51 protein-coding genes (1 of these 51 running past the window's edge) are annotated in these 57,056 nt (G+C 59.7%); 18 read left to right on the forward strand and 33 right to left on the reverse strand.

Going from position 1 to position 57,056, the window contains the following annotated elements; genetic code table 11:
* Positions 1–302: 302 nt before the first annotated feature.
* The 9 genes from PSUM_RS25960 to PSUM_RS26000 all read right to left on the reverse strand — a co-directional run bounded on the left by PSUM_RS25960 (position 303) and on the right by PSUM_RS26000 (position 9,564).
* Positions 303–1,667 (reverse strand): heavy metal sensor histidine kinase, encoded by a 1,365-nt coding sequence (locus PSUM_RS25960; RefSeq protein WP_083349733.1) that lies wholly within the window; start codon positions 1,665–1,667, stop codon positions 303–305.
* Entirely contained in the window at positions 1,657–2,334 is a 678-nt protein-coding gene (locus tag PSUM_RS25965; protein ID WP_020799882.1) for a heavy metal response regulator transcription factor, read from the reverse strand. The genes PSUM_RS25960 and PSUM_RS25965 overlap by 11 nt, the downstream gene beginning before the upstream one ends.
* Positions 2,335–2,343: 9 nt before the next feature.
* On the reverse strand, positions 2,344–5,445 hold the full coding sequence (locus tag PSUM_RS25970) for a multidrug efflux RND transporter permease subunit (RefSeq protein WP_083349732.1): 3,102 nt from the start codon (positions 5,443–5,445) through the stop codon (positions 2,344–2,346).
* Positions 5,442–6,602 carry an efflux RND transporter periplasmic adaptor subunit gene (locus tag PSUM_RS25975; RefSeq protein ID WP_020799884.1) on the reverse strand — a complete coding sequence of 387 codons (1,161 nt, stop codon included), beginning with the start codon at positions 6,600–6,602 and terminating at the stop codon, positions 5,442–5,444. Before PSUM_RS25975 ends, PSUM_RS25970 begins: the two co-directional genes overlap by 4 nt.
* Before the next feature lie 105 nt (positions 6,603–6,707).
* A complete protein-coding gene (locus PSUM_RS25980; protein ID WP_020799885.1) occupies positions 6,708–7,022 on the reverse strand; it encodes a hypothetical protein in 315 nt (104 codons plus the stop codon).
* Between the two features lie 58 nt (positions 7,023–7,080).
* Positions 7,081–7,539 (reverse strand): GNAT family N-acetyltransferase, encoded by a 459-nt coding sequence (locus PSUM_RS25985; protein ID WP_033042996.1) that lies wholly within the window; start codon positions 7,537–7,539, stop codon positions 7,081–7,083.
* A gap of 27 nt (positions 7,540–7,566) precedes the next feature.
* Positions 7,567–8,469 (reverse strand): chemotaxis protein CheV, encoded by a 903-nt coding sequence (locus PSUM_RS25990; RefSeq protein WP_020799887.1) that lies wholly within the window; start codon positions 8,467–8,469, stop codon positions 7,567–7,569.
* Positions 8,470–8,670: 201 nt separating this feature from the next.
* The gene (gene bfr / locus PSUM_RS25995; protein ID WP_020799888.1) at positions 8,671–9,147 is read right to left on the reverse strand and encodes a bacterioferritin; all 477 of its coding nucleotides are present in this window, start codon (positions 9,145–9,147) and stop codon (positions 8,671–8,673) included.
* A 198-nt stretch (positions 9,148–9,345) separates the two neighbouring features.
* Positions 9,346–9,564 (reverse strand): bacterioferritin-associated ferredoxin, encoded by a 219-nt coding sequence (locus PSUM_RS26000; protein ID WP_020799889.1) that lies wholly within the window; start codon positions 9,562–9,564, stop codon positions 9,346–9,348.
* Between the two features lie 306 nt (positions 9,565–9,870).
* Between PSUM_RS26000 and PSUM_RS26005 the strand changes: the two genes are divergently transcribed.
* Positions 9,871–10,473 carry a peroxiredoxin gene (locus PSUM_RS26005; RefSeq protein ID WP_020799890.1) on the forward strand — a complete coding sequence of 201 codons (603 nt, stop codon included), beginning with the start codon at positions 9,871–9,873 and terminating at the stop codon, positions 10,471–10,473.
* A 215-nt stretch (positions 10,474–10,688) separates the two neighbouring features.
* Here the strand turns inward: PSUM_RS26005 and rnt are convergent, their stop codons facing one another.
* Positions 10,689–11,366 carry a ribonuclease T gene (gene rnt, locus PSUM_RS26010; RefSeq protein ID WP_020799891.1) on the reverse strand — a complete coding sequence of 226 codons (678 nt, stop codon included), beginning with the start codon at positions 11,364–11,366 and terminating at the stop codon, positions 10,689–10,691.
* The gene (gene pyrC, locus PSUM_RS26015) at positions 11,363–12,409 is read right to left on the reverse strand and encodes a dihydroorotase (protein ID WP_020799892.1); all 1,047 of its coding nucleotides are present in this window, start codon (positions 12,407–12,409) and stop codon (positions 11,363–11,365) included. The genes rnt and pyrC overlap by 4 nt, the downstream gene beginning before the upstream one ends.
* A 159-nt stretch (positions 12,410–12,568) precedes the next feature.
* Between pyrC and PSUM_RS26020 the strand changes: the two genes are divergently transcribed.
* Positions 12,569–13,474 (forward strand): flagellar protein MotY, encoded by a 906-nt coding sequence (locus tag PSUM_RS26020; RefSeq protein WP_020799893.1) that lies wholly within the window; start codon positions 12,569–12,571, stop codon positions 13,472–13,474.
* A 129-nt stretch (positions 13,475–13,603) separates the two neighbouring features.
* A complete protein-coding gene (locus PSUM_RS26025) occupies positions 13,604–14,821 on the forward strand; it encodes an argininosuccinate synthase (protein WP_020799894.1) in 1,218 nt (405 codons plus the stop codon).
* 76 nt (positions 14,822–14,897) lie between these two features.
* Here PSUM_RS26025 and PSUM_RS26030 read toward each other — a convergent pair whose 3' ends face one another.
* Positions 14,898–15,659 (reverse strand): hypothetical protein, encoded by a 762-nt coding sequence (locus PSUM_RS26030; protein ID WP_020799895.1) that lies wholly within the window; start codon positions 15,657–15,659, stop codon positions 14,898–14,900.
* A 523-nt stretch (positions 15,660–16,182) separates the two neighbouring features.
* Here PSUM_RS26030 and PSUM_RS26035 point away from each other — a divergent pair.
* Entirely contained in the window at positions 16,183–16,809 is a 627-nt protein-coding gene (locus PSUM_RS26035) for a response regulator transcription factor (RefSeq protein ID WP_008057539.1), read from the forward strand.
* Positions 16,810–16,899: 90 nt separating this feature from the next.
* On the opposite strand, the gene PSUM_RS26040 is transcribed toward PSUM_RS26035, so the two are convergent.
* The 8 genes from PSUM_RS26040 to metG all read right to left on the reverse strand — a co-directional run bounded on the left by PSUM_RS26040 (position 16,900) and on the right by metG (position 23,964).
* Complete coding sequence (locus tag PSUM_RS26040) at positions 16,900–17,079, reverse strand: PA3496 family putative envelope integrity protein (protein ID WP_020799896.1); 180 nt, start codon at positions 17,077–17,079, stop codon at positions 16,900–16,902.
* A gap of 106 nt (positions 17,080–17,185) precedes the next feature.
* Positions 17,186–17,824: an endonuclease III gene (nth, locus tag PSUM_RS26045; protein ID WP_020799897.1), complete on the reverse strand. Its 639-nt coding sequence runs from the start codon at positions 17,822–17,824 to the stop codon at positions 17,186–17,188.
* Positions 17,825–17,849: 25 nt separating this feature from the next.
* Entirely contained in the window at positions 17,850–18,437 is a 588-nt protein-coding gene (locus PSUM_RS26050) for an Rnf-Nqr domain containing protein (protein WP_083349731.1), read from the reverse strand.
* On the reverse strand, positions 18,430–19,041 hold the full coding sequence (locus tag PSUM_RS26055; protein WP_020799899.1) for an RnfABCDGE type electron transport complex subunit G: 612 nt from the start codon (positions 19,039–19,041) through the stop codon (positions 18,430–18,432). The genes PSUM_RS26050 and PSUM_RS26055 overlap by 8 nt, the downstream gene beginning before the upstream one ends.
* Positions 19,038–20,024 (reverse strand): RnfABCDGE type electron transport complex subunit D, encoded by a 987-nt coding sequence (locus PSUM_RS26060; RefSeq protein ID WP_083349730.1) that lies wholly within the window; start codon positions 20,022–20,024, stop codon positions 19,038–19,040. The genes PSUM_RS26055 and PSUM_RS26060 overlap by 4 nt, the downstream gene beginning before the upstream one ends.
* The gene (gene rsxB / locus PSUM_RS26065; protein WP_083349729.1) at positions 20,011–21,021 is read right to left on the reverse strand and encodes an electron transport complex subunit RsxB; all 1,011 of its coding nucleotides are present in this window, start codon (positions 21,019–21,021) and stop codon (positions 20,011–20,013) included. Before rsxB ends, PSUM_RS26060 begins: the two co-directional genes overlap by 14 nt.
* Positions 21,018–21,587: an Rnf-Nqr domain containing protein gene (locus tag PSUM_RS26070; RefSeq protein ID WP_020799902.1), complete on the reverse strand. Its 570-nt coding sequence runs from the start codon at positions 21,585–21,587 to the stop codon at positions 21,018–21,020. Before PSUM_RS26070 ends, rsxB begins: the two co-directional genes overlap by 4 nt.
* 325 nt (positions 21,588–21,912) lie before the next feature.
* Positions 21,913–23,964 carry a methionine--tRNA ligase gene (metG, locus tag PSUM_RS26075; RefSeq protein ID WP_033044251.1) on the reverse strand — a complete coding sequence of 684 codons (2,052 nt, stop codon included), beginning with the start codon at positions 23,962–23,964 and terminating at the stop codon, positions 21,913–21,915.
* 153 nt (positions 23,965–24,117) lie between these two features.
* Here metG and apbC point away from each other — a divergent pair, with 153 nt between their 5' ends.
* A complete protein-coding gene (apbC, locus tag PSUM_RS26080) occupies positions 24,118–25,212 on the forward strand; it encodes an iron-sulfur cluster carrier protein ApbC (protein WP_020799904.1) in 1,095 nt (364 codons plus the stop codon).
* A 145-nt stretch (positions 25,213–25,357) separates the two neighbouring features.
* Here the strand turns inward: apbC and PSUM_RS26085 are convergent, their stop codons facing one another.
* Positions 25,358–26,116 carry an SDR family oxidoreductase gene (locus PSUM_RS26085; protein WP_033044250.1) on the reverse strand — a complete coding sequence of 253 codons (759 nt, stop codon included), beginning with the start codon at positions 26,114–26,116 and terminating at the stop codon, positions 25,358–25,360.
* A gap of 166 nt (positions 26,117–26,282) precedes the next feature.
* On the opposite strand from PSUM_RS26085, the gene PSUM_RS26090 reads away from it, so the two are divergent.
* The 4 genes from PSUM_RS26090 to groL all read left to right on the forward strand — a co-directional run bounded on the left by PSUM_RS26090 (position 26,283) and on the right by groL (position 29,795).
* Complete coding sequence (locus PSUM_RS26090; protein WP_033044249.1) at positions 26,283–27,014, forward strand: HugZ family pyridoxamine 5'-phosphate oxidase; 732 nt, start codon at positions 26,283–26,285, stop codon at positions 27,012–27,014.
* 66 nt (positions 27,015–27,080) lie between these two features.
* On the forward strand, positions 27,081–27,557 hold the full coding sequence (locus PSUM_RS26095; RefSeq protein WP_020799907.1) for an FxsA family protein: 477 nt from the start codon (positions 27,081–27,083) through the stop codon (positions 27,555–27,557).
* Between the two features lie 248 nt (positions 27,558–27,805).
* Positions 27,806–28,099, forward strand: a complete 294-nt coding sequence (locus tag PSUM_RS26100) for a co-chaperone GroES (RefSeq protein WP_020799908.1) — start codon at positions 27,806–27,808, stop codon at positions 28,097–28,099.
* A gap of 49 nt (positions 28,100–28,148) precedes the next feature.
* Positions 28,149–29,795, forward strand: a complete 1,647-nt coding sequence (gene groL, locus PSUM_RS26105) for a chaperonin GroEL (RefSeq protein ID WP_020799909.1) — start codon at positions 28,149–28,151, stop codon at positions 29,793–29,795.
* 191 nt (positions 29,796–29,986) lie between these two features.
* Here groL and PSUM_RS26110 read toward each other — a convergent pair whose 3' ends face one another.
* Complete coding sequence (locus PSUM_RS26110; protein ID WP_020799910.1) at positions 29,987–30,730, reverse strand: phosphatase PAP2 family protein; 744 nt, start codon at positions 30,728–30,730, stop codon at positions 29,987–29,989.
* A 219-nt stretch (positions 30,731–30,949) separates the two neighbouring features.
* Here PSUM_RS26110 and colR point away from each other — a divergent pair, with 219 nt between their 5' ends.
* From colR to PSUM_RS26135, 5 genes are all read left to right on the forward strand, one after another.
* The gene (gene colR / locus PSUM_RS26115; protein WP_020799911.1) at positions 30,950–31,633 is read left to right on the forward strand and encodes a two-component system response regulator ColR; all 684 of its coding nucleotides are present in this window, start codon (positions 30,950–30,952) and stop codon (positions 31,631–31,633) included.
* Positions 31,623–32,906: a sensor histidine kinase gene (locus tag PSUM_RS26120; protein ID WP_020799912.1), complete on the forward strand. Its 1,284-nt coding sequence runs from the start codon at positions 31,623–31,625 to the stop codon at positions 32,904–32,906. Before colR ends, PSUM_RS26120 begins: the two co-directional genes overlap by 11 nt.
* Before the next feature lie 151 nt (positions 32,907–33,057).
* Entirely contained in the window at positions 33,058–33,726 is a 669-nt protein-coding gene (locus tag PSUM_RS26125) for a class I SAM-dependent methyltransferase (protein WP_033044253.1), read from the forward strand.
* A 3-nt stretch (positions 33,727–33,729) separates the two neighbouring features.
* A complete protein-coding gene (locus PSUM_RS26130) occupies positions 33,730–34,443 on the forward strand; it encodes a lipopolysaccharide kinase InaA family protein (protein ID WP_033044247.1) in 714 nt (237 codons plus the stop codon).
* Between the two features lie 2 nt (positions 34,444–34,445).
* A complete protein-coding gene (locus PSUM_RS26135) occupies positions 34,446–34,673 on the forward strand; it encodes a hypothetical protein (protein ID WP_020799915.1) in 228 nt (75 codons plus the stop codon).
* 174 nt (positions 34,674–34,847) lie between these two features.
* Here the strand turns inward: PSUM_RS26135 and PSUM_RS26140 are convergent, their stop codons facing one another.
* The 9 genes from PSUM_RS26140 to PSUM_RS26180 form a co-directional block, all read right to left on the reverse strand.
* Complete coding sequence (locus PSUM_RS26140) at positions 34,848–37,871, reverse strand: multidrug efflux RND transporter permease subunit (RefSeq protein WP_083349728.1); 3,024 nt, start codon at positions 37,869–37,871, stop codon at positions 34,848–34,850.
* A 14-nt stretch (positions 37,872–37,885) separates the two neighbouring features.
* Positions 37,886–39,034: an efflux RND transporter periplasmic adaptor subunit gene (locus PSUM_RS26145; protein ID WP_083349727.1), complete on the reverse strand. Its 1,149-nt coding sequence runs from the start codon at positions 39,032–39,034 to the stop codon at positions 37,886–37,888.
* A gap of 179 nt (positions 39,035–39,213) precedes the next feature.
* Positions 39,214–40,314, reverse strand: a complete 1,101-nt coding sequence (locus PSUM_RS26150) for a DUF1513 domain-containing protein (protein WP_083349726.1) — start codon at positions 40,312–40,314, stop codon at positions 39,214–39,216.
* A 14-nt stretch (positions 40,315–40,328) separates the two neighbouring features.
* Entirely contained in the window at positions 40,329–41,393 is a 1,065-nt protein-coding gene (locus PSUM_RS26155) for an imelysin family protein (protein WP_083349725.1), read from the reverse strand.
* 26 nt (positions 41,394–41,419) lie between these two features.
* Complete coding sequence (locus tag PSUM_RS26160; protein WP_083349724.1) at positions 41,420–42,847, reverse strand: di-heme oxidoreductase family protein; 1,428 nt, start codon at positions 42,845–42,847, stop codon at positions 41,420–41,422.
* A 243-nt stretch (positions 42,848–43,090) separates the two neighbouring features.
* A complete protein-coding gene (locus PSUM_RS26165; protein WP_083349723.1) occupies positions 43,091–44,446 on the reverse strand; it encodes an imelysin family protein in 1,356 nt (451 codons plus the stop codon).
* 156 nt (positions 44,447–44,602) lie between these two features.
* Positions 44,603–46,654: a putative bifunctional diguanylate cyclase/phosphodiesterase gene (locus PSUM_RS26170; protein WP_020797458.1), complete on the reverse strand. Its 2,052-nt coding sequence runs from the start codon at positions 46,652–46,654 to the stop codon at positions 44,603–44,605.
* 327 nt (positions 46,655–46,981) lie between these two features.
* Entirely contained in the window at positions 46,982–49,390 is a 2,409-nt protein-coding gene (locus PSUM_RS26175; protein WP_020797456.1) for a glucose/quinate/shikimate family membrane-bound PQQ-dependent dehydrogenase, read from the reverse strand.
* Positions 49,391–49,603: 213 nt separating this feature from the next.
* On the reverse strand, positions 49,604–50,971 hold the full coding sequence (locus PSUM_RS26180; RefSeq protein ID WP_083349722.1) for a carbohydrate porin: 1,368 nt from the start codon (positions 50,969–50,971) through the stop codon (positions 49,604–49,606).
* Positions 50,972–51,231: 260 nt separating this feature from the next.
* Here PSUM_RS26180 and PSUM_RS26185 point away from each other — a divergent pair, with 260 nt between their 5' ends.
* Positions 51,232–51,462, forward strand: a complete 231-nt coding sequence (locus tag PSUM_RS26185; protein ID WP_083349721.1) for a VF530 family protein — start codon at positions 51,232–51,234, stop codon at positions 51,460–51,462.
* Position 51,463: 1 nt separating this feature from the next.
* Positions 51,464–52,099: a Pr6Pr family membrane protein gene (locus PSUM_RS26190; RefSeq protein ID WP_020797452.1), complete on the forward strand. Its 636-nt coding sequence runs from the start codon at positions 51,464–51,466 to the stop codon at positions 52,097–52,099.
* Positions 52,100–52,255: 156 nt separating this feature from the next.
* Here PSUM_RS26190 and PSUM_RS26200 read toward each other — a convergent pair whose 3' ends face one another.
* Positions 52,256–53,047 (reverse strand): siderophore-interacting protein, encoded by a 792-nt coding sequence (locus tag PSUM_RS26200; protein ID WP_083349719.1) that lies wholly within the window; start codon positions 53,045–53,047, stop codon positions 52,256–52,258.
* On the reverse strand, positions 53,044–53,619 hold the full coding sequence (locus PSUM_RS26205; protein ID WP_020797450.1) for a PadR family transcriptional regulator: 576 nt from the start codon (positions 53,617–53,619) through the stop codon (positions 53,044–53,046). Before PSUM_RS26205 ends, PSUM_RS26200 begins: the two co-directional genes overlap by 4 nt.
* Before the next feature lie 803 nt (positions 53,620–54,422).
* Between PSUM_RS26205 and PSUM_RS26210 the strand changes: the two genes are divergently transcribed.
* Positions 54,423–54,911, forward strand: a complete 489-nt coding sequence (locus PSUM_RS26210) for a CS1 type fimbrial major subunit (RefSeq protein ID WP_083349718.1) — start codon at positions 54,423–54,425, stop codon at positions 54,909–54,911.
* A 109-nt stretch (positions 54,912–55,020) separates the two neighbouring features.
* Positions 55,021–57,056 carry the 5' portion of a TcfC E-set like domain-containing protein gene (locus PSUM_RS26215; protein ID WP_083349717.1) on the forward strand. Its footprint extends 487 nt past the window's final position, so only the first 2,036 of its 2,523 coding nucleotides appear in the window; its start codon is at positions 55,021–55,023; its stop codon lies beyond the right edge, outside the window.

The raw sequence follows: 57,056 nt of genomic DNA on the forward strand, positions 1-57,056 counted from the left end.
AATCGACCAGTGCCAGTTAAAAACTGTTACCTATGTGCTTGAACTGTTTTGTTACCTATGTGGGTGAGTCATACCGGGCAAAGCCTTTTGCTTCCTTTTTGGCGTTTGAAAAAGGGAGTCGCTGTAAGAGCGAAACCATAAGTGGCCGTTACCGCAGCAACGGATATGTACTCCGCAGCAATGGATATGTACTCAGACAACAATCTCCCACAGGCTTCGACGCGGCACGGATCAACGAGCAACACCCAAAACGAGGCGGCCTGCCGGTCGGCCTGTTTTCGGGGGGGAGGGAGCGTGGGGCCTCAGACGGGCAAATGCATGCCAAAGGTATTCATGCCATGGTCGCTGCGCACGAACACATCGCCGCCATGCATCAGGGCAATCGCCTTGACGATGGCCAGGCCCAACCCGTGGTTGTTGCCACTGTTGCTGCGTGAGGCATCGACCCGGTAGAAGCGTTCGAACAGGCGCGGCAGATGCTCGCTGGAAATCGGTGCGCCCGGGTTGGCGACGCCGATGCTGACCTGGTGCTCGCCTGCTTCGATTCGCACCTTGATGACTTGTCCGGGGTCGGTGTGCTGCACGGCGTTGTTGAGCAGGTTGATCAAGGCCCGGCGCAGGTGGGCGATCTCGATTCGCACCTGGGCATCGCCGCTGACCTGAACCTGTACCTGGGCGTCCTCGAGAATGAAGTCCAGATATTCCAGGGTCGTCGCCACTTCCTCCGCCAGTGAGGTGGAGGTCAGTTTGGTGGCCTTGCTGCCCTGGTCGGCGCTGGCCAGGAACAGCATGTCATTGATGATCGAGCGCAGCCGTTCAAGTTCTTCAAGGTTCGATTGCAGCACCTCGAAATAGTGTTCCGCCGAACGCCCGCGTGTAAGCGCGACCTGGGTCTGGCCGATCAGGTTGGTCAGCGGCGAGCGCAGTTCATGGGCGACATCGGCGTTGAACGATTCCAGGCGCGAGTACGCCTGTTCGACCCGTTCCAGTGTCGAGTTGAACGAGTCGACGAATTGATTCAACTCAGGGGGCAGCGACGACAGGCGCAAGCGACCTGAACGCAATGGCGGGGCCAGGCGCAGGGCTTCCTGGGATAGCTTGATCAATGGTTTGAGCCCGATCCGCGCCACCCAGTAACCCAGCGCCGAGGCCATCAGCACGCCGATAACCGCCAGGCTGATCAGGGCGATCAGCAACTGGTGCTGGGTATGGTAAAAAGTTTCGGTGTCGATACCGATCATGAATCGCAGGGGCGGGCGCTGATCCTTGGCCGGGAATTGGCTGACCAGCACTTTCAGCGGGTAGGGGTGATCCGCCAGTTGCAAGTCGCGCATGCCCAACGGTCCTTCGGCGAAGGCACGGATGCTCGGGGTCGGATTGCCGTATTCGTACTGGGGATCGCCGCTGACGATCCAGAAACTGATGCGCTTGTCTTCTTCGCCGAGCAGCTTGAGCTTGTTATTGATCTTCACCCAGTGCTCGGGCGTGCCGTAACGGCCGACGGTCGATTCGAGCACGCTGTAGCGCGCGTCCAGTTCGGCTTCGGGCAACAACCCCAAACCTTTGTCGACCTGTTGGTACAGCGCCCAGCCGATCAACAGGAACACCAGCAGCGCCACCAGGGTAAACATCCCGCTCAGGCGCAGCGCAATGCTATTACTGGACACCACGGCTCTCCAGTACATAACCCATGCCACGAATCGTGTGCAGCAATTTCTCTTCGAATGGCCCATCGAGCTTGGCTCGCAAGCGTTTGATCGCGACTTCGACGACGTTGGCGTCGCTGTCGAAATTGATGTCCCAGACCATTTCGGCGATGGCCGTCTTCGACAGGATTTCACCCTGGCGACGGGCCAGAACACTGAGCAGCGAGAACTCCTTGGCTGTCAGGTCCAGGCGTGTGCCGGCGCGGGTGGCCTTGCGGCTGATCAAATCTATCCACAGGTCGGCGATGCTCACTTGCACCGGCTCGTGGCCACCGCTGCGCCGGGTCAGCGCCTGCAGGCGTGCCACCAGTTCGAGGAAGGAAAATGGCTTGCCCAGGTAGTCGTCGGCACCGTCGCGCAGGCCCTTGATGCGGTCTTCGACCCGTTCGCGGGCGGTGAGCATGATCACCGGCGTTTGTTTGCGCGCACGCAAGGCGCGCAATACACCGAAACCGTCGAGGGCCGGCAGCATCACGTCGAGGACGATCACCGCGTAGTCGCTTTCCAGCGCCAGGTGCAGGCCTTCCACGCCATCGCGGGCCAGGTCCACGGTGTAACCCTGTTCCGTCAGGCCGCGGTGAAGATAGTCCGCGGTTTTTTCTTCGTCTTCGATAATCAGGACGCGCATGACCCCGCCTCAGTCTGTGCTCGCCAGCGCCGGCACGGGCGCGGGCTTGGGCCTATGGAAGAGTCGTTCAAGCCATAAGTATATGACCGGCGTGGTGAACAGCGTCAGTGCCTGGCTCACCAGCAGGCCGCCGACCACCGCGATCCCCAGGGGTTGGCGCAGTTCGGCGCCGGTGCCATAGCCGAGCATCAGCGGCAGGGCGCCGAGCAGTGCGGCGAGGGTGGTCATGATGATCGGGCGGAACCGCGTGAGGCACGCCTGGAAGATCGCTTCCTCCGGCGCCAGGCCACCCTTGCGCTGCGCGTCGAGCGCGAAGTCGATCATCAGGATGCCGTTTTTCTTGACGATGCCGATCAGTAGCACCAGCCCGATCAGCGCCATGATCGAAAAGTCCTGGCCGCAGATCCACAGCATGATCACTGCGCCCAACCCGGCCGAGGGCAGTGTCGAGATGATCGTCAGCGGGTGGACGAAGCTCTCGTAGAGCACGCCAAGAATGATGTAAACCGCCACCAGCGCCGCCAGGATCAACCATGGCTGACTGGCCAGCGAACTCTGGAACGCCTGGGCCGCGCCCTGGAAGTTACCGCTGATGGCCGTTGGCATGCCGATGTCGACCTTGGCCTGGTTGAGCATGATCACCGCATCGCCCAGGGCCACACCGGGCGCCAGGTTGAACGACAGGTTGGCGGCCGGAAACATGCCGTCATGGGCGATGGACAGCGGCCCCACCGTGGGCGCATCGAATTTCGCCAGGGCCGACAGCGGCACCATTTCCCCGCTCAGGGGCGAGCGCAGATAGAAGTAGTTAAGGCTTTCGGCCTTGCCGCGCTGGCGCGTGTCCAGTTCCAGGATCACGTTGTACTGATTGATCTGGGTCTGGAATTCGTTGATCTGGCGCTGGCCGAAGGCGTCGTACAGCGCTTCGTCGACATCGCTGGCCGTCAGGCCAAAGCGTGCCGCGGCACTGCGGTCGATGCTGATGTGGGTGATGCTGCCGCCCAGTTGCAGGTCGTTGGAAATGTCGCGGAAGGCCGGGTTGCCGCGCAGTTTTTCCGTCAGGCGCTGGGTCCAGGTGCTCAGGATTGTACCGTCGTTGCTCTTGAGCACGTACTGGTACTGGGCCCGGCTCGGGCCGGAGCTGAGGTTGATGTCTTGCCCGGCGCGCAGGTACAGGATGATGCCCGGAACTTTCATCAATTGCGGGCGAATACGGTCGATGAATTCGCTGGCTGAAACATCGCGGTCGCCGCGTTTTTTCAAGGCGATCCAGAAGCGGCCGTTGGCGATGGTCTGGTTGCTGCCCGACACCCCGACCGAGTGCGAGAAGGTCTCGACGGCGGGGTCGGCAGCGACGATTTCAGCCATCGCCAAGTGTTTTTTCACCATGTCGCCGTAGGAAATATCAGCGGCGGCTTCGGTTGTGCCGAGGACAAACCCGGTGTCCTGGATCGGGAAGAAGCCCTTGGGAATAAAAATGTAACCGGCAACGGCCAGGGCCAGCGACAGACCGAATACGCCGATCATCAACTTCTGGTGAGCGAGCGCGCGGCGCAGGCCTTTTTCGTACAGCGCGAGCAGGCGTTCGCCGAAGCCGGGCTTGTCGTGGGCGTGATGCACCGGCGCGCGCATGAACAGCGCTGCCAGGGTGGGCGCCAACGTCAGCGACACGACCACCGAAATCATGATGGTGGCGGTGGCGGTCAGGGCGAACTCCTTGAACAGGCGTCCGACCACGCCGCCCATGAACAGCAGCGGAATGAACGCCGCGACCAGCGAGAAACTGATCGATACCACCGTGAAGCCGATTTCTCCGGCGCCCTTGATCGCGGCCTCGCGCATACCGTCGCCTGCCTCCAGGTGGCGGTGGATGTTTTCCACCACCACGATCGCATCGTCGACCACAAACCCCACGGCCACCACGATTGCCACCAGTGTCAGGTTGTTCAGGCTGAAGCCCATCACGTACATCAATGCAAAACTGGCGATCAGTGAAACCCCCAGTACTGCCGACACGATCAGGGTTGCCGAGAGCTGGCGCAGGAACAGCGCCATCACCGCCACCACCAGCATGATCGCGATCAACAGGGTGATTTCCACTTCATGCAGCGAAGCGCGGATAGTCTGCGTGCGGTCAATCAGTGTCTTGACCTGCACCGAAGCCGGGAGCATCGCTTCCAGGCTCGGGAGCGCCGCTTGAATGCGGTCCACGGTCTCGACGATGTTGGCCCCCGGTTGGCGGAAGATCACCAGGTTGACGCCCGGTTGGGTGCCCGCCCAAGCCTGGACGTAGGCATCTTCCGAGCCGTTGACGACTTTGGCGACATCCCTGAGATGGACCGGTGCGCCGTCCTTGTAGGAAACGATCAGTTGGTTGTATTCCTCAGGATGGAACAACTGGTCGTTGGTGGACAGGGTCGAGATGCTCGATTCCCCATACAGCGCACCTTTGGCAAGGTTGAGGCTGGTCTGCTGGATCGCCAGGCGAATATCGGCGAGGGTCAGGCCAATGGCGGCGAGTTTGTCTGCCGAGACCTGGACACGAATCGCCGGACGTTGCTGGCCGGTAATCACGACCTGGCCGACACCGTCGATCTGACTGATCTGACGGGACAACAGGGTTTCCACCAGGTCGCTGAGCTCCGGGCCGGGCATCAGGGACGAGTTGACGCTGAGGATCAGTACCGGGCTGTCGGCCGGATTGACCTTGCGCCAGGTCGGCAGGTTCGGCATGTCCTTGGGCAGTTTGCCTGCCGCGGTGTTGATCGCGGCCTGGACCTCCTGGGCGGCGGTATCGATGCTCTTGTCGAGGGTGAATTGCAGGGTCAGGTTGGTTGAGCCCAGGGCGCTGCTCGAGGTCATTTGCGTCACGCCGGGAATGGCGCTGAACTGCACTTCAAGGGGTGTGGCCACCGATGAGGCCATGGTTTCCGGGCTGGCCCCCGGCAGTTGCGCGGCCACCTGTATCGTCGGAAATTCTGCTTGCGGAAGCGGCGCGATGGACAGGCGCGGGAAGGCAATCGCCCCCAGCAGCACCAGGGAAAACGTCAGCAGAATCGTCGCCACAGGGTGGTCAATGCACCAGGCGGATACCGAACCCTGGCCTTTCATGGCGCCGACTCCGATTTTACGACCTGCGGCGGGTCGGTGAGTACTTGCACGGTAGCACCGGGCTTGAGCCGCGACTGGCCATCACTGACCAGCACGTCACCGGGTTTCACCCCTTTGATGATGCTCTGACCGCTACTTTGATGAACCATCTGCACCGGTACGGTTTCGACCTTGTTGCCATTCACCCGATAGACGAAGTGCTGATCGAGGCCACGCTGCACGACGGTGGGCGGTACGACCAGCGCATCTTTATCCAGCGCTGTCTGGATCTTTACTGTCACCAACAGGCCTGGCCAGAGTTTTTGCCCGGGATTATTGAATTCGGCCTTGGCGCGGATGGTGCCGGTGTTGGCGTTGATCTGGTTGTCGATCAGGGTCAAGTGGCCTTCGCCCAGCAGGTTGCCGGTTTCACCATCGGTGTCGGCACCGATGTAGGCCTTGACCTTGGCATGTTGTGGATCGTTGATCAGGCCTTGCAGGGTCGGCAGCATCTGCTGCGGCAGGGAGAATTCCACGGCGATAGGGTCGATCTGGGTCACCGTGAACAGTCCCTGGGTGTCCGTCATGCGCAGGAAGTTGCCTTCATCCACCGTACGAATACCGACGCGACCACTGACTGGGGAGCGAATCTGTGTGTACGACAATTGCACCTGGGCTGCGTCAATCGAAGCCTGGTTGCCTTGGGCCGTGGCCTTTAGCTGGTTGACCAGCGCTTGTTGCTGGTCGTAGGTCTGTTTGGACACCCCGTCGTCGACGCTCAACAGTTTGTAGCGCTTGAGATTGACCTGGGCCACTTGCAATTGCGCCTGGCTTTCGCCCAGTTGCGCCCTGGCCTGGTCCAGACTGGCGCGGATCGATCGGTCGTCGATCGTGGCCAGCAAATCACCTTTGCTCACCAGTTGGCCTTCCTTGACCAGGATCCTGGTGAGGATGCCGTCGATTTGCGGACGGACTACCACGCTGTGCAGCGATAGCACTGAACCGATACCGCTGACATAGCGGGGCACGTCTTTTTCGACCACGTTGACCACGCGTACCGGAATGGCGGCCTGTGTAGTTACCCGGGCTGCAGAGGGTTTGCCCAGGTACCACGCACCCAGCGCTACCAGCACGATCAGAAAGGCTGCAATAACAACGGTTTTTTTCTGAGTTCGCATGCGAGAGGGGCGCCGGGTCGGAAAGTGGAAGTGTGCGCAGCTTTGTCTATCTACGTTATATCCCTGTGACCCGGTCAGGAAAGTGACTGCTGACTGACAGCGGTGTCAGTTTGGGCGTATGGAGTCCCATTCGGTCACGTAGGCTGTTTTGCTTTTCTTGTTGTAGAGGCACAGTTCGGTTCCTTGTCGGCCTTTCATGTGCTTTTGCGGGTACTGGCCTTGCAGCAGCAGCGCGGTGTAACCGACCCGATCATCGAACTGCGCGGCGTTGCCGACGGGTTTGGCATTGGCCAGACCGCTGGCCTTGGTGCAGCTGGCGAGTACGGCTTTGTCGAAGGCGGCCCAGGCGTCGGGGCTGGAGGCCTGGGCCTGGGTAGCGAGGGCCGTGAGGCAAACGAAGGTGAGGGTGACGGCTTTCATGGTTTGGTGATCCTTGGGCGGGTGTGGGCCAAGGCCTGAGTATGCCTGAAGGTCTGGGTCAGACCGGCACTGGTTCCCGGCGGACTACATGCATCCCAGCCCTTTCATACAACTGCTGTGCGCGAACGTTGTCTTCCAGCACTTTCAAATCGACATACCCTTCGCGCCGCAGTTGAAACACCTTGAAGGCATTGAGCAGCAACGCTCGCCCCAAGCCCCGGCCTTGCGCCCGCGGATGCACCACCAGATCCTTGATGTAGGCGCTGGTCCAGCACTGACACACACCCGCGATACCCTGGGCATCCAGGGCGATGAAGCACAAGGCCGGATCATATTCAGGATCGGATTCAAAACGCTGTTGCCATTCGTCCAGGGCCGGGACGCGGCCGCCTCCTTGGGAGTAACCCAATTCCAGCAAGTCGTGAACCTCTTCTGCCTGATCGGGACGATAGCCGGTCAGGACGATCCCCTGAGGCCAGGCGGGGGCGGGCACGCCTCGCGCGAGACTGCGCCGCATGAGATAGCAGAATTGCTCGTTCAAGACTCAACGACCTTGTTCGGCGACAGCCTTGGCCGCGTCGATCAGGCACTTGGTCAGTTCCGGCGAAGAGAACTTGGTCAATACCGCATTGGCCCCCGCGAGCCGCGCCTTTTCGCTGTTCATCGCACTGTCCAGGGAGGTATGCAGCAGCACGTAGAGGTGCGCGAAGTCCGGGGTTTCACGCAGGGTACGGGTGAAGGCGTAGCCGTCCATTTCGGACATTTCGATGTCCGAGACGATCAGGTTGATCTGCTGGGCGGTGCCTTGCAGGTCCAGCAGGCAGTCGATGGCTTCCTTGGCGCTGCGGGCCGTATGGCATTGGAGGCCCAGGTTGCGCAAGGTGTGCACCGATTGCTGCAGCGCCACCTGGCTGTCATCGACCACCAGGATACGAGCGCTGCCCAGTATTTCTGCGTCTTCCATGCTGAGCTCGGTCGGCGCCATGTCGATGGGGACCGGGGCGATGCCATGGATGACCTTCTCGATGTCCAGCACCTGCACCAGAGTACCGTCGACCGAGGTCACGCCGGTGATGTACGAGCGCGAACCGCCAGAGCCGAAGGGTGGCGGACGGATGTCGGTGGTCAGGCAGTGCACGATCTTGCTCACCGCCTGGACATGCAAGCCTTGCTTGGAGCGGCTGACGTCAGTGACGATCAGGCACCCACCGTCAGGGTCTTCCAGCGGACGCTCACCGATGGCGCGGCTGAGGTCGATTACCGACAACGACGTGCCGCGCAGGGTGGCGATGCCTTTGACATGGGGGTGCGATTCGGGGAGTTTGGTCAGTGGTGGGCAAGGGATGATTTCACTGACTTTGAGCAGGTTGATCGCCATCAGCTTGCCACTGCGCAAGGTAAACAGCAGAAGCGAAAGTGAATCTGCGCGGGCTTTGGTGGAGGACATAAAAACCTTCTGTGGAAAAAGGTGGTGAGGCGATCAGTGGATCACCCACGGCTATCGATGCCAGGTTATCGACTTGTGGGGAGCAGGCTTTAGGAAAAATCCCCTGGGCCGGTTGAGACATTGGCAAATTGAAACAAAAAAGCCCCGTCTCTTTAAAAGAGCGCGGGGCCTTCTGTTACATCGAGGCGGGCAGTGTAGAACTTACTCGTCGTCGCCCATCTGCGATTGCAGGTAGTTCTCGATTCCGATCTTGTCGATCAGTCCCAGTTGGGTTTCCAGCCAGTCGATATGTTCTTCTTCGGATTCAAGGATATCTTCAAGCAATTCACGGCTGCCGAAGTCGCCCGCTGTTTCACAATGCGCGATGGCCGCTTTCAGGTCGGCATGGCCAGTCTTCTCGATACGCAGGTCACACTCAAGCATTTCCTGGGTGTGCTCGCCGATTTGCAGCTTGCCCAGGTCCTGGACGTTCGGCAGGCCTTCAAGGAACAGGATGCGCTTGATCAGCTTGTCCGCGTGCTTCATCTCGTCGATGGATTCGTGGTACTCGTGCTTGCCGAGCTTGTTCAGGCCCCAATCTTCGTACATGCGTGCATGCAGGAAGTATTGATTGATCGCGACCAGTTCATTGGCAAGGATCTTGTTGAGATGCTGGATGACTGTAACGTCGCCTTTCATGATGGGGTCCTGCCCTGTATTAGCTGTCTATAAGGCAGAGTTTGAGCCGCACTACTAAGAGTGTCAAACCTAAGTTATTGAATCATATATAAAAATTAATCGGAATAAGAATGTTTGTGTTCCGCGTCTAGCGCCTAAGCAGTTGATTTGCAGACATAAAAAAACCGGACATGAGTCCGGTTCTTTGAAATGCGGGATTTAGGCGGCAGTAAATTCAACTGGAAACGGGATCGAAGCCTGGGCCGTCTGCAACTTGGTCAGGGTCTCGCGGACCACTTCCTTGGCAAGGCAGGCACATTTGCCGCATTGACTGGCAACGCCGGTGGCCTGGCGCACTTCCTTGTAGCTGCAGCATCCTTCATAGATCGCATCGCGGATTTGGCCGTCGGTGACGCCAGTGCAGAGGCAAACATACATAAGTGAAGACCGTCGCTTGTTGATGTCTCGAATGCGATGGATCTTAATGTTAACGAGAATGATTGTCAAAGTGCTTTGAGAGCACTTTTTGCCAGGTCTGACGAACGGTTGGTCCGCAGTGTGCTGCCATCCTGATGACCCTTCGTCCTTTTTTACGCTCAGGGGAGAAACCGTTACGGACACGCCAAAAACGCGGTGTATGATGGCCGGTCTTTTCGAAACGGGTTTGTGTCACAGGGCTGTCGCCTGAGGGTGGCAGGCTGATGCAAACCTTGTTCTTAACGCTTCTACACCAGGAGATATCCAATGAGCGTACTCGTAGGCAAACAAGCCCCTGACTTCACCGTACCGGCCGTACTCGGCAATGGCGAAATCGTAGACAGCTTCACCCTGTCGTCGGCCATCAAAGGCAAATACGGCCTGGTGTTCTTCTACCCGCTGGACTTCACCTTCGTTTGCCCGTCGGAGCTGATCGCTCTGGACAACCGCATGTCTGAGTTCAAGGCGCGCAACGTTGAAGTGGTCGCTGTGTCGATCGACTCGCACTTCACCCACAACGCATGGCGCAACACCCCGGTTAACGACGGCGGTATCGGCGCAGTTCGTTACACCATGGCTGCCGACATCAAGCAGGAAGTCATGAAGGCCTACGACGTTCAGTCCGCTGACGGCGTGGCATTCCGTGGCGCCTTCCTGATCGACGACAAAGGCGTTGTCCGCTCGCAGATCATCAACGACCTGCCGCTGGGCCGTAACATGGAAGAGCTGCTGCGTCTGGTTGACGCCCTGCAATTCCACGAAGAGCACGGTGAAGTTTGCCCTGCCAACTGGAAAAAAGGCGACAAAGGTATGAACGCTTCGCCAGAAGGCGTTGCGGCTTACCTGACCGAGCACGCTGCTGCGCTGTAAGGCACACGCTCCAGGTACAAAAAAACCGGCCCTTGAGGCCGGTTTTTTTATGCGCGGAGTAAACGCAAGACCCCTGTAGGAGCGAGCATGCTCCGGGCGGCGCTCCGACGATGGACTCAAGAACACCGCGGGAATCCAGACTGCCCGCGTTATCGTTCACGACCATCGCGAGCAAGCTCGGCTCCTACAAAGAGCAAAGGGCAGAAAATCTTCAATCAATCGTCGAAATCTTCCCAACCACCCATTTGTTTCCAGCGGTTGACGATGCCGCAGAACAGCTCGGCAGTCTTCTCGGTGTCGTAGCGAGCCGAATGCGCCTCGCGACCGTCGAAGTCGATATCGGCGGCCTGACAGGCCTTGGCCAGCACGGTTTGACCGTAAGCCAGGCCCGCGAGCGTCGCGGTATCGAAACTGGAAAATGGATGGAACGGGTTACGCTTCATGTCCAGGCGCGCAACCGCGGCGTTGAGGAAGCCCAGGTCGAAGCTGCTGTTGTGCCCAACCAGAATCGCCCGTTTGCAGCCGTTGGCCTTGAGTGCCTTGCGCACGCCGCGGAAGATATCGTTCAGCGCCGCTTCTTCAGTCACGGCCATGCGCAGCGGGTGATCAAGCTTGATCCCGGTGAACTCCAGGGCTGCCGCTTCAATGTTCGCACCTTCAAAAGGCTCGACCCTGAAGAAGTAGGTGTGATCGGGGTACACAAAACCCTTTTCATCCATGGCGATCGTGGTTGCAGCAATTTCCAGCAGGGCGTCGGTGGCCGAGTTGAAACCACCGGTTTCTACGTCGACGACAACCGGCAGGTAGCCACGAAACCTGGCGGCCATTGGATGACGGGAACCGCCACCACCGCCTTGACCTTCCTGTTCGTCGTCGAAATGGTCTTCACTCACGCGTGTTCCTCCAGCAGGCGCCAGCGCAGTTTTTCACCGGCGCGCAGCGGGATAACGGTCAACTCGCCAAACGGCAGGCTGGTCGGGGCGGTCCATTCTTCGCGGACCAGGGTAATGCGATCGGTGTTGGCCGGCAGGCCATAGAAACGCGGGCCGTTGAGGCTGGCGAAGGCTTCGAGCTTGTCCAGCGCGTTACGTTGTTCGAACGCCTCGGCGTACATCTCGATCGCCGCATAGGCGGTGTAGCAGCCGGCGCAGCCGCAAGCGGCTTCTTTGGCGTGCTGGGCGTGGGGCGCCGAATCGGTGCCGAGGAAGAACTTTTCGCTGCCGCTGGTGGCGGCGTCGAGCAGGGCTTCCTGGTGCGTATTGCGCTTGAGGATCGGCAAGCAATAGAAGTGCGGCCGAATTCCACCCACCAGCATGTGATTGCGGTTGTACAGCAGGTGATGCGCGGTGATGGTCGCGCCAACGTTGGCCGAAGCCGAGTTGACGAACTGCACGGCGTCGGCGGTGGTGATGTGTTCGAACACCACCTTGAGCGTCGGGAAACGCTCGACCACCCGACGCATGTGCTCATCGATGAAGATTTTTTCGCGGTCGAACACGTCGACATCGCCGCGGGTGACTTCACCGTGGATCAGCAAAGGCATCCCGACTTCGGCCATGGCCTCGAGTGCAGGGAAAATCTTGTCGATGCTGGTGACGCCCGAGTCCGAGTTGGTGGTCGCGCCGGCCGGGTACAGCTTGGCGGCGTGAACGAAACCGCTGGCCTTGGCCTCGCGAATTTCTTCAGGCTGGGTGCGGTCGGTGAGGTACAGGACCATCAGCGGTTCAAACGGGCTGCCGGCCGGGCGGGCAGCGAGAATCCGCTGGCGATAGCCGTCGGCTTCAGCCGCATTGCGCACCGGCGGTACCAGGTTGGGCATGATGATGGCGCGGCCAAAGGTGCGCGCGACATCCGCGACGGTATTGGTCAACACGGCACCATCGCGAAGATGAATATGCCAGTCGTCGGGACGCAGCAGGGTCAGGCGGTCGGACATGAGGGGATTCCAGGCGGGTCAAACTCAAGGGAATGCTACCGGAAAAGACTCTTGCAGGCACCCGCTATCAAGTTTTACGGGAAGCTTCCGATATCCAACAGGTATGCCGTAAACATCTGTGTGTCGGTCTTTTTGTCGTAGAAGCCAGTGGAGCCTCCCGTGCGCCAGCGTTATTTAGCCTTGCTCAGTGTGTTTGCCAGCCTTCCCGCAATGGCACTCACTTTCCAGACTCGCCTGGAGAGCATTGAGTGGACGGTCGAAGGCGACAAGTTCGAGTGCCGGCTGACGCAGCCGGTCACTGATTTCGGCTCGGGCCAGTTCGTGCGCCGCGCTGGCGAGCAGGCGATATTTCGTTTGAATGCGTACAACGCAATGATGGGCGGTGGTTCTGCCACTTTGTTGGCCGCCGCCGCGCCTTGGCAGCCAGGACGTGGTGATATCAATCTGGGCACGGTACGGATCGGCAGCGGCAATGTCCTGTTCAACAGCTCACAGGCCCAGGCCGGACGCTTGATCAGCGGCCTGATCGACGGACGCAGCCCCGTGGTCCGGCACTCCTCGGGCGATGGCCGGGTATCGGAGGTGCGTTTGTTGCCGGTCAGGTTCAACAAGGCGTTTGCCGATTATCAGGGCTGCGTGGCCAAGTTGCTGCCGCAGAACTTCGATCAGGTGAAGCAATCCCAGGTCGGCTTTCCCGGTGGCGGTATCGATCTGGACGGGCCCGCCAAAGCCAGGCTGCAAGTCATGCTGGAATACATGAAGGCCGATCCGACCGTCAATCGCATCGAACTGGACGGCCACTCCGACAACAGCGGCAATCGCCTGACCAACCGTGACCTGTCACGGCGCCGGGCGCTGGCGGTGATGGAGTTTTTCAAGGCCAACGGCATCCAGGAGTCACAGATCACCCTGCGTTTCCATGGCGAGCGCTATCCACTGGCACCCAATACCAGCAACATCAACCGGGCGAAAAACCGCCGGGTGGCGATACGCCTGGAGCGGGGAGCCCCCGCGGAGCAGGTGGCCCCTCAAGCGACGAAGCCCACCGCTTCGGCAACTTCCTGACCCTTCGGTCATCGTCGCGCTCTCGACATAATCTGTCGCTTCGTCGTCATAAGCTGTCGCGCCACTGTAAATTATTCTGTATGGGCGGTAGACTTGACGGCTTTCCGTAGAACCCCGTGGAGTGATGGCATGGCGGACGTAAACAAGGTCGTTCTGGCGTATTCCGGCGGCCTGGACACTTCGGTGATCCTCAAGTGGCTGCAGGATACTTATAACTGTGAAGTGGTGACCTTCACCGCTGACCTGGGTCAGGGCGAAGAGGTCGAACCTGCACGTGCCAAGGCTCAAGCCATGGGCGTGAAAGAGATCTACATCGACGACTTGCGCGAAGAGTTCGTGCGCGATTTCGTTTTCCCGATGTTCCGCGCCAACACCGTTTACGAAGGCGAGTACCTGCTGGGTACTTCCATCGCTCGTCCGTTGATCGCCAAACGCCTGATCGAAATCGCCAACGAAACCGGTGCTGACGCCATTTCCCACGGCGCCACCGGCAAGGGTAACGACCAGGTTCGTTTCGAACTGGGCGCCTATGCCCTGAAACCAGGTGTGAAAGTGATCGCTCCATGGCGCGAGTGGGACCTGCTGTCCCGCGAGAAGCTCATGGATTACGCCGAAAAGCACGCCATCCCGATCGAGCGTCACGGCAAGAAAAAATCCCCGTACTCGATGGATGCCAACCTGCTGCACATCTCCTATGAAGGCGGCGTGCTGGAAGACACCTGGACCGAACACGAAGAAGACATGTGGCGTTGGACCGTCTCCCCGGAGAAAGCGCCCGACAAACCGCAGTACCTGGAGCTGACCTACCGCAACGGCGATATCGTGGCACTGGACGGCGTCGAAATGACTCCTGCCACCGTGTTGGCGACCCTGAACCGCATCGGTGGCGAGCACGGTATCGGCCGCCTGGACATCGTCGAAAACCGTTACGTGGGCATGAAGTCCCGTGGCTGCTACGAAACCCCTGGCGGCACCATCATGCTGCGTGCCCACCGTGCGATCGAATCGATCACCCTGGACCGCGAAGTAGCTCACCTCAAGGACGAGCTGATGCCCAAGTACGCCAGCCTGATCTACACCGGTTACTGGTGGAGCCCTGAGCGTCTGATGTTGCAACAGATGATCGATGCCTCCCAGGCACACGTGAATGGTGTGGTTCGCCTGAAACTGTACAAGGGCAACGTGATCGTCACCGGACGCAAGTCCGACGAATCGTTGTTCGACGCCAACATTGCCACTTTCGAAGAAGATGGCGGCGCGTACAACCAGGCCGACGCAGCGGGCTTCATCAAGCTCAACGCCTTGCGCATGCGTATCGCAGCGAACAAAGGTCGCAAGCTGTTCTGAGACCTTTGATGTAATGGAATGTGTGGCCCGGTCATCGACGGGGCCACACATTTTGAAAAGTGGGTGTCTGCCTGCATCAACATACTTCCGGCTTTTTGCTTTTTCCTCGCACATCCTTCCCTTCAGATTGATCGTCAAACGCCACGGGCTGTCGTGCGTCGCTTGGCAACTGTTGATCAATGACCGTCAAGCCCTGTGAATTCAAATTGTAGGCAGCACAAAATGTAGTGCGGCAGGATCTCTTCGCGTGTTTTACAGGGTTTTCCGCGCCTTCCTTCAGTATTGAATCTGACGCGTTGCAGGTGAGGAATACGACTGCACGCGCAGCTTTCCCCGGTTCGTTGTGAATGCTCTCCATCAAGTGGCAGAGCTCGGCGTTGCCTGTCATCGCGCGTGCATCAACGACATACAGGTCCCTCAACCGTTCAGGCAGGCGTAGGCGGTGTAGCGCCGAAAGGGCGACGCCAGGGACCGATTTCGAAGGTGGATCCTGTGCCTTGGAGGGGCGGCGAGTGGATCGGCCGCCACTGCCTGATGTCCTGCCAGCGGACTTTCTATTCTTCCCGTTTTCGGGTTGCTCAGCTCCGTCCATGAATTTTATGAAATGTTTTCCCTTCTCAAAGTCAGAGGGGGCGTACAGCGATCGATAGTTGAAGTTGAGCGTTGCGAAGAATAGCAACAGCAGATAAAAGGGAAAGCTGATCAGGAACCAGATGTAGACGTCTCTGTCATCGTCATCAAGGAACGGCAATGTAACGGCCGCTGATGTTTCTGACAGAGTTGCAAATATTGCAATCACTGTCATGGGGTTGCTTATACTTTTTTTGAGCTTATCCATTTTTTATCCTCGTACTGTTATTTGGTGTGGTGTTTGTTTTTAATTTAATGCATCTAACTGATCTTGGGCATCCCGGGTTTTTTATTTTTCAAGTAATTTAATGTCAGGCCGGCACGCTTGCTGTTTACCGTTTCCATAAGGGCGATGATGTGTTGGTTTTTGCTGTAAGGGCGAGTTGATAAGTCATGTGTGATATTTTTGGGGAGGAGAGGATATTGGATAACCTTAGTTACCTTTGAGTTTGTGGGGCGGGTCGATACATGTCTGTTCGCTGTCTGAAAATTAAATTCCCCAGGTTATTTTGTTGCAGGCCGATACAAAAAAATAATCTCAATTGGAAAGTCAAGTCCTCAATTAAGGTTTTCTGTCCTGGGGTTTCTTGGGTTTTTTGTAAGAAAAGTCTCTAATTTCTGTAGGGAATGTCTCTGGGTGCGAGTGGCCGGGGGGAGCGACATGCCAGGGGGGAAACGACTAGGCTATTGTGCGGGTTCTAAAAAATCGAATAGCGAAATTGGACTTGCCCATGAATAAAGTGCTGATTGTGGATGATCACCCCGTCATTCGTCTTGCGGTACGAATGCTGATGGAGCGTCATGGCTACGAAGTCATTGCAGAAACAGATAATGGTGTGGATGCATTGCAACTGGCCCGAGAATACATGCCGGACATTGTCATACTGGATATTGGAATACCGAAACTGGATGGACTGGAAGTTATTGCGCGGCTGACATCGGCTGCGATGCCGATGAAAGTACTGATATTAACCTCTCAGTCACCTGGGCATTTTTCCATGCGCTGCATGCAGTCCGGCGCCGCCGGGTATGTGTGCAAACAGCAGGATCTCACGGAGTTGCTCAGTGCAATAAAGGCGGTCTTGTCAGGCTACAGTTACTTCCCCAATCAGGCGTTGCATACAGTGCGTGCCAGTCTTGGCAATGCCAGTGAAGCCGATATGGTGGATCGTCTTTCAGGGCGGGAAATGATGGTGTTGCAGCAGTTGGCCCGGGGCAAGACCAATAAAGAAATTGCTGATGGGATGTTTCTCAGTAACAAGACCGTCAGTACCTACAAGACCCGACTGCTGTTGAAACTCAATGCGCGCTCCCTGGTCGATCTGATCGAGCTCGCCCAGCGTAACGGCCTGGCATGATGAGCCCGAGTTTTACGAAGTGCCACAGGCGAGCATTGATCGCGACTCGACACTTGGTAAAAAGCCTCCGTTTCGGGAGGCTTTTAGGTTTTACAAGTCAAAATCGTAATCGGCCAATTGCTTTTGCAGTCGGCGCTCCTCCAGCAGGTTGTCGATGGTCCGACGCTTGCTCAGGTTGGTTTTCGCTACTTCAGCCACCGGCTCGGCATCATCAGCCTCTCCGGCGGTAAAGTCCTCATCCACGTCCAATTGTTCTTTGCCAGTGCTCATTTAGTTACTCCAGGCGAAGAAGGCCTTTGGGGCTCCTTATATCGACAATCTTGCGACGGGTAAAAAAGATTTTTTCAATCGATAAATCGAAAACCCCAATAGCAGCTCAATCGTCCGACGTCTTGTGCTTGTATTCGCACAAGTCTTCGATCCGGCAACTGCCGCAGCGAGGCTTGCGGGCAAGGCAGACGTAACGCCCGTGAAGGATCAGCCAGTGATGGGAGTCGAGCAGGTATTCCTTGGGCACAAACTTCATCAATTTTTTCTCGACCTCGACCACATTCTTGCCAGGCGCGATGCCGGTGCGGTTGCTGACCCGAAAAATGTGGGTGTCCACGGCCATCGTCAATTGGCGAAATGCAGTATTGAGCACCACGTTGGCGGTCTTGCGGCCGACGCCAGGCAAGGCTTCGAGTTCCTCACGGGTCTGCGGTACTTCCCCTCCATGACGCTCAACCAGCAGCCGGCAGGTCTCGATCACGTTTTTAGCCTTGCTGTTGTAAAGGCCGATGGTCTTGATGTATTCCGACAATCCTTCCACGCCCAGGGCATAAATCGCCGCCGGGGTATTGGCAACCGGAAACAGTTTTGCCGTGGCCTTGTTGACGCCGACATCGGTTGATTGCGCCGAAAGAATCACCGCAATCAGCAACTCAAAGGGTGAGGAATAGGCCAGTTCGGTCTTCGGTTCCGGATTGTCTTCATGCAGCCGGCGGAATATTTCCAGACGTTTTGCGGCGTTCATGTGCGGTGCGTTTCCTCGAAGGCGATCAGTGTGAGGGTGGGGGGCGATGCCAGGCTTGCCAGGCGGCGATGAGCAACCCGAGCAGTATGAAACCGCCAGGGGCCAGCGTGGCCAGTCGCAAGCCACCGTCAGCGGTCAGCAACCAGCCCTGCCAATCCGCGTGCGTTGCACCCGCCAGCCAGGGCAGATGATTGCCGAGGGTCCCGTAGCCAATGAGTTCGCGCAGCAAGCCCAGGGACACCATCAATGCGCCGATCAGGCCGCGGAGGCTCCAGCGTTCGCGCCAAGGGCCCTGGAAGAAATCACTGCGCTCCAGTACGACGCATTGCAAGGCGATCAACCCGGCATAGATCCCGGCATGTTGATGCCATTGCAACGACCAGGCCTGCGCGCCGAGTTCTGCGCAACTGGTCAACGTTGCGGCAAGCAATACGCTGGCCGGCAAATGGGTCGCTGGGAGTAGGCGCGAGCGCAAGGCGTTCATGCAGAGGCCAAAGGCACTGGTTACCACCATGAACATCAACCACAGGCCCAGGGCATTCACCAGCGAGCCGGTGGCGCCAATCAGTGGCACGAGCATCAGGGTGTTCCGCAGCCGCAACGATTCATTCATTTGAAGGGCTCCCAAGCAGTGAGGCTCGGTGCTCATCGAAGTAGCGCAATGCGTCATGGGTGGCGTGGATCACCGCTCTTGAGGTGATGGTCGCTCCCGCAACCTGGTCAAACTGTCCCTGGTCCTTTTTCAAGGCCCACCCGTTGTCAGCTGGATCGGTTCGCGACCTGCCGGAAAAGCCCTCGAGCCAGGCGTTCGGCCAGTCGGCGATGCGTGCGCCGAGCCCCGGGGTTTCCATCTGCCTGAGAGTTTTGACCCCCAGCAACCTACCGTTGCGATCGATGGCGATCAGCAAGTCAATGGCGCCCGCGTAGCCCAGGGTCTGGCTGCGCAGCAGCACGGCATAGGCTCGGCCGGCCTTGGTCGCACGGTAGCCCGCCAGCAGCGTGCTGTTGGCCAACGTAGCGTTTTCGAGGCTGAGCGGTTGCTCCAGCGGTTGATTGTCATAGCCGTCGGGCGGCAGCAGGTCCAGCAGGTTGCGACTGTCGATCAGGCGCTGTTCAGTCGCAATCCGCGGTGCGCTGGCGTGCTGCACGAGATAAGTCAGGCCAGCCCCGAGGGTGGCGAGCAATGCCAGGATGGCGGCGCTCGACGCTCGGCTCATGGTGCGCGCAGCTCCTGCCTGGCCGCGACAAGCCGCTCCAGCGCCGGTACACAGAGGTTCATCAACAGCACGGCAAAGGCCACGCCGTCCGGGTAGCCGCCCCAGGTGCGAATAAGGTAGGTCAGCAACCCCACGCCTGCACCGAACAGCAGTCGCGCACCGGGGCTTTTTGCGCCGGACACCGGCTCAGTGACGATGAAGAAAGCGCCGAGCATGCTGGCACCGGTGAGCAGATGAAACAGCGGTGATCCGTGGGAGTCTGAGCCCGAACCGTTCCAGCACAACAGGCTGATGATGAACAGACTGGCGAGCATGCCAACCGGCGCATGCCAGCTGAATACCCGGCGTTGCAGCAAGAACGCGCCCCCGGCGAGAAAGGCCAGGTTGACCCATTCCACGCCATGGCCACCGAACTGACCAAAGGCCGGATTCGCCGCGAACAGTTCATCCATGGTCAGGCTTTTGTTGATCCGCAGGCTGTCCAATGCCGTGGCCCGGACCCAGGCGTCCGGGTCTTGGCCTGCGCCGAACACTTGCTGCACGCCACCCCACAAGTCCATGCCGTGGGAGGCTGGCCAATGGGTCATCTGCTGTGGAAAGGTCACCATCACCAGGGCGAAACCCAGCATTGCCGGGTTGAACGGGTTGCTGCCGACCCCGCCATACAGGTGCTTGCCCAGCAACATCGCAAACGCCGCAGCACTGATCGTCAGCCACCAGGGACAATAGGGTGGCAAGGCCAGGGCCAGTAGCGTGGCACTGACCAGGGCGCTGCCATCGCTCAAGGTCGGCTTGAGCGCGCGCTTGCGCAATCGCAGCACCGCCGCTTCAAAGGCTAAGGCACTGACACCAGCGAGCGTCAAGTTGATCAACACCCCCCAGCCATAGAACCAGAACAACGCCAACACGCCTGGCAGCGTCGCCAGCAGAACCAGTTTCATCGCCTGCTGCAGACGTTCGTCCGCCGATTCAAGGGGCGGCATGTGCATCCACCTGGCGTTCGGCTTCGCTCAGGGCTCGCTCCAGGGCTTCGATCTGCTCGATGGGAGCCGCACTCGCCTGGGCTTTCTTCAGCTCGGCACGACGCATGGCTAGCTGGATCTTTGCGCGTTTCAGGTCGGCGTCGTTCGCCACAGCGGCGACAGGCGCCACGGCTGGCGGCGCAACGCGTTCCAGTTGGGCCAAGGCTTGCTCGGCGGCTTCGAACTGCTGTTGCAGCACAATCAACTGCGATTGCTGTTCGAAGGTCGGCGGATGACCGAAGGCCTTGAGCGACTTGTTCAGTTGCGCCCGGCTCATCGCCAGGTCGACCTTGGCTTTTTTCAAGGCGGCATCGGCGTTCGCGGCCTTCTGCGCGCGCACGCGTTCGAGGGCTGCCTGCACCGGGTCGAGCGCCACTTCACTGGGTTGGACGGCCCGTTGCGCACGGGCTTCTCGCTCGGCAATTTTTTGTTGCTCTTCACGCTGCAAACGGGCGTTGCGCTGCTCGAAACGGCGCCGTGCATGATTGCGTTTGGCGGCTCGCGCCCGTTGTTCTTCCAGGCTGGAGGCCAGGCCACCGACAATCGGCAGTACGCCGCTCAAGGGCAGCGGATGCATTTCGATGCAGTCTACCGGGCATGGCGCCACGCACAGGTCGCAACCGGTACATTCATCGATGATGACTGTGTGCATCAACTTGGCCGCGCCGACGATGGCGTCAACCGGGCAGGCCTGAATGCATTTCGTACAACCGATGCACTCCGCTTCACGAATATAGGCGATCTGCGCCGGAGCCGAACCGCGACTGGCGTCCAGTTCCAGCACCGGCACGTTCAACAGTTCGGCCAGGGCAATAATGGTTTCACTGCCGCCAGGCGGGCATTTGTTGATCGGCTCACCGCTGGCGATGCCTGCGGCGTACGGCTTGCATCCGGGGTGGCCACACTTGCCGCATTGGGTCTGCGGCAAAAGGGCGTCGATGCGTTGAATCAGACTCATGTTTTGATTAGCCCGCTGAATCCGAGAAAGGCCACTGCAATCAGGCCGGCGCCGATCAGGTCGATCGGCAGGCCGCGAAAGGGCAGGGGCACATCGTTGTCGAGTGTGCGCTGGCGCAGGTCCTGGAACAGACTCAGTACCAGCCAAAAGCCCAGCCCGGCACCGATGCTCAAGGCTGAGGCGTGAAAAAATCCGTTGTTCTCCCGGGCGTTGAGCAATGCCACGCCGAGCACCCCGGCATTGCACAGCAGCAACGGCCAAAGACCTTCGAAGGACAGTGTCGAAAACACCCGTGCAAGCAACTTCAACAACGGGCCGATCAGCAGCGCACTCAATGGCAGGAACACGAACAGGTGCAGCGCGGTCAACGCCAACGGTACCAGCAGCCATTGATAGATCACATAGCCAAGCACCCCGGTAACCAGCATCAGGCAAGTCGTCGCGATGCCCAGGGCATGCACCTGGCGACGTTCGCTGCCCAACAGGGGATCTACACCCAGCGGCCAGTGCAACACGAGGTTGTTGAGCAGGGCGGTACTGATGAGCGTAAGCAGGGTTTCGGTCATGATAGTGCTTTGTGGCGAGGGGATTTATCCCCGTTCGGCTGCGAAGCAGTCGTAAATCCGAACAACTCGGTCTGTTTGAACGGTTGCTGAGGGCTGCTTCGCGGCCCAACGGGGCGGTGCGACGTCTCGATGAATCCCCTCACCACATATTTCTTGCTCGCCTTAAAATTGTCTTAAGTGAACAGCATTACGGCAAGAACGGGGCTTTTTCAACGCAGCCGTCTAAAAAGTTTATGCATTATCCGGCAAGGACGGAGGGTGGGCCAGACATGAAAATCCCACAGTCGCGCCAGGCACGACTGTGGGATCGGTTTACCGCAGTGCCTTACTTGATCCGCTGACCAGGCTTGGCGCCGCTGTCAGGGCTCAGCAGGTAGATTTCTTCACCGCCGGGACCTGCCGCCATCACCATGCCTTCGGAAATGCCGAACTTCATTTTGCGCGGCTTGAGGTTGGCGATCATCATCGTCAGTCGGCCATTGAGTTTGGACGGGTCCGGATAAGCGCTCTTGATCCCGGAGAATACATTGCGCTGCTCGTCACCGATATCCAGGGTCAGGCGCAACAGCTTGTCTGCGCCTTCCACGTGCTCGGCCTTGACGATCAGGGCGACGCGCAGGTCAACCGCGGCAAAGGTGTCGAACTCGATCTCCGGCGACAACGGATCCTTCGCCAATTCGCCATTGCCCGCAGGTAAAGCCTCGCCGGTGTCGGTCTGGCTGGCGGTCAGGTCTTCTTTCGAAGCGTCGGTCATGGCCTGCACTTTTACCGGGTCGATACGGGTCATCAGCGGCTTGAACTCGTTCAGCTGATGGTTGGCGAGCAAGGTCGCGTGGTCGTTCCAGGTCAGCGGCGCGACGTTGAGGAACGCCTCGGCATCGGCGGCCAGCAGCGGCAGCACCGGCTTGAGGAAGATCACCAGTTGACGGAACAGGTTGACGCCGGTGGCGCAGATGGCCTGGACTTCTTCCTGCTTGCCTTCCTGTTTGTTCAGCGACCAAGGTGCCTTGTCGGCGATCCAGGCGTTGGCGCGGTCGGCCAGGCCCATGATCTCGCGCATGGCGCGTGCAAAGTCGCGGGCTTCATAGGCGTCGGCAATGCTTGGTGCGGCAGCCAGGAACGCTTCGGTCAGCTCCGGCGCGGCGTTGGTCTCGACCATCACCCCGGCATTGCCCTTGTTGATGAACCCGGCGCAACGGCTGGCGATGTTGACAACTTTGCCGACCAGGTCGGAGTTGACCTTCTGCACGAAGTCTTCGAGGTTCAGGTCGAGGTCGTCGACGCCACGGCTCAGCTTGGCTGCGTAGTAGTAACGCAGGTATTCCGGCGACAGGTGATCCAGATAGGTCCGGGCCTTGATGAAGGTGCCACGGGACTTGGACATTTTCTGGCCGTTGACGGTCAGGTAGCCGTGCACGTTGATGCCGGTCGGCTTGCGGTAGCCCGCGCCTTCGAGCATCGCTGGCCAGAACAGGGCATGGAAGTTGACGATGTCCTTGCCGATGAAGTGGTACAGCTCGGCGGTGGAGTCCTTGCCCCAGAACGCGTCGAAGTCCAGCTCCGGCGTGCGGTCGCAAAGGTTCTTGAAGCTCGCCATGTAGCCGATTGGTGCGTCCAGCCACACGTAGAAGTACTTGCCCGGCTCATCGGGGATTTCAAAACCGAAGTACGGCGCATCGCGGGAGATGTCCCACTGTTGCAGGCCCGCATCCAGCCATTCGGCGATCTTGTTGGCCACGGCGTCTTGCAGGGTGCCGCTGCGGGTCCAGGCCTGCAGCATTTCCTGGAAGTCCGGCAGCTTGAAGAAGAAGTGCTGGGAATCCTTGAGCACCGGAGTGGCCCCGGAAATCGCCGACTTCGGATCCTTCAGGTCGGTCGGTGCGTAGGTCGCGCCGCACTTTTCGCAGTTGTCGCCGTACTGGTCCTCGGTGCCGCATTTCGGGCAGGTGCCCTTGATGAAGCGGTCGGCCAGGAACATTTTCTTTTCCGGGTCGAAATACTGCGTGATCGAACGCGTGGCGATGTGCCCGGCGTCGCGCAGCTTCAAATAGATCTGGCTCGACAGCTCACGGTTTTCTTCGGCGTGAGTGGAGTGGAAGTTGTCGAAGTCCACCAGGAACTCGGCAAAGTCGGCGCTGTGTTCAGCCTGGACGTTGGCGATCAGTTGTTCCGGGGTGATGCCTTCCTTTTCCGCGCGCAGCATGATCGCCGAACCGTGGGCGTCGTCGGCGCAGACATAGATGCATTGGTTGCCGCGGTGCTTCTGGAAACGCACCCACATATCGGTCTGGATGTATTCCAGCATGTGGCCAAGATGGATCGAACCATTGGCATAGGGCAGGGCACTGGTGACGAGGATCTTGCGTGGCTCGGACATGGGGCTCGGCTACTTGATGAAACGGAGGTCGGCCACTATAAAGCGCCGGCAAAGATATTTCACCCCTGCAAATCGTTGCCAGGCATGCCGTCCGGAAGACAGAAGGGGTAGGATACCCGCCATCTATTCCCAGTCTTGTTTTCGGAGTTGCCCATGAGCGCCGTCAATCGCGCAGCGGTGGAAGCCGTCCTTCGCCAATACACCGACCCCTATCTGAACCAGGATCCGGTCAGCGCCGGCTGCGTGCGCCACATCGAGATCCAAGGTGAGCGCGTCAGCGTGCAGCTGGAACTGGGTTATGCCGCCGGCTTGTTCAAGAGCGGTTGGGCGCAGATGCTGCAAATGGCCATTGAAGGCCTTGACGGGGTCAGCGCCGCCCGCGTCGATATCACCAGCGTGATCGCCGCGCACAAGGCCCAGGCACAGATCCCGGGCCTGGCCAACGTCAAGAACGTCGTGGCCGTAGCGTCCGGCAAGGGTGGCGTGGGCAAATCCACCACCGCGGCCAACCTCGCGCTGGCCCTGGCCCGCGAAGGCGCCAAGGTCGGGATCCTCGACGCGGACATCTACGGGCCGAGCCAGGGCATCATGTTCGGTATCGCCGAAGGCACCCGGCCGCAGATCAAAGATCAGAAATGGTTCGTGCCGATTCAGTCCCATGGTGTCGAAGTGATGTCCATGGCGTTCCTCACCGACGACAACACGCCGATGGTCTGGCGCGGGCCGATGGTCTCCGGCGCCTTGCTGCAACTGGTGACACAAACCGCGTGGGGCGACCTGGATTACCTGGTCATCGACATGCCGCCAGGCACCGGTGACATCCAGCTGACCCTGGCACAGAAAGTCCCGGTGGCCGGCGCGGTGATCGTGACCACGCCACAGGACCTGGCATTGCTGGACGCACGCAAGGGCGTGGAGATGTTCCGCAAGGTCAACATCCCCGTACTGGGCGTGGTGGAAAACATGGCCGTACACATCTGCTCGAACTGCGGGCATGCCGAACATCTGTTCGGTGAGGGTGGCGGTGTGAAACTGGCCAATCAGTATGGCGTCGAGCTGCTGGCGTCGCTGCCGCTGGCGATGGCTATCCGCGAACAGGCCGATGGCGGCAAGCCAACGGTCATCGCCGAACCGGACAGCCCGATTGCACTGGTTTACCAGGAACTGGCCCGCCATGTCGGTGCGCGGATCGTGTTGCAGGAAGCCGCCACGCCGGCGATGCCGAATATCACCATCAGCGACGATTGATATCTGCCGGATAACGCCGGTACCTGTGGGAGCGGGCTTGCTCGCGAATGCGGATTAACATTCAACAGTATTGTTGACTGAACCACCGCTTTCGCGAGCAAGTCGAATCGTCGCACCGCCGCTCCCACATTGGTTTAGGGGGGCTCTAGATGCGCAACCCGCCATCCAACTCCAGAATCCGACCGGTGTAATAGTCGTTCTCAAAGATGTAGGCCGCCGAATGGGCGATTTCCTCAGGCTTGCCCATGCGCTTGAGCGGAATCCCCGACGTCATTTTCTCCAGTGCTTCAGGTTTCATGCCCAGCGTCATTTCGGTTTCGATGAAGCCCGGTGCAATGCCGGCCACCCGGATGCCATAGCGCGCCAGTTCCTTGGCCCAGGTCACGGTAGCTGCCGCGACACCGGCCTTGGCGGCGGAGTAGTTGGTCTGGCCAACATTGCCGGCGCGGGAAATCGACGAGATATTGATGATCGCGCCGCTGTTGTCGAGCTCGACCATTTTCGCCGCGACTTCACGGGTGCACAGGAATACGCCGGTCAGGTTGACGTCGATGACCGCCTGCCATTGAGCCAGGGTCATCTTGGTCATTTCGCCATCCTTGACCTTGAGCAGCAGGCCATCACGCAAGATCCCGGCATTGTTGATCAGGCCATGAATAGCACCAAAGTCGCTGGCGACCTGGGCGACCATATGGCTCACTTGCTCTTCATTGGCGACGTTGCACAGATAGGCGCGGGCTTCGACGCCCAAGGCCGTGCAGGCAGCGACGGTGTCGTCGAGCTTTTCCTGGTTCAGGTCGACGAGCGCCAGTTTTGCGCCCCTGGCGGCCAAATACTCGGCCATGGAGCGGCCTAAACCCTGGCAACCGCCCGTGATAATGATTACTTTGTCAGTGAGTTTCATTCGCATGCCCCCGGTGGCAGGTCTGGTTGGTTTTGCTTCTTGAGTGCCTCTCGATCTGCGCCCGATCTGGCCACGGCTGCACATGAGAACTACCCCGACGGCATGCTGGAACTTTCATCAGCAGCCTGTCCGTTTTTGCGACGGATTCTTAATAAGGAGTCATAAATTGAGCGTTGAAGCGGCTAAGCATGCACGAGAATTGCTCCTCAAGGAATACCGTGGGGTGCTCTCCACACACTCCAAGTCAATGCCTGGTTTCCCGTTCGGTTCCGTGGTTCCGTACTGCCTGGACGAGCTCGGCCGGCCGCTGATCCTGATCAGCCGCATCGCCCAGCACACCCACAATCTGCAAAAAGATCCGAAATGCTCACTGTTCGTGGGCGAGCGTGGGGCCGAAGACGTCCAGGCCGTTGGTCGCCTGACCTACCTGGCCGAAGCGCAACAGGTCGAAGACGTTGCCGCCATCGAAGCGGCCGCCGAACGGTACTACCGCTATTTCCCGGATTCGCAGAACTATCATCAGGCCCACGATTTCGACTTCTGGGTGCTCAAGCCGGTGCGCCATCGCTACATTGGCGGGTTTGGCGCGATCCACTGGGTCAACGAGCTGACCCTGGCCAACCCGTTTGCCGGCAAGGCCGAGGCGAGCATGATCGAACACATGAACGCCGATCACGCCAAAGCCATTGCGCATTACGTCGAACTGGCCGGCTTGCCGAAAACTTCGCCGGCGACCCTGGTGGGCATCGACAGCGAAGGCATGCACCTGCTCATCGGCCAGGGGCTGCACTGGCTGCCGTTTCCAGCGCCTTGTAATACGCCGACACAAGTGCGCGAGGCCTTGGTTTTCCTGGCTCATGCCGAACATTGGCCGAAAAAGGCAGTGGCTGACGCTTGAATTCACGAAATGGCGACGTCATCTAAGGATTACTGGCAAGGCATTCTTGCGTTGAGGAACCATTTGATGCGCCCTTTTTTGTTGCTCTTTCTGCTGTTCCCGGTGTTGGAGCTGTTCGTATTCGTCAAGGTGGCAGGGTCGATCGGGTTTTTCCCGGCCCTGCTGCTGATCATTCTCGGCTCGATGTTCGGTGTGTTCGTGTTGCGCGTTGCCGGGTTGGCCACCGCACTGCGTGCCCGTGAAAGCCTGAATCGTGGCGAATTGCCAGCCCAGACCATGCTGGAAGGCCTGATGTTGGCGTTGGCCGGTGGCTTGTTGATTCTTCCGGGTTTCATCAGCGACGTGATCGGCCTGGTCATGCTGATGCCGATCAGCCGTCGCCTCCTGGCCAATAAAATGCGCCAGCGTGCCGAGGAACAAGCGATCCGCCAGCGTGCGTTCGCCGACGACCTCCAGCCCCGTGGGGGCCCTGCGCCGCGCGAGCCTCTGGGCCGCGAGCCGAACGTGATCGAAGGCGAGTTCGAACACCGCGATACCAAGTAACAGCAATATCGACACGGCACCTTCGGGTGCCGTGTTCGTTTTCGGGCGATCACCGTAAAAATTTTTCGATCTGCGCCCTTGTAATAAGCTTGTGCGCCCTTATGTAACGGTCACCGCAAGGTTTCTGGTGATCACGCCAGACAGACTTCCGCGGTTCGCTCGACGAACCGCACCCGGCACCGCCGGACTTTGTTAAACCCGCCGGGACTACACCGGCCGATGAAAACCACAATTAGGAGAGATCGACAATGAAGCTTCGTCCTCTGCATGACCGCGTCGTCATCCGTCGCAGCGAAGAAGAAAAGAAAACCGCTGGCGGTATCGTCCTGCCAGGTTCGGCTGCTGAAAAAGCCAACAGCGGCGAAATCCTCGCTGTCGGCACCGGCCGCGTACTGGAAAACGGTGAAGTGCGTGCACTGTCCGTGAAAGTGGGCGACAAGGTTGTGTTCGGTCCTTACTCCGGCAGCAACACTGTGAAAGTCGACGGCGAAGACCTGCTGGTAATGAGCGAGAACGAAATCCTCGCTGTTGTCGAAGGCTGATTCCCCGCTCATTTTCCCGTTACTACAAAGTATTTAAGGAATATCGATCATGGCTGCTAAAGAAGTTAAATTCGGCGATTCCGCCCGCAAGAAAATGCTCACCGGTGTCAACGTCCTGGCTGACGCAGTAAAAGCGACCCTGGGCCCGAAAGGCCGTAACGTGATCATCGAGAAGAGCTTCGGCGCTCCGACCATCACCAAGGACGGCGTTTCCGTAGCCAAAGAAATCGAACTGGAAGACCGTTTCGAAAACATGGGCGCGCAGCTGGTCAAAGACGTTGCCTCCCGTGCCAACGATGACGCAGGCGACGGCACCACCACCGCTACCGTTCTGGCTCAATCGATCGTCAACGAAGGCCTGAAAGCCGTCGCTGCCGGCATGAACCCGATGGATCTGAAGCGCGGTATCGACAAAGCGACCATCGCTATCGTCAAAGAGCTGAAGGCCCTGTCCAAGCCATGCGCTGACACCAAGGCTATCGCTCAGGTAGGTACCATCTCCGCCAACTCCGACAACTCCATCGGCGACATCATTGCCGAAGCCATGGAAAAAGTCGGTAAAGAAGGCGTGATCACCGTTGAAGAAGGCTCGGGCCTGGAAAACGAACTGTCGGTTGTTGAAGGCATGCAGTTCGACCGTGGCTACCTGTCCCCGTACTTCGTCAACAAGCCAGAGACCATGGTCGCTGAGCTGGACGGCCCGCTGATCCTGCTGGTCGACAAGAAGATCTCGAACATCCGCGAAATGCTGCCAGTACTGGAAGCCGTTGCCAAAGCCGGCCGTCCACTGCTGATCGTGGCCGAAGACGTTGAAGGCGAAGCCCTGGCGACTCTGGTTGTGAACAACATGCGCGGTATCGTCAAAGTCGCAGCCGTCAAGGCGCCTGGCTTCGGCGACCGTCGCAAGGCCATGCTGCAGGACATCGCCGTTCTGACCGGCGGTACCGTTATCTCCGAAGAGATCGGCCTGAGCCTGGAAAGCACCACCCTGGAGCACCTGGGTAACGCCAAGCGCGTAACCCTGTCCAAGGAAAACACCATCATCGTTGACGGTGCTGGCGTTCAAGGCGACATCGAAGCACGCATCAACCAGATCCGTGCCCAGGTTGCCGAGACTTCCTCGGACTACGACCGTGAAAAACTGCAAGAGCGTCTGGCCAAGCTGTCCGGCGGCGTTGCAGTGATCAAGGTTGGCGCTGGTTCCGAAGTTGAAATGAAAGAGAAGAAAGCCCGCGTTGAAGACGCCCTGCACGCTACCCGTGCAGCCGTTGAAGAAGGCGTGGTGCCTGGCGGTGGCGTGGCCCTGATCCGTGCTCTGGAAGCACTGACTCAACTGAAAGGCGACAACGCCGATCAGGACGTGGGTATCGCTGTACTGCGTCGCGCTGTTGAAGCGCCGCTGCGCCAGATCGTTGCCAACTCCGGCGACGAGCCAAGCGTAGTGGTCGACAAGGTCAAGAACGGCGAAGGCAGCTTCGGCTACAACGCTGCGACTGGCGAATACGGCGACATGATCGAAATGGGTATCCTGGACCCAACCAAGGTCACCCGTTCGGCTCTGCAAGCTGCAGCGTCCATCGGCGGCCTGATCCTGACCACCGAAGCTGCGGTAGCTGACGCACCGAAGAAAGACAGCGGTGCTGGCGGCGGCATGCCAGACATGGGCGGTATGGGCGGCATGGGCGGCATGATGTAAGCCAGCCTTACCCCTGTATAAAAAAACCCCGCCTGCGTAAGTAGGCGGGGTTTTTTATTGCCCGGATTTTGAAGTGCAAGCGATTCAGTGTGGGAGCGGGCTTGCTCGCTAAGACGGTGTGTCAATCACCGGGGAGGTTGACTGATCTACCGCCTTCGCGAGCAAGCCCGCTCCCACATTTGATCTGTATTTCAGGCACTGACCGGCTGTGCTTCGAGCTCTCTCTCGGCCTTGGAAGTGGGTCGATAAAGGATGTAGTAATACGACCCCAGGCAAATCAGCCAGCAGAATACCGCCGTCCACACGTTGTGCGAGAAGAAGTGTGCTCCCTGCAGCATCCGGCCGATGGAAAAAACCGAGCCCAGGGCGAAGGCGAAAACAAAGGCCGCACGCGCCATGCGCGGACGGCGATCACGCAACACGAAGAACAGTGCAAACAGGGTGAAACCGGTCGCGGCGTGACCGCCAGGCCAGCAACGCCCCGGTTTTTCTGTAGCCGGACGCGGGCTCAACAATTCGCTGTAGGTCTCGTGACCGCCGAATTGCTCCAGGCTCCACGGGCATTGCACCGCCGTCACCGCTTTCATCGGCGTGACAAAGGACGTCGCCAGCCCCAGGGACAGCACCAGGCAGCCCAGTTCCCGCTTGAACGGCTTGAGCCGGGGCAGAAAGAACGAACCGGCAAAACCGAGGATAGCCAGCACCGAGAAGGCGATAACCACTTGCTTGGCCCGATCATGCAGGACGGTTTCCAGGAAATAACTGTGCCGGCCGATGAAGTCCCCGGCGACCGGATCGTAGAACAGCCTGGCCAGGTCCATGTCCAGGGTCGTTAGTTCAAGCAACACCAGAATGATTGCCGCAACGGCGGGAACACCCAGGCACACCCAGAAGTTGAGCGGGCGAGAAGCGGGGCGTGCAGAGATCGAAACCATGGTCAATCCTTGGTCAGTGAAATGTTCTTGAATACGCAGCCGCGCGGAGTCTGGGCTCGACCCTGTCGTCAACCCGTGAACCGATAGTGAAAAAAACGTTGGGGCTTGATCCGACGATTTCGCCCAACCGACGACTGCACGCAACCCTGGCCCTGAATCACGCTTGGCCTTAAGCTGCGCGGGCCGAGACGGCCGTTATTGTGTACGGAGAAGATGCCCATGCGAATTTTATTGGTTGAAGACAACCGCGATATCCTGGCTAATCTGGCCGATTACCTGGGACTCAAGGGCTATACCGTGGATTGCGCACAGGACGGTTTGTCGGGCCTGCATCTGGCAGCTACGGAGCATTACGACTTGATCGTACTCGATATCATGTTGCCTGGCATCGACGGCTACACGCTGTGCAAACGCCTGCGCGAAGATGCCCGGCGCGACACGCCGGTGATCATGCTCACTGCCCGTGATCAACTGGACGACCGGCTGCAAGGCTTCAAGTCCGGTGCCGATGACTACCTGATCAAACCCTTCGCCTTGTCTGAACTGGCGGCGCGGATCGAAGCAGTGATGCGTCGCACCCAAGGTGGAGGTCGCCGGACCTTGCAGGTGGGTGACCTGAGCTATGACCTCGATACGCTGGAGGTCACCCGCGAAGGCCGATTGCTCAAGCTCAACCCGGTGGGCCTGAAGTTGCTGGCGGTCCTGATGCAGAAAAGCCCGCATGTACTGCGCCGCGAAATTCTCGAAGAGGCCCTGTGGGGCGATGACTGCCCAGACAGCGACAGCCTGCGCAGCCATGTCCATCAATTGCGCCAGGTGATCGACAAGCCGTTCGCCAAACCGCTGCTGCAAACCGTGCACGGTGTGGGTTACCGCCTGGCCGAGGGGCGTGATGGAGTTTAAACAGAGCCTCGCTCAACGGATCATCATTGCCTTTGCGCTGATGAGCGCACTGGTGGCGGGCGCCTTTGCCATGGGCATCGTTGCCACCGTGCACCTGGTGGAAGAAAAATTGATCTCGGCGGGCCTGGGTGGCGATTTGCAGCGCCTGTTGCTGATGGACAGCGTTTCGGACTGGAGCCATCGCCCGGAACCGGACCAGTTGTTTTATTTCAGCGGCGGGCGGGGCGATTTCGAGTTGCCCAAGGATTTGCGGCACCTGGATCCAGGGTTTCACGAGGTTTTTCGCGAGCAGCTGTCGTACCACGCGATGGTCGAGGTGGTCGATGGTCGGCGCTATGTGCTGTTGCAGGACCAGAGTGACTTCGAAGAGCGCGAGCGAGTGCTGTTTGCCGTGGTGCTGGTGGGCTTCGTGCTGAGCCTGGCGCTGGCGGTGTTTCTCGGCTGGGTGCTGGCGCGCAAGGTAATGGCACCGGTAGTAAGGCTGGCGCGTCAGGTACGTCATCGCGATCAGCTACTGGGTCTGGCACCGCCACTGGCGCCGGATTATGCGGCCGATGAAGTGGGTGAGCTGGCCGTGGCCTTCGACGCTACCCTCGGCCGGTTGCGCCAGGCGCTGACCCGTGAGCGCATGTTCACCAGTGACGTCAGCCATGAACTGCGCACGCCCTTGATGGTGTTGGCCAGTTCCTGCGAGTTGCTGTTGGAAAACCCCGGGATCGACCAGCGCGGCCTTGCCCAGGTCGAGCGAATTGCCCGCGCCAGTGAAGAAATGCGCGAGTTGGTACAAACTTTCCTGATGCTGGCCCGCGCTCAGCGCGAAGACGCCGGCATGTCTGCGCAGCAAACGCTGGATGAAGTGGCCGACGGCTTGATCAACCTGTGGCGCGAGCCGATCGAGGCCAAGGGGCTCAAGCTGATTGTCGACTGGGGTGGTCCCCACACTACTCGGTATAACGCAACGCTATTGCACGCGGTCATGGGCAACCTGCTGCGTAACGCATTGCATTACACCGACCGTGGATTTATCCGGCTGAGCCTGATGCCCACCGGGTTCACGGTCGAGGACAGTGGCGTGGGTATTCCCGAGGAAAAACGCGAAGCGATGTTCGAACCTTTTGTGCGAGGCAACGAGAAACGCGGAGAGGGCCTCGGGCTTGGACTATCGTTAGTACAACGGATCTGTGAAAACCAGGGCTGGAGCGTCAGCCTGACGACCATGGAACCCAATGGCTGTCGTTTTCAGGTCCAGTTCAATGCGTCGACTGTGAGTTGATGGTCGCTGGACGGTTGGTTGAGATTGCCGCCTTGTAATACCTCGAAACGTTTCGAGGTTTTCATCACGAAATTTTCACAATCGCATGACCTGACCCTCACACATCACTGCCTAAGGTGGTTGGAATCAGAAGCTCAGGAGATTGATGATGGTGGATGGCCCGATCAAACTGGATTTTTCCAACAAGTACGACGATCAACACGCCAAACGTTACCTGCAAAAACACAAGGATGGCGTCGGCCGCCGCCTGTCCCACTGGCGTGACGTACAAATGGCGCGCAAGGCGCTGGCGTTGGTCGGCGAGCCGGGCCTGGTTCTCGATCTGCCCTGCGGTGCGGGGCGTTTCTGGCCAATGCTGGCGGAGAAACCCAACCGCGTGATCATCGGTGCCGACAACTCCGAGTCCATGATCAAGATCGCTACACAGTCGCAACCGGCTGAAGTGGTGAAACGGGTACAACCCTTGCAGACGTCCGCGTTCGACATTGCGTTGCCGGATAACGCTGTCGACAGCATTTTCTGCATGCGTTTGCTCCACCACATCGGTGAAGCCCAGCATCGACTGGCGATCTTGCGCGAATTCGAGCGCGTCAGCCGAGACAGCGTCATCCTTTCACTGTGGGTCGACGGTAACTTCAAAGCCTGGAAACGCAAGCGCGCGGAGAGAACCCGTGGGCAGGAAGGTTACCAAAATAGATTTGTGTTACCGGCGGCTACCGTAGAAAAGGAGTTTGAGCAGGCTGGTTTCCGTATTCAGGAACGTATCGACTTTTTGCCGCTCTATGCCATGTGGCGAGTTTATGTATTACGCAAGAGGTAACAGATGGTAGAGCAGTGTGCAGCAGGAACAGGCGTCGCCTCCCAGGACCGATTCGATTACTTCTGGAATCAGCGCGGAGAATGGGTGGAAGAGCCCAACGTCCGGCGCGGTGGCGAGAGTGGCGTGCAGCGTCTCATGGACAGTGATGGACAACTGCTCTACGTAAAACGCCAGACCGGCCATATCCATCGGGGTCTTTTGCACCCTTTCGGACGGCCGACGGTGCTGCGCGAGCGTGATGCACTCACCGGCTTGCGCCTGCTCGATGTGCGCGTCCCGGAAATCGTGTTCTGCGAAGCGCAACGCGATCCCGTGCACAAGTGGCGCGCCTTGTTGGTGACCAAGTCTTTGGACGGCTTCGAGGAAATCGAACGTTGGTACGAAAGCGGCGGACGCGAGCGTCATGGTGAGGCTGTGCACGATCGCGTGCTCAAGGACCTGGCCGAGAACCTGGCGCGGATGCACAAGGGGCGTTGGCAACACAGCTGCATCTATATCAAGCACGTATTTGTTCGCGTCACCGGTGAGGGTGAGGCAGCCAAAGTCGAAGTTGCCTTGATCGATCTGGAGAAGTGCCGGCGGCGCTTGACCGCTCGCCAGGCGGCGGCCCATGACATGAAGCAGCTGCGCCGCCACTCGTCATTCAGCCCGACGGACTGGAAGAAACTCGTCTATTTTTATGAGACGGCGTTTGGCAGCGCTATCAAAGGTTTATAGCAATGAAACTTGAAGTTGCGCGAGGTTTGTTTCTGGTAGGAGCCTTGGCAGTTGCTTCACTCGCGGTGGCGGCATGGGAGCAGCCCCGCACGCAAGTCTTAAGTTCAGTACACAGTGGCGAGCACTGTCCGTTGCCACGGGTTGCCAAGGCATCCGTGGCCACTCAACCCGATCATGATTTGTTGCTGTTCATGTTCGGACTCTCTCAAGGATTGAGGCCGCAAAGTTGAACACAATGAAGCCCAAATAAAAGGCCTCGCTGATGCGAGGCCTTTTTTGTTGCGCAGTGCAGATCGTTCCCACGCTCTGCGTGGGAATGCAGCCCGGGACGCTCCGCGTCCCAAATCAAGAGCCGAACGCGGAGCGTCCGTAGAGGCATTCCCACGCAGAGCGTGGGAACGATCTTAGCGAGAGGATTTGGCCAGCAGCGTATACACGCACGGCAACACAAACAGCGTAAACAGCGTCCCAATCGACATCCCGGTGGCAATGACCGTACCGATATCGAACCGGCTCACCGCGCCGGCCCCCGTGGCGATGATCAACGGCACCATGCCGAATACCATTGCCGCCGTGGTCATCAATACCGGGCGCAGGCGAATGGCCGCGGCTTCCTCCACCGCTTCGCGGGGCGTCAGGCCCCTGTCCTTGCGCAGCTGGTTGGCGAATTCGACGATCAGGATGCCGTGCTTGCTGATCAGGCCGATCAACGTCACCAACCCGACCTGGGTATAGATGTTCATGCTCGACCAGCCGAGGAACAGCGGCAGCAAGGCGCCGCAGATCGACAGCGGGACGGTCACCAGGATCACCAGCGGATCGCGAAAGCTTTCGAACTGGGCCGCCAGTACCAGGAAGATGATCGCCAGTGCCAGGCCAAAGGTCACCCATAGTGCACTGCCTTCCTGGACGTATTGCCGCGATGCACCGGCATAGTCGAAGGCAAAGCCCGCCGGCGCTTCTTCCCGGGCGATCTGACGCACGGCGTCGATGGCCTCGCCCATGCTGACCAGCGGCACCCCGGAAAGAATCGCCGAGTTGAGTTGCTGGAACTGGTTCAGTTGCCGAGGGCGCGCCCGGTCGGTCACGGTGATCAGGGTCGAGAGGGCGAGCAGTTCGCCCTGGGTGTTCTTGACGTAGTAGTTGTTCAGCCAGTCAGGGTTATCCCGGAAGGGGCGTTCGACCTGGGCAATGACTTTGTAACTGCGGCCATCCACGGTGAAACGGTTGATTTCCGCCTCACCCAGCAACGTCGCCAGTGTCCCGCCCAAATCCTGCATCGACACGCCCATCTGGGCCGCCTTGGCACGGTCGATATCCACCACCACTTCAGGTTTGTCAAAGGCCAGGTCGACGTCGACGAAGGCGAATTTACCGGACTCCATCGCGCGTTTTTTCACCCGGTCGACCACTTGCAGCAGTAACTCGTAATCGTTGGCCGTGTTGACGACGAACTGGAACGGCAGACCCTCGCCGGTACCCGGCAGGGAAGGCAGGTTGAAGCCGAATACCTGCAAGCCTGAAATGCTCTCCAGCTTGGCCTGAACCTCGGGCAGGATCTCCATTTGCGTGCGACTGCGCTCGTTCCAGGGCTTGAGAAGGAAACCGCCAATACCCGATTGCACACCGTTGAAGCCGTTGATCTGGAACGACGAGTAGTACTCGGGAAACGCCTTGAAGATCGTGATGAACTCGTCGGTGTAGGTGTTCAAATAGTCGAGGTTGGTCGGTTGCGGTGCGCTGGCCAGCATGAAGATGATGCCCTGGTCCTCATCCGGCGCGAGCTCTGACTTGGTGAACTTGAGCAGCACGGGAATCAGGCACAGCACGATGACAGCGAACACCAGCACCACCGGCCGGGTGTTGAGGGTGCCGTGGAGCATTGTCTGGTATCGGCGCTTGAGGCTTTCGAAAATCAGGTCAAGGCGATGGGCCAGGCCCGTGGGGTTTTCGTCGTGACGCAGCAGCAGGGCGCACATCATCGGCGACAGGGTCAGGGCGACGATGCCGGAAATCACCACCGCACCGGCCAGGGTCAGGGCGAACTCCTTGAACAGCGCCCCGGTAAGGCCCGTGAGGAAGCCGATCGGCGCATACACCGCCGCCAGGGTGATGGTCATCGAGACCACCGGCATGGCGATCTCCCGGGCGCCCTCGATGGCGGCATCCAGCGGCGTCTTGCCTTCCTCGATGTGGCGGTGGATGTTTTCCACCACCACGATGGCATCGTCCACCACCAGGCCGATGGCCAACACCATCGCCAGCAGGGTCAGCAGGTTCAGCGAGTAACCCATCATCTGCATGAAGAACATCACGCCGATCATGGACAACGGAATGGTGACCACCGGGATCACCACCGAGCGCAACGCACCGAGGAACAGGAACACCACCACGATCACGATCAGCACCGCTTCAAACAGGGTCTTGATCACTTCGTTGATCGAGGCCTGGATGAACAGCGTCGCGTCGTAGGCGATTTCCGCCTTCAGGTTCGGTGGCAGTTGGGCCGTAAGCTCCGGCATGATCTTGCGCACTTCCTTGATCACGTCGAGGGGGTTGGCCGCAGGCGTGGCCTTGATGCCGATGTACACCGAGGGCGTACCGCCGAACGAGCTGATGGTGTCGTAGTTTTCCGCTCCCATCTCGACCCGCGCGACATCGCGCAGCAGCACGCGACTGTCACCTTCGACCTTGAGCGGGATCGCGGCGAAGGCTTCGGCTGATTTGAGCTCGGTATTGGCGCTAATGCTGGTGACCACGTACTCACCTTTCACTTCGCCCGCGGCGGAAAGGAAGTTGTACTGGCGCACCGCGTTGGTCACGTCGCTGGCGCTGAGGCCGAAACCGGCCAGCTTCACCGGGTCCAGCCACAGGCGCATGGCGAAGACCTGGTTGCCGAGAATCTCGGCTTCGGCCATGCCTGGCAGGGTTGCCAGCTTCGGCTGGATGACGCGCGACAGGTAATCGGTAATCTGCGGGTTGCTCAGCTCCTTGCTGGAGAAGCTGATGTACATCAGCGCCGAGGCGTCGGCAGCTTCCTTGCTCAGCACCGGGTCTTCGGCATCCTGGGGCAGGCGGTTCTTGACCTCGTTGGCCTTGGCCAGCAGTTCGGTGAACAAGCGGTCGCTGTTGGAGCCGATGCGTGCGTAGATCGAGATCACCGAGAAATTCTGCCGACTGACCGAAGTCATGTAGTCGATACCTTCGGCACTGGCCAGGCTCTGTTGCAACGGTTGCGTGATGTAGCCCTGGATGGTTTCGGCGTTGGCCCCGGGGTAGGCGGTGGTGACCGTGATCAGGGCGTTTTCCATTTGTGGGTACTGGCGCAGCGGCAGCTTGCTCCAGGCCTGGAAGCCCAGCAGCACAATCAACAGGCTGACCACGGTGGCGAGCACCGGGCGACGGATGAACGGGTCGGTAAAAGCCATTGGGGGTTCCTTGATCAGTCAGCGCGTGGCTGACTGTTCTTTTCGGCCAGGGTCTTGTCGTCGCTGATGGCGATGTGCGCACCGTTGTCCAGTTTGATCTGGCCGGCCGTGACCACCTTTTCGCCGTTCTGCAGACCTTTGGTAATCACCACCTGCCCGTCGCGGCGTTCACCGGTTTCAATGAACCGCCGTTCAGCGATCAGGATCGGCTGGCCCTTGTCGTCTTTTTCGAGGCTGCCGTCTTCAGCCTTCTTCTCTGCAACGACATACAGGGAGTTGCCGTAGAGCGTGTAGGTGATCGCGCTTTCCGGCACGACGATGCTCGGCCGCGGGTTGGGCAACATCACCTGCAGGCTGGCGAACATGCCTGGCAGCAGCTTGCCATCGGGGTTGGCCAGGGTCGCGCGGACCTGCATGTTGCGCGTGCTGTTTTCCAGTTTTGGGTTGATCGCACTGATGGTGCCGGGGAAGGTCTGGGACGGGTAGGCGGCGACGATGATTTCAACCGGCTGGCCAATGGCGATCTTTGGCACCGACTGCTCTGGCACGAAAAAATCGACGTAGAGGCTGCTGAGGTCTTGCAGGGTGGCAATCATGGTGCCACTGGCCAGGTAGTCGCCAACGTCCACCTGACGAATGCCGATGGTCCCGCTGAAGGGGGCGACGATGCTTTTTTTGCCCAGCGCAGCCTTGAGTTGGTTGACCGTGGCCTTGCTCTTTTTCAGTACCGCCGACAGTCGATCGAACTCGCCTTTGGAAATGGCCTGGCTGCCCACCAGCTGGCTTCCGCGACCGTAATCGAGTTGGGCCAGCCCGAGGTCGGCCAGGGCGGTTTCGAGGAGAGCGCTTTCCACGGCGCTGTCCAGGCGCAGGAGCGGTTGACCGGCTTTGACTTTCTGCCCCGACTCGAACTGCAGATCGACCACCGTGCCATCGGTCTCCAGGCTCAGGTCTACGCCTTGCAGCGCCTTGAGGGTGCCTACGGTAGGCAGCCTGGCTTGCCAGGGCCGTTCGATGGCCGTGGCCACGGCGACGCTGATCGGCGGTTTTGGCGCGGAGAAGCCCTGAATCATCGTATAGATGGAGAAGGCTTTGTAACCGGCCAGGACCAGCACGATCAGCAGAACAACACCCAACATGATCAGCATGCGGCGACGCAGCATATTTCCAGTTCCTTGGAGAAATCAGGTGAGACAGTTGGGCACATTACCGCGAGTGGGAAGGGGAATCCAATGGCTGATTTTTGTCGGTTCCGGAAAAGATCGCAGCCTGCGGCAGCTCCTACAGGTGTACACATGACCCTGTAGGAGCTGCCGCAGGCTGCGATCTTTTTGGGCCTGACTCAAGCCATCAAATGCAGATGGTTGTCCCAGAGCCCCGCCGGCAGTTCCAGCGGTTTGGCGAGCAGATTTGCCTGGCGGCAATCGTAGTACCGGCAGCGTCCCTGGCCCGAGGTCACGACGAATCCGTCGGCCACCGCGCCCACTCCGGCGCAATCGGGCAGTGGCGCGTCCAGGCGCACTTCGCCGCTGTCCAGGTCCCAGATGAAAAAGCGGTTGCCCCGAGGCGCGGTCAGCGCGACCAGGCGCAAGTCGCTGTGCACCGCAACGCTGGCGGTGTAGTGCCCCATGGCTTGCAACTGATGCTCCGGCACCGGGAACGCCACGAACGGCTGGCCCGGACGCTTGATCGCCAGCAGCTCCGAATGCTCGTGGGATGCCCCCATGAATTGCTGGCCGGCGACGATGGTGCCGTCGCTGGCAATGCCCAGGTGACGCACGCTGTTCATCTGCTGGCCGAGGGTTTCCTTGCTCAGCAGGGTGCCGTCGCGCTGCATTAGGACCAGGCTCGGCTCCATGGCATTGAGGTTCATCTCGACCCGGCTTTCGGCTTCGGTGCGGATGCCGCCGTTGGCCACCACCAGGGTCTCGCCATCGGGCATCCACGACACTTGATGCGGGCCGATGCCGTGGGTGGAAATCTCGCCGCTGTGCACCAGGCGTTCGCCTTCGAACGTGTACACGCCGAGCAGGCCGCGACCCGGATCGGTGGTGTCGTTTTCGGTGGCGTACAACCAGCCACCGCTGTGGTGAATCACCGCATGACCGTAGAAGTGCCGGTTCGGCTGAGACGTCACGGTTTGCAGGAGCGTGCCGTCACGCAGGTCGATCAGGTAGCTCTCGGTGCCCGGACGCCGGGCAACGAACAGCGCGATCGGCAGCGTCGGGTGATTGATGATGTCATGGCAGCGCTGGCCGACCTGGGTGGCAAACACCCGGGTGCCGTCCAGCCGGTAACCGACGGCGTAGTGCTTGCCGTCGGTATCGTCCCGCGCCGAGAGCAGCAGCGGGCTTTTATCCTTGTGCCTGGACAGCGTCCAGCCGCCCAGTGACACCGCACCCAGCAGCAAACTCCCTAATTTCAGAGCCTGGCGTCGTAGCATGGAACTCGCCCTCATCAGTCACCGTCGTTGGCGTTGAAGCCCAGTTGGATGCCCAGCGCCTTCGCCAGCTCGCCTTCGTGCAGGCGGTGGACCACGTTGATGCTGTCGTAGAGATCATTGAGTTGCTGGCGACCGGCGTCGTCGTTGAGCATTTGGGTCAACGAGCGCTGGCTGCTGGCGAACAGTTTCAACGAAGCGGCGTAGGCCGCGTCGATCTTGTCGGCCAATGGCTTCTGGTCGCTTGGCAACAGGCCGCGCAGGCCTTTGTTGTCGACACCTTCCCATACCGTTCTGGCCGCAGCGAGGCTGGCCTCCAGGGCGGTCAGGGACGACTGGCTGCGCCAGGCATCGGCCTGGAACGGCTGCGGCACGCCTTTGCTCTGGCGGCCCATCGGTGTGCCGAGCTTCTTCTTCAAGGTATCGAGGGCGGTCACCTGCACGCGCAACAGATCGGCGATTGCTTCGTGGGAGTCGGCGTAGCGCTGGTTCGGGAACTTGCTCATTTGCGCGAGCATGCCGTCGGTGTTGTTCCAGCTTTTGAGGATTTCTTCGGCCAGCTGTTTCTGACGCTCGCCAATGGCGATCAGCAGCGGGCAGTACTTGGCCTTCTGCTCGGCGTTGGCCACATCAGGCTTGCTGTCGAACAGGATGTATTCGTAGGCCGACAGGCCTTGGACCACCACGCTGGATTTGGCCAGTGCAGCAGCATCGATCTGCGGTTGTGCAGTGACCAGTTGCTCGACCTGGCGGCCGACCAGGTTCTTCTTGTCGGGCCAGAACTGCACCTGCCAGGCACGGTTGCCCTCGGCCAGCGGACCAATCAGCAGCGGTTGCAGTTCGGCCCAGGCTTTTTGCGCGTGCAGGAAGTCGGCGCGGGCGGTTTCGAGATTTGCCTTGCCTTCGCAGTAGGCGAGGGCGCTGACGGCCAGCTGGCGGTCGGCTTCAACCCAGCGGGTATAGGTCGGCAGAATCACCGACTTGGCGATCGCAGCCGAAGTGACGGCCTGCGGGTCCTGTGGCGAGCAGGCGCCCAAGGCTAGCGCGGCAAGGCTGGTGAACAACAATTTGGGACGGAACATGTCGGGCTCCCGCGGGAAGATGGGTATTAAAGGGAATTCAAGAACGCCAACAACGCAGCGCGCTGCTCGGCATTGAAAGACAAAACCTGTTGTTGCGCCGCTTTTGCCTCGCCGCCATGCCAGAGCACAGCTTCGAGCAGGTTGCGGGCGCGGCCGTCGTGCAGGAACTGGGTGTGGCCACTGACGGCTTGAGTCAAACCAATGCCCCACAACGGCGGGGTACGCCAGTCGCGCCCTCCGGCCTGGAATTCGGTGCGGTTGTCGGCCAGGCCATCGCCCATGTCATGCAGCAGCAGATCGCTGTAGGGGCGAATCACTTGATTGGCCAATTCAGCTTCGGCGGCGTCGGCGGCGGTGGTGTACTTGGGTGTGTGACAGGACTGGCAACCGGCCTGGTAGAACAGGGTCTTGCCGGCCAGCACTTGCGGCGTGCCGACATCGCGGCGCGCCGGTACGGCGAGGTTACGGGTGTAGAACAGCACCAGGCGCAGGATGTTGTCGCTGACTTCCGGCTCGCCATCGGGGCCGTTGCCACTGGGTGCCTGCTTACAGGCCGTTTGCGCGTCGGTGCAGTCGTCAAAGGGCCTCAGGTGGGTCGTGAGGCCCATGTCACCGGAAAACGCATGGACATTTTGTTGATTGAGGTTCGGCTGCCCGGCTTTCCAGCCAAATCGCCCGAGCACGGTTTTCTGCTGCACATCATCCCAGACCCGGTTCGGGCGCCCGGCGATGCCGTTTTTCGCTTTGGCCTGCGCGTCCGCATTCGCCAGGATGGCCTCTTCAGGAATGGCTTCCAGCAAGCCCAGGCCGATCATCGGAGGTGCGACACGGGCCGAGAAGCGCGTGTCGGGGTGCATCGGGCCGTAGTTCAGCTGGGTGATGTTCAGGCTCGGCTTGCGCAGTTCCACTTCGGTGCCGTCCTTGAAGCGAACCATCACCGGCGAGTAGTCGACCCGCACCTTGCCTTCCGGCGTCACGCCGGGCACGGCCATGTCCTGGAACTGCCCGCCATACACGGGCTCCGGTACGACACCCTGTTGCTCGATGACTTTGGCGTAGGCTGGGGTGTCGGGAATCGACAGGCGTATCAGCATCGACACGGCATTGCGCGCATCTGGCGCAGGCGGGTGACCGCGGCCGTCCTTGATATGGCAGCCCTGGCAGGCATTGGTGTTGAACAGCGGACCGAGGCCGTCGCGAGCGGTGGTGGTCGACGGAGCGATCACCCAGGGATTACGAAAAAAGCTATTGCCGACACTGAAGTCCACACGCCGCGATGGCGGCAGGTTAGCGGAGGGCAGCGAAAAGGCGTTCTGATCGGTCTTGCGCACGGTCGTACCGCCGCCGGAGCGGGCTTCACCGGGTTCAGCCTGGGTGAATTTCGGGGCGTCATCGCAGGCACTCAGGCCCAGGGCCAACAACAGTGCGGACAAGCGAAGAGGCAGCGAGGGCATCAGACATCCTGCAAGACGAGCAAAACAAGGGCGCAAAGTCTAACAGGGGATGGGAATTTGAATAAGAGGAATTATCGTTCGCTTAGGCAGATGATCGTTCCCACGCTCCGCGTGGGAATGCCTCAACGGACGCTCCGCGTTCGGCTTTTGATTTGGGACGCGGAGCGTCCCGGGCTGCATTCCCACGCAGAGCGTGGGAACGATCAGCGTGGGAACGATCGGCAACCGAAGAGCCAGCGGTGATCAGAACTCGTGATCAGCGTTGTCCGGGTTCAGGTCGCTGATGCCCAGTTTGCCAGCGGCGGCTTCGATCGAACCGGTCTGCTTGACCAGGGATGCGATGGCGTCACGGACGATCTGGTTGCCGGCGGTGTTGCCGGCAGCGATCAGCTGGTCGTAGTGCTCACCCTTGTTGGCGTGGTCGACGATGACCTGCATCTTGGCTTCGGTGGCAGCCAGGTCGGCTTTCAATGCTGTGTCTGCCGCTGGATCGACCTTGGCCACCAGGGACGACAGGCTGGCGCCGGTCATCTTGCTGCCGTCGACACGGGTGTATTCGCCCAGGTACACGTTACGAATGCCTTTGGCATCGTAGAACTGCGAGTTGTGGGTGTTGTCGCTGAAGCAGTCGTGTTCGTCTTCCGGGGAGTTGGCTTCCAGGGAAACCTTCATGCGCTCGCCCGCCAGTTCGCCCAGGGACAGGCTGCCCATCCCGAACAGCATTTTGCGCAGGCCGCTTTCAGCCGGTTCCGCTTCCAGGGTGGCGCGGTAGTTGTCGGCCACGTTCGGCTTCCAGTTACCGACCATTTCTTCCAAGTCGCTGACCAGCAATTGAGTCACGGATTTCAGGTAGGCGCGGCGACGATCGTTGTGGCCGCCAGTGGCGCCTTTGCCTTCCAGGTAGTCGGAAGCTGGACGGTTGCCGGCGCCAGGGCCGGTGCCGTTCAGGTCCTGGCCCCAGAGCAGGAATTCGATGGCGTGGTAGCCGGTGGCGACGTTGGCCTCGGAACCGCCCAGCTCGTTCAGGCTGGCGAGTTTTTCCGGGGTGATGTCCTTCACGTCGACCTTGTCTTCGCCGACCTGGATTTCAGTATTGGCGATGATGTTGGCCGTGGCGCCAGGGTTACCCAGTGCGTGCTCGTAGGATTTGTCGACGTAGTCGATCAGGCCTTCGTCCAGTGGCCAGGCGTTCACTTGGCCTTCCCAGTCGTCGATGATGGTGTTGCCAAAGCGGAACACTTCGCTCTGCAGGTAAGGAACGCGAGCAGCGATCCAGGCGGCCTTGGCGGCTTTCAAGGTGTCGGCGTTCGGCTTCGCGAGGAAGGCGTCGACGGCGCTTTGCAGGGTTTTCGCAGTAGATTCGGCATCGCTGTAGACCGCGAAAACCATGTCGGCATAGTGCGCGACAACGGCTTTGGCAGCCGCTTCGTCGACTTTGCTGGCAGCGGCAGGTGCAGCAGCTGGTGCGACTGGGGCGGCGGCAGTGCTGGCCGTTGGCGCAGGAGCGGCCGCTTTTTCTTTGTCTTTGCCTTCACCGCAACCGGCGAGGGAAATTGCGATGGCCAACAGACTGGCGGTAGCCAGAGGCATACGAATCATGGCGAACATCCTGCTTCGAGAGGGGGTGGAATAACGCGTCCGGCGCGCAAAAGTGACACATAATGCAAATCTTTCGCATTATGTGTAAAGGGTTGTGGTTGGAAATATTTCTTATTCACTCTGTAGGAGCGAGCATGCTCGCTCCTACAGGGGGGGTTACAAGATTGCCGCGTTACTGCGCTGGGCTTGCTTCAGATAAGCCACCAGCTCGCGGGCCGGCAGGGGCTTGCTGTAGAAGTAGCCCTGACCCTCGTGGCAGCCTTCGGAGATGATGTAGGCCTCCTGCTCCAAGGTTTCCACGCCTTCGGCGATCACCTGCATGCCCAGGCTCTTGCCCAACTGAATGATGGCGCGAACGATGGTTGCGTCGTCATCGTCATCGAGCAGGTCCTGGACGAAACTCTTGTCGATCTTGATCTTGTCCAGCGGCAGGCTTTTCAGATAACTCAGTGACGAATAACCGGTGCCGAAATCGTCGATCGCGATCAGCGCACCGGAGCGGCGCAGGCTGAGCAGATGCTGGGCGGCGGTGCTGATGTCTTCCATCAGGCCGGTTTCGGTGACCTCCAACTCCAGGCTGCGTGGCGGCAGGCGATACATCTGCATCAGGTTGTTGATCACCCGAGGCAACTCGGCGTGGTGCAATTGCACGGTGGAAAGGTTCACGGCCATGCGCATGTCGCTGAAGCCCTGGTCGTGCCAGTCGCGCAATTGTTTGCAGGCTTGGTCCAGCACCCATTCACCAATGGCGATGATGGTGCCGTTCTGCTCGGCCAGCGGAATGAACAGGTCCGGTGGTACCAGCCCGTGCTCGGGATGCTGCCAGCGAATCAACGCTTCGACGCCAACGACCCGGTGATCGCGGTAGCTGATCTGCGGTTGGTAGACCAGGTAGAACTGGTCGCGGACCAGTGCGTCGCGCAGGTCTTTTTCCAGCTCGCGACGGCGGCGCATCTCGGTGTCGACGCTGGCGATGTAGAACTGATAGCGGTTGCGCGAGCGCGTCTTGGCCAGGGTCATCGTCTGTTCGGCTTTTTGCAGCAGCTTCTCGGTACTGTTGCCATCTTCGGGGAACAGGGTGATGCCAATGGTGGCGCGCAGGCGGATCTGCTGATGATCGAGGGCAAACGCCGCTTCCAGGTCATCGAGGATGCTTTGGGCCAGTTCGGCGGCTTCGTAGGGTTGTTCGATATCGGCCTGCACCAGGGCGAACTGGTCGCCACCCAGGCGGGCGAGGGCGCCCAGGCGTCCACTGTGCGCGCGCAGGCGATCGGCCAGGGCCAGTAGCAGCTGGTCGCCGGTCTGGTAGCTGAACTGTTCGTTGATGCCCTTGAAGTCATCGAGCCCGACGCACAGCACCGCAACCCGGCGTTGCAACTTGCCGGCATCGACGAGGATCTTGTCCAGCTGCGTTTGCAATTGCTGGCGGTTCGGCAGGCCGGTAAGGAAATCGTACTGGGCCATGCGCAACAGGCTGTTTTCCGCTTCGTGGCGCAGGTGCGTGTTGCGCTCGATGGATTCGAGCAACTGGTTGGCGGTGTTGATCCACAGCCCCAGTTCGTTCTTCTCGTGCCCCTTGAGCAATGGAATCTTGTGCTCGCTGGGGCGGTCGGGATTGATTTCGGTCAGGTGCTCGATGATTCGCGACAGGGGTTTGGTCAACAGCCAGTGATAGACCAGGTACAGCACCAGGCCCATCGCCAGGGCACGCAATACCCCGGAAATGAAGATGATTACCGAACTGACGATAAAACCCTTGCCGTAGGTGGCGGTGTCGAGGGTAATGCTCAGGTCGCCGTAATACTCGCTGTAAGGGCCGCGTCCCACCAACTGGGTGGTGAAGGTGCGTTCCTTGCCGAGGATCAGGTCGGTCAGCCAGCGACTGCTGGACTGCTGCAACTCACGGGATTTTTGCGCCAGCATGGCTTCGTTGGGATGGCCTATGGAGGCCTGACGCACCGCATCATCCTGGAACAGGCCTTCGATTACCTGCATACCCATTTCCCGATCCAGGCTGTAGACGGCCTGGGTCGAAGGGTCGCGGAACATGTCGAGAATGCGTTCGGCATCGCTGGCGACGGCCTGGCGTGTTTTATAGGCATCGAAAACAATCTGCGCGCAGCTCAAGACCACGCCGACGATCAATGCCGACAGGAGCACGACCCGGAGCAACTTCACCGACAAGCTGTTCTTGAGTTCCAGCTTCAAAGGGTAATTCCTTGTTCCGTGCGGGTAGCATCAAGTTGCCATGAGTATTGGCAATCCCGTGGTGGCAGTCAAAGGGACAATCCATCCTGCGGGATAATGCCAGCAGCTTGGCCGATTTGCTGTGTCTGGGGCAATTGCCCGATCAGTACTGTGTCGGTAGTCGAGTCCTTCAACTTGAGGGGATTGGGACAAAATTTCCTTTCGTTTGATGTTAGACCGCTGTGGCGTTGAGGCAAGGCCCCGGGTGCTGCTTTTGGACTGGTAGCTCGCCCACAAAAAAGGCGACCCCCTTGCGAGGGTCGCCTTGGCGCTAGCTACGGTTGTTACTTATTCCGACAGCTTGTAGGCAATCACATAGTCGCCCTGTTTGGTGCCCAGTGAACCGTGGCCGCCAGCCACGACCAGCACGTATTGCTTGCCGTCCTTGCCGGTGTAGGTCATCGGCGTGGTTTGCGCGCCTGCGGGCAGGCGACCTTCCCACAGTTGCTTGCCGTTTTTCACGTCGTAGGCCCGCAGGTACTGGTCCAGGGTGCCGCTGAGGAAACCGACGCCACCGGCGGTGATGAAGGTGCCGCCCAGGCTTGGTACGCCCATGCTCAGCGGGATCGGAACCGGCGAGCTGTCGCGCACGGTGCCGTTCTTGTGCATCCAGATTTTTTCATGGGTGGTCAGGTCGATCGCGGCCACGTAGCCCCACGCTGGCGCCTGGCACGGCAGGCCCATTGGCGACAGCAAGGCTTCGAGCACCACGCCGTACGGCGCGCCCTTGTTGGGTTGCACGCCTTCGGTTTCGCTTTTGCGCGGGCCTTGGGCGGCGATTTCGGCGGCCGGGATCATTTTCGACTTGAACGCCATGTAGCTCGGGTTCACGAACGCGATCTGACGCACCGGGTCAACCGAGATGCCGCCCCAGTCGAACACACCGAAATTGCCCGGATAGACGATCGAACCCTGCAGCGATGGCGGGGTGAACGGGCCGTCGTAGCGCAAGGATTTGAAGTCGATCCGGCAGATCAGTTGGTCGAACGGCGTGACGCCCCACATGTCGCGCTCTTGCAGCGGCGGTGGCATCAGGTTCAGGTCGGATTTGGGTTGCGTCGGCGAAGTGTGGTCGCCTTCCACCGCGCCTTGCGGCACCGGTACTTCGTTGATCGGCACGATGGCCTGGCCGGTGCTGCGGTCCAGCACATAGATGCTGCCTTGCTTGGTCGACGCCAGGACGGCCTGCTTCACGCCGTCGGCGGTCTTAAGGTCCATCAGGGTCGGCTGGCCGCCGACGTCCATGTCCCACAGGTCATGGTGAGTGAACTGGAAGTGCCAGCGCACTTTGCCGGTGGCGATGTCCAGGGCGGTCAGGCCGGCCGCGTGCAGTTCCGATTCAGGGGTACGCGCGCCGCCGAACTGGTCCGGGGTCTGGTTGCCCATCGGCAGGTACAGCATGCCGAGTTTTTCATCGACTGCGAACACGGACCACATGTTTGGCGAGTTGCGGGTGTAGGTCTTGCCCTCGGCAATCGGCGTCGTGTCGTCCGGGTTGCCGCTGTCCCAGTTCCACACCAGTTTGCCGGTGTGCACGTCGAACGCGCGGATCACGCCGCTTGGCTCGTCGATGGAAACGTTGTCGGTGACGTGGCCGCCAATCACCACCAGGTCCTTGGTGACCGCGGGGGGCGAGGTGGAGTAGTAACCGCCGGCCGTGAAACCGCCGATGTTGGCGCGCAGGTCGACCTGGCCCTTGTCGCCGAAGTCTTCGCACATTTTGCCGGTGTCGGCGTTCAGCGCGATCAGGCGGGTGTCGGCGGTCGGCAGGAAGATCTTGCGCGGGCAAGCGCTGGCCGGGGCCGGGCTGGCCGAACCGGTCGGGCTCTGTTCGGAGGCATACACCGCGTCATCGTGATAGGTCACGCCACGGCAGGTCATGTGCGCCCAACCCTTGAAGTTCGCCGCATTCTGCGTCGACAGCTTCGGATCGAAACGCCAGATTTCCTTGCCGGTGTCCGGGTCCAGGGCGATCACCTGGCTGTGCGGCGTGCACACGTAGAGCATGCCGTTGACTTTCAGCGGGGTGTTTTCGGCGGTGGTTTCGCCCGGGTCGTTCGGCCCTGGCAGGTCACCGGTGCGGTAAGTCCAGGCCGGTACCAGTTTGTTGACGTTCTGCGGGGTGATCTGCGCCAGCGGCGAGTAACGGTCGCCATGGGCGCTGCGGCCGTAGGAGTTCCAGTCACCGTCGGGCATGGCCGGCGCGGTGTTGGTCATGCCCGGCACGCTGTCGCGGTCCAGTTGGCCTTTGATTTCGCCCGGGTTGGTGAACTGGCTGGCCAAGGCGGTCGCGCCTGCGATCACCACAGCCACGCTCAGTGCGCCGGTGCCCATGGGGGCGGCGCCATCACGCAGCAGCGGACGGCGAAACCACGGCAGCAACATCGCCAGGCCCAGCGCGAACAGCATCGCCAGGCGCGGCACCAGCTGCCACCAGTCGAGGCCGACTTCCCACAGTGCCCAAACGGTGCTGGCGAACAGTACCAGCGCGTACAGGCCCAACGCGGCACGGCGCGCGGCGATCAGCAGGATGCCGGTCAGCGCAAGACCGATACCGGCCAGCAGGTAGTACAGCGAGCCGCCGAGCATGCTCAGCTTGATCCCGCCGGCCAGCATGGCCAGGCCCATTAGCAGAAGCAGTATGCCGAGCAGGGTCGGCAACAGACGGCTTCGACTCAAAGCACCCTCAGTGCTCATAGTGTGGTTCTCCGTTACGTTTCAAGTGGTCCCGCGCAGGTTCACTGTAGATGACGATCCCGCGGGGGCGTGGTTCATATAACAGGTGTTCAGTCGATGTAATCCCTTGTGGGAGCGAGCCTGCTCGCGAAAGCACTGTGTCATCCGACGCTAATGTTGGATGTGATGGCCTCTTCGCGAGCAGGCTCGCTCCCACAGGGTTTGGGTTGTTGGTTAGAAGGACGACTGGATCTTGATCCCGCCAATCAGCGCGTCATCGACCTCGTTCACGCCACCGGGGTGGCGGATGTATTGCAGGTTCGGGCGCACCGTCAGCCAGTTCGTGACGTGCACGCCGTAGTAGAGTTCGGCGCTGTATTCGGTGTCTTGGGGCGGCAGGTAGGCCGGGTTGTCGTAGTCAAAGACAGCATTGGCCTGATTACGCGCCTCGGCATTCTTGCGGTACGCCGGGTTGACGTGCACGCGGGCCATGGCGAAACCGATGTCATCCCTGGCGCGGGCATCGAACAGGCCTTTGTAGACGAGGCCGGCCTGGACATAGTTGTCGATGGCGTTGGTCTTCTTGTCGTGCATCGTGCCATTGGCGAACAGGCTCAGGCCTCGGGAATGGTCACTGGCAATGCTGGTGACTTGCTGCTGCAGGCCGAGCCAAACACCGTGCTTGCTTGAGGCGCTGCGATAAGCCTCGCCACTCAGCGCGGCGGGCTGGCCGTTGCTGTCTTTGTAGACATCGGTGGCGTCGGCGTTGCTGTAGTAGTAGCCGGCACGGTATTCACCCGGCAGGCCGTTGAACTTTGGTGTCCACACCAGCTCCACCGGCAGGATGGCCCCTTGGGTGCCGCTGCCGCTGAGCTTGAAGCCGTTGTCGCGATCGAGGTTCGACGGGTTTTGCTCATAGGCGCCAACCTGTGCGTACAGTTCGGGCGTCAGGTGATACTTGACCCGCATCGCCCACTGGCTGACGGGCCAGTTGTACCAGATGTCGCCCACCCAGTTGCCGACCTGGGAGCCGCAGAACGCCAGGTTCTGGAAGTCGCAGGGAAAACTGTTGAAGTCTTCGCCTTCGCCGAAACGGCCGACCTTGATGTCGAGTGTCTGGTCGAGGAATTTCTGCTGGTACCACATCTGCGTCAGGCGCGTGGTCTGGCCACGGCCCCAGACTTCCTGTGCCGAAGTGAATCCGCCAACTCGCGGATCATTGATCCGGTCGTTGCTGATGTTGTTGCCGCTGCGCTTGGTGATGGTCAGCTGGAACTCTGCGTCATCCCAGCCAAGGATTTTCTGCAGGTCCAGGTGAGTGCCGAAACCAAACTGATCGCTGTAGCGAGCGGTGCGATCCTGGTCGTAGCCGCCCTGCAGATTGCTGCCCATTTCGCCGGTGTAGTCGATCTTGAAATCGTAGCCCTTCGCCGACAGTTCACTGCGGGTGCCGTTCCAGTCGCCAAGCATCCACGGGGAGTCGCTGTCGAAGGCGGGCGCCGCCTGGGTGCACGTAACGAGGCTGAAAGCGCCTAGGCCTGTGAGCAGGCAAACAGTAGTCTTGAAGACAGCGCTGTCTTTGGGGAGTCGTAAATCAGGCATAGAGAAGAAATTCTTGATCTTTTTCTGGGGAATGAACGTAAAACGGCAGACGCAAAGCAGAGGAGGAAACGTTTCAGCTAAAGCGGGCGTAAGGATAATGTTCTGTTACAAATAGAGAAAGGTCTTTTCCTGACATGCATCCTTTCGGATTCGGTAACAGTCCTTGTAGGCGCTGGGGCAGGCTGCGATCTTTTGGGTTTCACCTACATTTAACGTAAGGTGCGCGGCTTCCAATTCCCACTCCTGCTCGAAGGCCTGGCATGAACGAACACAACCCCGATCCGCTGCACGGCGTCACCCTGGAACAGATCCTCAATGTGCTGGTGACCCATTACGAGTGGTCGGGATTGGCCGAGCGCATCGATATCCGTTGCTTCAAGAGCGATCCGAGCATCAAGTCGAGCCTGACGTTCCTGCGCAAGACCCCGTGGGCACGGGAGAAAGTGGAGCGCTTATACGTGAAGCTGATGCGCACCAAGCGCCCGGTTTGACATGCCACCCAAGGAAGGCGTGCAGCGACGCTTGATGACGTTGGCGGCCGTGCTGGGCTGGGCCGGGCTGAGTATTCAGCTGTACCTGATTTTTTTTGCGCGCTGGAGCATCGGCGCCAGCCTGCTGGGCGGGCTGATGAGTTTTTTCAGTTTTTTCACCGTGCTGAGCAACACCCTGGTGGCGACCGTGCTGACCTGTGCAGCCACGTCCCGCGAGTCGGCGGCGCGTCGCTGGTTTCTGCAGCCGGGGGTCAGTAGCGGTGTTGCCGTGAGCATCGTGGTGGTTAGCCTGGCCTACAACCTGCTGTTGCGGCATTTGTGGCATCCGCAAGGCTGGCAATGGCTGGCCGATGAGCTGTTGCACGACGTGATGCCGCTGCTGTTTCTGCTGTATTGGTGGTTCTGTGTGCCGAAAGGCACCTTGCGTCTGCGGCACATTGCGCTGTGGCTGATTTACCCGTTGCTGTACTTCGCATACACACTGCTTCGCGGGCACGTGTTGGCGGCTTATCCCTATCCGTTCATTGATGTGGACAAGTTGGGTTATCCACAGGTGTTTTTGAATGCCGGCGGATTACTGATGGGGTTTGTGGTGATTGCTTTGTTGTTGATGGCGCTGGATCGTCGGTGGCGGTGACCACTGGGCTCTCAGATGTACCCGATCTACTGTGGGAGCGAGCTTGCTCGCGATGGAGGTCAACGATAACGCGGGAAGCCTGGCGCCCCGCGGTGCTCTCAGGTTTTTCGTCGGAACGCCGCCCGGAGCATGCTCGCTCCTACAGTTCAAACCTCATTACTCCTCGTCGCTGTCGTCCAGCCGCCAGTAGCCGACGGCCTTGACGAACTGTTCGTTCAAACCGTGCTCGTCGAGCAACACCCGACGTATCTGCCGCGACACCTTGCTCTCGGTTGCCACCCACGCGTACAGGCTGCCGGCTGGCACCTGGATCTGGCGCACAGTGCTCAACAAATGGTCTTTGCCCCCTTCGCGCAACACCCAGATCACATTGACCACGGCAGCGCTCTGCAGCACTTGCTGTTCCTTGCCATTTTCCACTTCGATCACCACCAGCGCCTTGCGATTGGCCGCCAGGCCTTCAAGGCGTCGGGCGATGGCGGGCAGGGCGGTCTCGTCGCCGATCAGCAGGTAACTGTCGAAGATATCCGGCACGATCATCGAGCCGCGAGGCCCGCCGATGTGCAGGAACTGCCCGGGTTGGGCCTGTGCGGCCCAGGTCGAGGCAGGGCCATCGCCGTGCAGCACGAAATCGATATCCAGCTCCAGGGCGTCCAGGTCGTAGCGGCGCGGGGTGTAGTCGCGCATGGCCGGCATCGGGCCGTTGTCCTTGCCGGCGCCGAGCACCAGGGTTTCCAGCGCCGCCTGTTGCTCCGCATTCTGCGGGAACAGCAGTTTGACGTGGTCGTCGGTGCCGAGGCTTACGAAGCCGGCCAGCTCAGGCCCACCGAGGGTAATGCGGCGCATGCGTGGCGTCAGGTCGACGACGCGCAGCACCTCCAGGCGCCGTCGTTTTATTTCATGCATCACGCGGTGAATGGTTGGGGTAGGCACGATAACGTCAGTCATTCGGCTGGCTCCTGGGCAAATTGAACGGCGGGGCCGTCGACAATGGCTTTGGCGGTGTTGTTGAGCAGGTTGGCGACACGCTGGATCTCTTCGGCACTCCAGCGTCCATGGTGCAGTTGCAAGGCATGACGCAGGTTATGCACAGCCTCGTGGATCTGCGGCGGGCGATCGTGGCCGCGCAACGAGCGCTTGCTCACATCGATGCGTGTGCGCACGCCGTCCAGGGCAATCGCTTGTTCGGTTAAAGACAGACGTCCGGCGTCGGTCACGCTGTAGCGTTTTTTGCCACCCTCGGCATCGCCCTGAATCATTTCGCTCTCTTCCAGAAAGGTCAGGGTCGGGTAGATCACCCCTGGGCTGGGGCTATAGGCGCCGTCGAACATGCCTTCGATCTGGCGGATCAAGTCATATCCGTGGCAAGGCTGCTCGGCAATCAGCGCCAGCAGCAGCAATTTCAAGTCGCCGGGGGCGAACACCCGGGGGCCGCGGCCGCCGCGTTCGCGCCCGGGACGTTTTTCGAAGCCGTCACGGCCGTCGCCGTGTTCGCGGTGCGGGGAATGATGGTCTCTCATTTTTTCCTTCTCCTGTGATTTCTAGATACAACGTAAGATATATCTTATGCAGTGCGCAAGCTTTATTGACCGACGGTCGGGAGACCAGAAGCTCCGCCGGTCTGGCGGGAGAAGGGAGTGTTGGTAATTTTAGAGTGACTAAAATAATTATCAGGTTCCAACTGTTGTTGGTAATGAGTTAATGAATAAGTAGTACACTTCTTACAGAAGTTGTTTTAGTTCTTTTCTGTGTGTTTTTATTGCGAAAACTGGACTGCCCCTACCAAACCGGACACCAACTCCCCGTTACATTGATGCTGCCGCATAGCAATACGGCCTTCGTGCCGACGCGGCACGCCGGGTTGTTTGATCCGACGTTCAAGCAAAAGGTTTGTTGTCACGTATCACCCGGTAAACCCGTTTCAACAATGGCCAGCTTCTGCCCTGGGCTCCAGCGGCGCCGCCGCTCCTGGGCCAAAAGCTCCCCACTCTTGTCGTCGCTATTAGTCATAAGCCCTGTTTGCCTATCCCCTATCGTAAGGGGGGAACGGTGTCCTGTCGGTCATGGGGCTCGTTCAAAAAACTGTGTGTAGGATATGGCTGATAGGTAAATGTCTTACTCTGTTGTTTTTCGTGCTTTTTCCACGGGTGCGTGGGGTACTTTAACTACATCTTGCATGGAGTTTTCGTACTTACTTTCCTAGGATTTTGGTTGATCATTGTTGGCGTCGAAAGTTGAGCAGGAATGCCATCACGCTGGTTGCTGGCACGGTTCGTTAAACTTTCCACAGACCAATCCTTTGAAAAAAAACAGGTACTCAACAATGTTCAAGAAGTTTGCAATCGCCGTCCCGATGACTCTCCTGGCCCTCAGCTCTTCGATGGCGTTCGCTGCGGAAGAAGTGCGCTCGTCCATCAACATCAGCGCCTTTATTCCCACCAACGCATTCCACGCCCAGCCGGTGAATCCTGAATTCGGTAAAGATGAAAAAATGACCTGGGACGTGGTAAATGAGAAATTGAGCACGCTGAGTGCGCCTTTCGATGTCCGCCACACTCTCGGTTCGGTCAACGCTTATGTTGAAGGTGGTCCACAACCCCTGCACAACGGTAAAGACTTCATCGCGTTGAAGTACGTCTTCAACGGCGTGACCTTGACCGGTACTTCCCAGGAAGTGGTTGGCGATACTGAATCCAATGCTGGCATGCGGGCTGTGCTGTTGATTACCGCCGCCCTGCCGATGAGCTCGCAGACAGGTAATTACACGGCCAATCCAGTCCTGATCTTTGATGCCATTCCGCGCATCAACTAAGTCAGCCATGACTTAAGGCCCAGCCTTATTCGTTAACACTTACCGGTCGATGGGTAACCCCTGCCTGTCGATCGGGTTTCAACGAATTTATCTTCAGAGTATTTCGTTCATGTTCCCGATGACTCCCATCGCGGCGGCGCTTGCCCTGTGTTTTTGCGCAACTGCCGTGGCCGCGCCCATGGAAAACGGCCACACACCTCGAAGTTTGCTGGCGCAGGCCAAAGGCTTGCCGAAGGGTTTCGAAGAACACTTCTTCGATGTGCCGATGGCGGTGCGCGTGGAACTTGACCAACAGTTTCTTGGTGAAGCGATGATTGTGCTGACGCGCGACGATCGCGTCACTTTGGTTAACTTCGTCGATGTCAGCGACAGCACCATCAAGCCCAGTGAACGCGACACCTGGGCTAACTATCTGAAGCAGGGCGTAGCCTTGGGCGGCTGCCAGGCGAAATGCCCCGAGCAGCTGTTGGCTGTGCATTACAGCCTTGAAAATTCCCTGGTGTCGATCCTCACGGAAAACGCCGAGCGTGACGGTGAGGTACAGCGTTACTACAACCTGCCGGAGCACGGCAGCACCGGGTTGATCATACGCAACCAGTTGAACCTCAATGGCGGTCAGAATCAGGACCTTGGCGGACGCTACGGCCTGGACGCCAGCAGCAGCCTGGGCAACTGGACCCAGGCGGTCAACTTGCAACTGTCTCGACTCGGTGGCCTGGACAACAAGCTCTACCACGCCGTGTACGAACTCTTCACTCAACGCGAACTGGAAGGCAACTTCCTGCGCCTGGGTTATTTCACGCCGACTTCCGAAGGCTTGACCCGTCAGCCCCGCGCCTTTGGCATCAGCCCCGACACCGCGCTGGGGGTGATGTACGGCAGCTCCGACAGCCTGGCCATCAACAACCCGAAACCGGCGGTGTACCCCATCTATGTCACCGCCAATCGACAGGGTTCGGTGGAGATTTACCGCGACGGTTTGCTGATCAACACCCAGGCCGTGCCAGCAGGGTTGCAGACCCTCGATACGCGTGCGCTGCCGGGCGGCATCTATGAAGTGGAAGTGCGCCTGATCGAAGACGGCCAAATCACTTCCAGCACCCAGGAACTGGTCTACAAACCGAGCAACTGGCGCAACCATGAGGAGCGCTGGCGCTACAACCTGTTTGCGGGTCGCGAATCGAAGTTGCTCAGCAACTGGGAGGAGCAGCACGATGGCGACATGACCGCCGGTGCGGCGTTTAACTACCTGTTTCACCCACGCGTAATCCTCGGCCTGAACGCTCGCCAGGTGCGCGACTCGCTGCAATACGGCACCTCGGTGGACTGGGCCATCGTCAATAACGCCAGCCTGTTCGCCAACGTCTACAAGACTCAAGACTACGGCACCGGCCTCGATGTACAGGGCCTTTATTCCTACGGCAGCGGCAGTCTCGTCGCCAGTCACACCCGCAGCTGGCTCGACACCACTCGGCTCTACGACACCTTGCCCGATGGCACGCGGGTGCGGCAGCGCAATGTGTTCGTCGGCCAAACCAGCAATTCGTCGCTGTCGATCAATCACCGAGTCACCACTAAAAGCTCAATCAACGCCCGGGTGTCCCACAGTGAAGGCAACATCAACGGCACGGGCGTGGACCTGGGCTGGAGCCAGCGCACTCAACTGTTTGGCAGTGACGCCAATTGGCGCCTGTCGCTGTTCGATCGGCCGGGCAGCGTGAGTTCGGGAGACGACCGCAATCGCGGCATCGACTTGAGTGTGAATATCGCGTTGGGCGGTCCCGGTGAACAGATTTCCGGCAGCATTGGCACCCGCACCGCGAGGGAAGGCGGGCGCGATAACAATGCCTCGATCACCTATCGCAAAACCCTGCAGGACCATGTGCTGCAAAGCGTCTCCGCCTCGGCCATCACCGATACCTATGGCATCGGCTTGAATGCCATGGCGACCATGAGTTCGGACCTGGTCAATGGCGACGGCTTCATCCAGCGTTCGTCCTTCAACAACGACCTCACCGGCGGCTTGAACCTCGAAAGCACCGTGGCCGTCGGCGGGCAAAAAATGCTCATGACCAGCCAATACCACCGCAACGGTGCCGGGATGATCATCGACGTGGAGTCGGACATCGAGGACATCGCCTTGCG

It is taken from the genome of Pseudomonas umsongensis, from assembly GCF_002236105.1.
Classification (GTDB): Bacteria; Pseudomonadota; Gammaproteobacteria; order Pseudomonadales; family Pseudomonadaceae; genus Aquipseudomonas; species Aquipseudomonas umsongensis.

What these genes read in the sequence shown, in the direction of transcription:
- PSUM_RS25965 (WP_020799882.1), bottom strand. Translation starts at nt 2,334, where the DNA reads ATGCGCGTCCTGATTATCGAAGACGAAGAAAAAACCGCGGACTATCTT.
- PSUM_RS25970 (WP_083349732.1), bottom strand. Translation starts at nt 5,445, where the DNA reads ATGAAAGGCCAGGGTTCGGTATCCGCCTGGTGCATTGACCACCCTGTG.
- PSUM_RS25975 (WP_020799884.1), bottom strand. Translation starts at nt 6,602, where the DNA reads ATGCGAACTCAGAAAAAAACCGTTGTTATTGCAGCCTTTCTGATCGTG.
- PSUM_RS25980 (WP_020799885.1), bottom strand. Translation starts at nt 7,022, where the DNA reads ATGAAAGCCGTCACCCTCACCTTCGTTTGCCTCACGGCCCTCGCTACC.
- PSUM_RS25985 (WP_033042996.1), bottom strand. Translation starts at nt 7,539, where the DNA reads ATGCGGCGCAGTCTCGCGCGAGGCGTGCCCGCCCCCGCCTGGCCTCAG.
- PSUM_RS25990 (WP_020799887.1), bottom strand. Translation starts at nt 8,469, where the DNA reads ATGTCCTCCACCAAAGCCCGCGCAGATTCACTTTCGCTTCTGCTGTTT.
- bfr (WP_020799888.1), bottom strand. Translation starts at nt 9,147, where the DNA reads ATGAAAGGCGACGTTACAGTCATCCAGCATCTCAACAAGATCCTTGCC.
- PSUM_RS26000 (WP_020799889.1), bottom strand. Translation starts at nt 9,564, where the DNA reads ATGTATGTTTGCCTCTGCACTGGCGTCACCGACGGCCAAATCCGCGAT.
- PSUM_RS26005 (WP_020799890.1), top strand. Translation starts at nt 9,871, where the DNA reads ATGAGCGTACTCGTAGGCAAACAAGCCCCTGACTTCACCGTACCGGCC.
- pyrC (WP_020799892.1), bottom strand. Translation starts at nt 12,409, where the DNA reads ATGTCCGACCGCCTGACCCTGCTGCGTCCCGACGACTGGCATATTCAT.
- PSUM_RS26025 (WP_020799894.1), top strand. Translation starts at nt 13,604, where the DNA reads ATGGCGGACGTAAACAAGGTCGTTCTGGCGTATTCCGGCGGCCTGGAC.
- PSUM_RS26030 (WP_020799895.1), bottom strand. Translation starts at nt 15,659, where the DNA reads ATGGATAAGCTCAAAAAAAGTATAAGCAACCCCATGACAGTGATTGCA.
- PSUM_RS26035 (WP_008057539.1), top strand. Translation starts at nt 16,183, where the DNA reads ATGAATAAAGTGCTGATTGTGGATGATCACCCCGTCATTCGTCTTGCG.
- PSUM_RS26040 (WP_020799896.1), bottom strand. Translation starts at nt 17,079, where the DNA reads ATGAGCACTGGCAAAGAACAATTGGACGTGGATGAGGACTTTACCGCC.
- nth (WP_020799897.1), bottom strand. Translation starts at nt 17,824, where the DNA reads ATGAACGCCGCAAAACGTCTGGAAATATTCCGCCGGCTGCATGAAGAC.
- PSUM_RS26050 (WP_083349731.1), bottom strand. Translation starts at nt 18,437, where the DNA reads ATGAATGAATCGTTGCGGCTGCGGAACACCCTGATGCTCGTGCCACTG.
- PSUM_RS26055 (WP_020799899.1), bottom strand. Translation starts at nt 19,041, where the DNA reads ATGAGCCGAGCGTCGAGCGCCGCCATCCTGGCATTGCTCGCCACCCTC.
- PSUM_RS26060 (WP_083349730.1), bottom strand. Translation starts at nt 20,024, where the DNA reads ATGCCGCCCCTTGAATCGGCGGACGAACGTCTGCAGCAGGCGATGAAA.
- rsxB (WP_083349729.1), bottom strand. Translation starts at nt 21,021, where the DNA reads ATGAGTCTGATTCAACGCATCGACGCCCTTTTGCCGCAGACCCAATGC.
- PSUM_RS26070 (WP_020799902.1), bottom strand. Translation starts at nt 21,587, where the DNA reads ATGACCGAAACCCTGCTTACGCTCATCAGTACCGCCCTGCTCAACAAC.
- metG (WP_033044251.1), bottom strand. Translation starts at nt 23,964, where the DNA reads ATGTCCGAGCCACGCAAGATCCTCGTCACCAGTGCCCTGCCCTATGCC.
- apbC (WP_020799904.1), top strand. Translation starts at nt 24,118, where the DNA reads ATGAGCGCCGTCAATCGCGCAGCGGTGGAAGCCGTCCTTCGCCAATAC.
- PSUM_RS26085 (WP_033044250.1), bottom strand. Translation starts at nt 26,116, where the DNA reads ATGAAACTCACTGACAAAGTAATCATTATCACGGGCGGTTGCCAGGGT.
- PSUM_RS26095 (WP_020799907.1), top strand. Translation starts at nt 27,081, where the DNA reads ATGCGCCCTTTTTTGTTGCTCTTTCTGCTGTTCCCGGTGTTGGAGCTG.
- PSUM_RS26100 (WP_020799908.1), top strand. Translation starts at nt 27,806, where the DNA reads ATGAAGCTTCGTCCTCTGCATGACCGCGTCGTCATCCGTCGCAGCGAA.
- groL (WP_020799909.1), top strand. Translation starts at nt 28,149, where the DNA reads ATGGCTGCTAAAGAAGTTAAATTCGGCGATTCCGCCCGCAAGAAAATG.
- PSUM_RS26110 (WP_020799910.1), bottom strand. Translation starts at nt 30,730, where the DNA reads ATGGTTTCGATCTCTGCACGCCCCGCTTCTCGCCCGCTCAACTTCTGG.
- colR (WP_020799911.1), top strand. Translation starts at nt 30,950, where the DNA reads ATGCGAATTTTATTGGTTGAAGACAACCGCGATATCCTGGCTAATCTG.
- PSUM_RS26120 (WP_020799912.1), top strand. Translation starts at nt 31,623, where the DNA reads ATGGAGTTTAAACAGAGCCTCGCTCAACGGATCATCATTGCCTTTGCG.
- PSUM_RS26130 (WP_033044247.1), top strand. Translation starts at nt 33,730, where the DNA reads ATGGTAGAGCAGTGTGCAGCAGGAACAGGCGTCGCCTCCCAGGACCGA.
- PSUM_RS26135 (WP_020799915.1), top strand. Translation starts at nt 34,446, where the DNA reads ATGAAACTTGAAGTTGCGCGAGGTTTGTTTCTGGTAGGAGCCTTGGCA.
- PSUM_RS26140 (WP_083349728.1), bottom strand. Translation starts at nt 37,871, where the DNA reads ATGGCTTTTACCGACCCGTTCATCCGTCGCCCGGTGCTCGCCACCGTG.
- PSUM_RS26145 (WP_083349727.1), bottom strand. Translation starts at nt 39,034, where the DNA reads ATGCTGCGTCGCCGCATGCTGATCATGTTGGGTGTTGTTCTGCTGATC.
- PSUM_RS26150 (WP_083349726.1), bottom strand. Translation starts at nt 40,314, where the DNA reads ATGCTACGACGCCAGGCTCTGAAATTAGGGAGTTTGCTGCTGGGTGCG.
- PSUM_RS26155 (WP_083349725.1), bottom strand. Translation starts at nt 41,393, where the DNA reads ATGTTCCGTCCCAAATTGTTGTTCACCAGCCTTGCCGCGCTAGCCTTG.
- PSUM_RS26160 (WP_083349724.1), bottom strand. Translation starts at nt 42,847, where the DNA reads ATGCCCTCGCTGCCTCTTCGCTTGTCCGCACTGTTGTTGGCCCTGGGC.
- PSUM_RS26165 (WP_083349723.1), bottom strand. Translation starts at nt 44,446, where the DNA reads ATGATTCGTATGCCTCTGGCTACCGCCAGTCTGTTGGCCATCGCAATT.
- PSUM_RS26175 (WP_020797456.1), bottom strand. Translation starts at nt 49,390, where the DNA reads ATGAGCACTGAGGGTGCTTTGAGTCGAAGCCGTCTGTTGCCGACCCTG.
- PSUM_RS26180 (WP_083349722.1), bottom strand. Translation starts at nt 50,971, where the DNA reads ATGCCTGATTTACGACTCCCCAAAGACAGCGCTGTCTTCAAGACTACT.
- PSUM_RS26185 (WP_083349721.1), top strand. Translation starts at nt 51,232, where the DNA reads ATGAACGAACACAACCCCGATCCGCTGCACGGCGTCACCCTGGAACAG.
- PSUM_RS26190 (WP_020797452.1), top strand. Translation starts at nt 51,464, where the DNA reads ATGCCACCCAAGGAAGGCGTGCAGCGACGCTTGATGACGTTGGCGGCC.
- PSUM_RS26200 (WP_083349719.1), bottom strand. Translation starts at nt 53,047, where the DNA reads ATGACTGACGTTATCGTGCCTACCCCAACCATTCACCGCGTGATGCAT.
- PSUM_RS26205 (WP_020797450.1), bottom strand. Translation starts at nt 53,619, where the DNA reads ATGAGAGACCATCATTCCCCGCACCGCGAACACGGCGACGGCCGTGAC.
- PSUM_RS26210 (WP_083349718.1), top strand. Translation starts at nt 54,423, where the DNA reads ATGTTCAAGAAGTTTGCAATCGCCGTCCCGATGACTCTCCTGGCCCTC.